The sequence below is a fragment of the Aeromicrobium sp. UC242_57 genome (genome assembly GCF_044452305.1).
Lineage (GTDB): Bacteria > Actinomycetota > Actinomycetes > Propionibacteriales > Nocardioidaceae > Aeromicrobium.
This window is the reverse complement of the sequence record NZ_JBIOAM010000003.1, coordinates 1-53,096: the sequence shown is the minus strand read 5'-3', so window position 1 is coordinate 53,096 and position 53,096 is coordinate 1. Positions and strand designations below refer to the sequence as shown.

The following is a 53,096-nucleotide window of genomic DNA, read 5'->3' as shown; positions in this document are numbered from 1 at the left end:
GCGCGCGACCTCTGGCGTGGCGGTCGTGGGGGTCGTGGCCGTCGGTGCGGGCTTCGGCGTCGTCGTCGAGGGGCGAGGGTCTTCGGTCTTCTCGGTCGGCTCGGGCGACAGCGAGATCGACGGGCTCGCCGACGGCGGCGTGGCCGACGGTTCGTCGTCGCCGTCGAGCACCAGGGCACCGAGCGAACCTGCTCCGCCGACGCAGAGCATGATCGTCAGGACGATGAACCACGTGGACGGAACATGAGCCTTGCGGGTGGGAACGTTCTTGCGGTGCGCCACCATCGGTTTCAGAGGTCGATGCCCAGGCGCCTGGCCGAGCGACTGCGCTGCCGCTGAGCGCGTAGACGGCGAAGGCGCTTGACCAGCAGCGGATCGAAGGCGAGGGCGTCCTCGCGGTCGATCAGAGCGTTCAGCACCTGGTAGTAGCGGGTCGCGGACATGTCGAACTTGTCGCGGATCGCCTGCTCCTTGGCGCCGGCGTACTGCCACCAGAGTCGCTCGAGCGCCAGATCTCTCGGTCACGCTCCGACAACGACGGAGTGACCGCCTCTTCGGCGGCGTTCGACTTCTCCACGGCGCTCATGGTCCGATCCTAAGCCATGAATAACACTCATGTCATTCGGTTGCGGCAGTTGGGATCTGCATCTCACCCGACATCGCTCGACAGCGACGTGATCGAGACGGCGCTAGGGTGTGGCCATGGCCTCAGGCTCAGCAGACTTCGTCGTGATCGCGAACCGCCTGCCCGTCGACCGGGTCACGGCGCCCAGCGGCGAGATCCTGTGGCGCACGTCCCCCGGCGGCCTGGTGACAGCGCTCGAACCAGTCATGAAGCGCAACGGCGGCGCCTGGATCGGCTGGCACGGTGCGGCCGACGAGAAGGTCAAGCCCTTCGACCACAACGGGATGCACCTCGTGCCGGTCCCGCTGAGCGAGGACGAGGTCGCCGAGTACTACGAAGGCTTCTCCAACTCGACGCTGTGGCCGCTGTACCACGATGTCGTGGCCCCGCCGGAGTTCCACCGCGAGTGGTGGGAGTCCTACGTGCGGGTCAACCGCCGCTTCGCCGAGAAGGCCGCCGAGGTCGCCCGTGAGGGTGCGGTCGTCTGGGTGCAGGACTACCAGCTCGGCTCGTCCCGACGATGCTGCGCGCGCTGCGCCCCGATCTGCGCATCGGCTTCTTCCTGCACATCCCGTTCCCGCCCACCGAGCTGTTCCAGCAGCTGCCCTGGCGTCGCGAGATCCTCGAGGGCCTGCTCGGCGCCGACCTGGTCGGCTTCCAGATGCCCGGGGCAGCACAGAACTTCGTCCCGCCTGGTGCGCCAGCGCGTCGGCCACAAGACCCACCGCGACATGATCTACCTGCCCGACGGTCGCACCGTGCTCGCGAAGGCATACCCGATCTCCATCGACGCAGCAGGCTTCGAAGAGCTCGCCCGCACCCCCGACGTCATCGCGCGTGCCGCCGAGATCCGCGAGAGCCTCGGCAATCCCAAGACGGTCCTGCTCGGCATCGACCGGCTCGACTACACCAAGGGCCTGCGCCAGCGCCTGCGTGCGTTCAGCGAGCTTGATCTCCGACGGCTCGCTGCACGTCGACGACGCGGTGTTCGTGCAGGTCGCGACCCCGTCACGCGAACGCGTCCAGCAGTACAAGCTGTTGCGCGACGACATCAACCGACTGGTCGGACGCATCAACGGCGACGTCGGCCGCATCGGCCAGCAACCCGTGACCTACCTGCACGCGTCGTACCCCCGCACCGAGATGGCTGCGCTGTACCGGGCCGCCGACGTCATGGTCGTGACTCCCCTGCGCGACGGCATGAACCTGGTCGCCAAGGAGTACGTCGCGTGCCGCTACGACGACCGCGGCGCCTTGGTGCTGAGCGAGTTCGCCGGAGCGGCGTCCGAGCTCAAGCAGGCCTACCAGGTCAACCCGCACGACATCAACGGGATGAAGTCGATGATGCTGGCCGCGATCAACGCCAGCCCGCGCGAGAACAGCCGCCGGATGAAGGCCATGCGCAAGCAGGTCATGGAGAACAACATCGCTCTCTGGGCCAGCAACTTCCTGCAGGAGCTCACCTCCAACCGCGAGCTGCACGAGAAGAACCCCCGGCCGGTCTGAGCGGTCCGCCTCGTGAGCGTTTCGACAGGCTCAACGGGCGTTTCGTGTAGAACTGATCCATGACTGCGCCTCTGACGCCCGGCGTTCGGCGCGGCTATGCGCTCGGCAGCGTCGCCACCGGGACGTTCGGCACGGTTCCCGGCCTGCTGCTGCTGCCGTACCTGACCGACTCCCTCGGTATCGCGGCCGTCGTCGCCGGGTTCATCGTGTTCCTGCCAAAGGCGTGGGACGCGATCCTCAATCCCATTGCCGGACGCATCAGCGACCGGTCGACGTCCCCGGCAGGCCGACGTCGCCCCTTCTTGCTGAAGGGCGGACTGGCACTGGCCGGATGCTTCGCGCTGCTGTTCGCGGGGCCGTCGGAGCCGACGTTCCTGGCCGGTGCCTGGGTCGTGTTCTGGTTCCTGGCCTGTGCGACGGCGTACGCGTTCTTCCAGGTCCCGGTACGTGGCGATGCCCGCCGAGATGACGTTGGACTACGCCGAGCGCACCCGCCTCATGACCTGGCGGGTCATCGTCCTGGCTCTGGCGATCCTGCTATCGGGTGCAACCGCGCCCATGGTCGTCAACGCCTTCGGTGGCGAAGAGACTGCTGCGGGCTACCGACTGATGGGCGTGTATGTCGCGGTGCTGCTGGTCGTCGGCGTGGTCGGCGCCTGGCGCGGCACCAAAGACGCTCCCGAGCACCGGGTCGAGACGGCCGGCGGATCGCTGCGGAACCAGCTGCGGCTGGTCGGTGCGTCAGCCAACTTCCGCACGCTGCTGATCGCCTTCGTCCTACAGGCCGTCGGAGTCGGCGCGATGCTCGCAGGTGTCGCCTACGTGTCGGACGACCTCCTGAACGACAAGAGCGCAGCCACGATCCTGTTCGCCGCCTTCGTGGCCCCAGCGCTGCTGGTCACCCCGCTGTGGGAGCGTTTCGCCGAACGTCGCGGCAAGCGGTCGGGCTACCTGATCTCGTCGGTGTTCCTCGTCGCCGGCGCGGTCGCCCTGATCTTCGCCCGTGACGGGCACACCACGATCGTCTACCTCGCGGCGGCCGTCGTCGGCATCGGCTACGCGGGGGCGCAGGTGTTCCCGATGGCGATGCTCCCCGACGTCGCGGCCGAGGACGCTCGCGCGTCCGGCGAGAACCGGATCGGCGTGTTCACCGGGGTCTGGACCGCCGGTGAGACGTTGGGCCTCGCGATCGGACCCGGGCTGTTCGCCGTGATCCTCGCGATCGGCGGCTACGTGTCGTCGACTGCGGGCACCGCCGTGCAGCCCGACAGCGCCCGCACCGCGATCGCCATCGGGTTCTCCCTCGTTCCGGCCGCCTTGATCGCGCTGAGCATGCTGTTCCTGCGCCGCTACGCCCTCGACTCCCAGCTCAGCCACACCGCTGCACCCGACCGCCCCCGTGCCCGAGGAGGGCCATGTCGACTGACCACATCCTGCAACAGCTCGAACAGCTGCGCGCCCACGACCTGCCGACCCATGGCGGGCGGACACTGGCCTACGTCTACGACTCGGGCCTGTCCGACGCCGACACCTTGGGCAAGACGGCGCTGGCGATGTACGCCTCGACGAACGGCCTCGACCCGACGGCCTTCCCGAGCCTGCTGGCGATGGAACGCGATCTCGTGGCATTCGCCCGGCCCATGGTTCATGGCAGCGAGACCATGGTCGGCTCCGTCACGAGCGGCGGCACCGAGTCGATCCTGCTGGCGGTCCAGTCGGCGCGCGATGCCGCCCACGTGGCCGACCCCGTCATGATCGTCCCGACCACGATCCATGCGGCGTTCAACAAGGCTGCCCACTACTTCGGGGTCGAACGGATCTCGATCGACGTCGATCCCGCGACCAAGAAGGCCGATCCGGTCGCGATGACGGCGGCGATGGACACGTACGGCGACCGGGTCGTGCTGGTCGCGGCGTCGGCGCCGTCGTACGCCCACGGCGTCATCGACCCGATCGAGGCGATCGCCGCCGAGACAGCTGCGCGCGGCCTGCGGTTCCACGTAGACGCGTGCATCGGCGGCTGGGTGCTGCCGTGGGCCGAGCGTCTCGGGCACCCGATCGGGCAATGGGACTTCCGGGTCGACGGCGTCACCAGCATCTCCGCCGACCTGCACAAGTACGCCTACACGCCCAAGGGCGTCTCGCTCCTGCTGCACGCGACCCCCCAGCTGCGGAAGTCGCAGTTCTTCGCGAGCGCCGACTGGCCGGGGTACACGATGCTCAACGCCACGACCCAGTCGACCAAGTCGGGCGGGCCGCTCGCCGCGGCGTGGGCCGTCGTCCAGCTGATCGGGGATGCGGGCTACCTCGAGCTCGTGGGCACGACGCTCGACGGCACCGCGGCGCTCGCGGCCGGCGTCGAGCAGCAGGAGCACGTACGGCTCGTGGCCCGTCCCGAGTCGTCGCTCGTCACGCTCGAGACGGACGCGACGTGCGACGTGTTCACGATCAGCGACGAGATGCTGACTCGCGGCTGGTTCGTCCAGCCGCAGATGTCGTTCCGGGACATGCCCGCGTCGCTGCATCTCACGGTGTGCGCTGCGACGGCCCCTGCTGTGCCGGAGTTCTTGGCGGCGCTGGCCGAGTCGGTGGCCGCCGCCGTTGCCGCCGGGCCGATCGTCATCGACGAGGGACTGCGCGCGGCGGCCGAGTCGATCGATCCGGCGACGCTCGACGACGAGGCCTTCGACGGGCTGCTGGCGCTGGCTGGCCTCGGCTCCGACTCCGGCGAGGTCACGGTGCCCGAACGCATGGCACCGGTCAACGCCCTGCTCGACGTCGCTCCCCCCGCTCTGCGGGAGGCGCTGCTCATCGCATTCCTCGACAGGCTCTCCCGATGACGGCCGACGAGATCGACACCTTCTGGACCGCCGCACGGCACCAGACACGCACCAATCCGGTCCCCCGCCTACCTCGGCAGCTTCTCCGGTGAGGCCCTCGCCCCGCCGGCGTGGGGCTTCGGCGCTACTCCGGAGCAGGCCGACGGCTTGCTGACCTTGGTGCTCGACGGCACCAAGACCGCCACGGCCAGCGCCCAGTGGGACTACGAGCACGAAGGCGAACCGATCCCGCGCGTCGGCGACCTGTCGATCCTGCTCGACGGTGCCGAGCACCCCCGTGCCCTGATCGAGGTGACACACGTCGACGTCCGACCCTTCGACGAGGTCGACGCCGAGCACGCCCACCTCGAGGGTGAAGGTGACCGATCGCTGGAGCACTGGCGCACGGTGCACGAACGGTTCTTCGCCGATCACGCGAGCCACGATCGCGGGTTCTCGCCGTCGATGCCGGTCGTGCTCGAGCGGTTCCGGGTCCTGTACCCCCGCTGAGTCCCGTCGAGGACTACTAGGGTTGAGCGGGTGAAGATCGACTACTGGGAAGCTTGCCGCTGGCCGGCGAGCACGTCACGCTGCGGGCTCTGCACTCCGACGACGCGGCAGGCCTCCTCGCCGCAGCCGACGACGATGCGGTGTTCCAGTGGATGCCGATCCGGCGACCCCGGACGATCGACGAGGCACAGAGCAACGTCGACAGCTATCTCGCCCGCACCGACCTGATCATGTGGGCGCAGATCGACAACGCATCGGGCGAGCTTGCCGGCGTCACGACGTTCTACGACATCGATCCGGCGCTGCGCACCGTCGCGATCGGCCACACCTGGCTGGGACGCAGGTACTGGCGCAGCGGCATCAACACCGAGGCCAAGCTCTTGCTCCTCACCCGGGCCTTCGAGACCCTCGACTGCGTGCGGGTCGTCTGGCACACCGACATCTACAACGAACGCTCGCAGAACGCGATCGCCCGGCTCGGCGCGCAACGCGAAGGCGTGCTCCGCAAGCACCGGATCCGCCCCGACGGCACCTGGCGCGACACCGTGACGTTCTCGATGACAGACGACGAGTGGCCGGCAGCACGTGCGGCGTTGCAGTCCAAGCTCGACCGTTGAACCGCGCCGGACCACGTCGTCGGCAACAATGGCAGGGATGACCGACACCACAAGTGACGCCAGCCACGACCTCCCCACCCTCCCCGGATCGTGGCGGGCCCGGGTGCCCGGCTACGCCGACATCGATGCCCTCGTCGCGCTGCGCCGGCTCGACGAGCTCCAGGGCACCGGCTCGGCCCACGTCGATCCGGCCGGCATCGAGTCCGAGGTCGCAGGTCAGGCCTCGTGGACCCGCCGCCAGCTCGTCGCAGTCGGCGACGACGACGTCCCGCGTGCCTGGATCACGGTGCACGACCGGGCCGCCGGACGGGCCCTCGTGTGGGGGTACTTCGACCGCGAGGTCCACGAGATCGACTCGATCGCCTCGGCGTTCTACCGGTGGGCCGAGAACACGGCCATCACGATGGCCCGCATGCGCGGGGTCAAGCAGACCCGGCTCGACGAGAGCCCCTTCGCCGACGACGTGCGGCAGGCCGGCTGGCTCGCCCTGGCCGGCTACACCCGGCGGCGCACGTGGCTGCACATGGAGCGTCCCGTGTCGCCCGACGAGACCGCGCTCGCCCCGCGCGACGGCGTCCTGGTCCGCCCGGTCGAGCGGCACGAGAACGGGCTGCCGGTCGCGGCTGACCTCCAGATCGTCCACCAGATGCTGGAGGAGTCGTTCGAGGACCACTTCAACTCGTACCGTGAAGCTTTTCCCGAGTTCGTGCAGCGGTTGCGCGAAGATCCCGGTCACAGCTGGGACCACTGGTGGATCGCCTACGTCGAGGGCGATGGCGGACCGGTCGCCGCGGGCACCGTCGTGTGCTCGGTCGTCTCGGCGCCCGCCGGCGGTGTCGAGGGCTCGTACGTCGAGTACATCGGCGTCAACCGGGCGGCGCGGGGCCGCGGAGTCGCCAAGTCGTTGCTCAACGTCGTGATCGCCGATGCCGCCGAACGTGGACGTGATCGGGTGAGCCTCGAGGTCGACGCCGACTCACCGACGAAGGCCGACGGCTGTACCGCGCGCTGGGCTGGACGACGTCCTACGTGACCGAGTCGTGGTTCAAGGACCTCGACCTCGACTGACGTCAGTCGGAGAGCCGCCCGCGCTTGTGCTCGAAGATCAGGTTGGTCTCGGTCAGCGCGACCTCGGGCGCTGAGCTCAAGTTGTCGACGACGAAGGCCCGCAGATCATCGGGGTCTTCGGCGGCGACGTGCACGTGGAAGTCGTCGGCCCCGGCGAGGAAGTACACGTTGAGCACCTCGATCATCCCGGCGAGCCGCTCGGAGAACTCGTTGATTGACGCCCGGGCATCGCCCCGCAGTCGAACCGAGATCATCGCCTGGATAGGACGCCCGATCCAGGCCGGATCGACCTCGGCGTGGAAGCCGGTGATGACTCCGCGCTCGATCAGCGCCCGGGTGCGGTTGAGGCACGTGGACGCTGCGATGCCGACGTGGTCGGCCAGCGCGTTGTTGGGCAGTCGCCCCTCGCGCCGCAGCACCCGCACGATACGACGGTCGATGTCATCGAGCTCTCGCGAACATCCTTCATGTCAGGGCCCCTCAGAACACTGGATCCGCACAATTTGTGTCAGTAGATCCATGTTACAGAATCTTCTACAGACTATTGCGCATGTTTCCGCAGTTAGTTCACGATAGAGGCATCTACCCGTCGAAGGTAGCTGAGCCATGCTGGTCGGAGTCCCCCGCGAGATCAAGAACCACGAGTACCGGGTCGCGATCACGCCGGCCGGCGTGCACGCTGGGTCCGTCACGGCCACGACGTCGTGATCGAGACCGGGGCCGGGCTGGGCTTGTCGATCCCCGACGCCGAGTACGTCGCTGCCGGTGCCAGATCCTCGGCACCGCCGACGAGGTGTGGTCATCGGCCGAGCTCGCGCTCAAGGTCAAGGAGCCGATCGCCGAGGAGTACGGGCGCATGCGCGCCGACCAGACCCTGTTCACCTACCTGCACCTCGCGGCGTCACGGCCGTGCACCGACGCGCTGCTGGCCTCCGGCACGACGTCGATCGCCTACGAGACCGGTGCAGCTGCCCGACCGGTCACTTCCTCTGCTCGCGCCGATGTCCGAGGTCGCGGGACGTCTGGCGCCGCAGGTCGGATTCCAGCACCTCATGGCCAGCAACGGCGGACGCGGCGTGCTGCCCGGCGGCGTTCCTGGCGTCTACCCCGCCGACGTCGTCGTGATCCGGTGCCGGAGTCTCCGGCGTCAACGCCGCCAGGTCGCCCGCGGCATGGGCGCACGCGTTGAGATCCTCGACCTCGACGTCGCCAGCTTGCGCGCCGTCGACGCCCGGTTCCAGGGCATGATCACGACCGTTCGCGTCGCTGCTCGTTCGCGGTCGAGAAGGCCGTGCGCGAGGCCGACCTCGTGATCGGTGCCGTCCTGGTGCCCGGCGCCAAGGCGCCGACCCTGGTCAGCGACGACCTGGTCGCGCAGATGCGCTCCTGGTTCTGCGCTCGTCGACATCGCGATCGACCAGGGCGGCTGCTTCGAGAGCTCGCGCGCCACGACCCACGACGATCCGACGTTCATGGTGCACGACTCGATCTTCGACTGCGTCGCCAACATGCCGGGAGCGGTGCCGCGCACCTCGACGTACGCGCTGACCAACGTCACGCTCCCGTACGCCGTCGCGCTGGCCGACAAGGGCTGGCGTCAGGCAGTGACCGACGACGCCGCGCTCGCCGGTGGCCTGAGCACGCACGCCGGGCACCTGGTCAACGGTCCCGTCGGCGAGGCCCTGGGCCTCGAGGTCACCCCGCTTGCCGACCTCGACCCGTCGGGCGAGACGAGGCGAGGTCAGTAGCCCTGGTCGACCGGTACGGCCTTCTTCAAGGCCCGGTTCGACGTCATCGCGATCAGCACCGCAAAGGCCGCCGCCGAGATCGTGACGGCGAAGGCGGCGGTGTGACCGTCCGAGTCGGCGAACCGCCCGGCCAGCGCCGCACCAGCTCGCGTAGCCGATGCCGGTCGCGCCAGCGAGCATCGTCATCGCGGTGCTGACCCGGTGCACCGGCACCAAGATGCCGGCCAGTGCGAAGTTGCTGATCATGTAGGGCGCCACGGCGAAGCCCAGCAGGGCGATGACCGCGATCAGCGAGGGCAGCGAGTCGACCAGCAGCAGGGGCAGCGAGAGCACGAGCAGTGCGATCGACGCGACCGCCATGCGCGTCGCGTACATGACACGTTCGGGCAGCGCCGTCACGGCGAGACCGGCGATGACGCTGCCGATGCCGAGCACCGCGTGGATCAGCCCGGCGAGGCCCGCCTGCCCCTCGGCGGTCGCGAGCACCGTCGTGCCGGCTGGACGCTGCCGAAGATCATGCCGATGCCGAACTGCGCCAGGATCAGGACGAAGAAGACGCGCGTCCACAACGGATCGCTGCCCGAGCCGCCGACGACGGTACGTGGCCGACGAGCGCCGACGTCGGATGGATCGCGAACGACGAGCCGAACACCGCCAGCAGGACCGCAGCCGCCAGCAGTGCACCAGACGGCTCGGCCACGATCGCGAGCACGCCGATCGTCGCCGGCCCGAGGACGAACGAGGCCTCGTCGGCGGCTCCCTCGTACGCAGAACGCGGCATCGACGAGGCGGCGCTGATCTTTCGCGTCACGCGTGATGGACGCCAACGCACCCGCGCCAGCGGTCCGACCTGCGGCATCGCGAACCCGGCCAGCGCGGCCATCACGAAGATGGCCCCCTTGGACGCATCGGGGTCGGTCACCGCGACGATCCCCGCCAGGCCAGCCGCGCCGACCAGCGACTGCACCAGCACGACCGGACGTTGACCAATCCGGTCGGAGAGCGTCCCGAAGATCGGCGAGCCGATCGCGTTCGAGATCGCCAGGATGCCGGCGGCCGCGCCACCGACGCCGTACCGTCCGGTCGTCTCGCTGACCAGGACCAGGACGCCGAGCTGGCTGATGGCAAGCGGAATTCGCCCGAGGAAGGCTACGAGAATGTAGGCGGGCCCGACGATCCGCAGGAGTGCGCGGTAGGCGGCAATTGCTGACACAGCCGGACCATCGTAGCGTCGATGCGCACAGCGTGCTGTCACTGGATAGGCTCACTCGGTGAACCCCACTCGAGCGCGCGGCGCGACGATCGGCGTCTTCGCGCTCAACGGCTTCGTCCTCGGCATGTGGATCGTCAACATCCCCACGATCAAGGACCGCACGGGAGTCGATCAGGCCACGCTGGGACTGCTGCTGCTGGCGCTCGGCATCGCCGCCTGGCTCGGCATCGGCTCGCCCGCCCCGTCATCGACCGGTTCGGCAGCCGGCCCGTGCTGACCGTCGCGGCTGCTGCCGTCTCGCTGACCGTCCCGGGCCCGGCGTTCGCGACGAACGCCACCCAGCTCGCGATCGCGTTGGCGGTGCTGGGCTTCTTCAACGGCATCGTGGACGTCTCGCAGAACGCCCAGGCCGTCGTCGTCGAACGCGCCTACCGCCGACCCATCATGGCGGCCTTCCACGCTCTTCTCTCCTCGGCGGCCTGGTCGCCGCCGTAACCGGTGGTCTGCTGATCGCTGCGGGCGTCGACGTGCGCGTCACGCTGTGCGGGGCGGCAGTCGTCGGCGCGGGTGTCGCGGTGAGCCTGCGTGCCTCGTACCTGGTCGAGCCCGAGCGCGCTCGCGCCCCGCCGGGCCCCGAGCACGGATCCCGTGGACGCCGAAGGTGCTGCTGCTGGGCCTGCTGGCCTTCGCCCTGCTGCTGGGAGAGGGAGTCGCCTACGACTGGAGCACGGTGCACCTGCACGACTCGCTCGGCTCCAGCGAGACCGTCGCAGCGTTCGCGTACGGAGCGTTCTCGTTGACCATGACGATCGTGCGGCTCGTGGCCGATCGCATCGTCGAGGCCTGGGGACCCGCGACCTACGTCTCCCGAGCGGCGCTGCTCGGCGCCTTCGGCCTGCTCGCTGCTGCGCTCGCGCCCACCGCACCGCTCGCGATCGCCGCCTGGGCCCTGTTCGGGATCGGCCTGGCCGGCTGCGTGCCGCAGTTCTTCACCGCGGCCGGCAACGTCGACGTGTCAGCGTCCGGCACCTACCTGGCCCGCGTCACCAGCATGGGCTACCTCGGCCTGCTGGCCGGACCGTCGATCATCGGTCTGCTGACCCACTGGGTGCCGCTGACCGCAGCCTTCGCGGTACCGATCGCCGGCTGCCTGCTGGCCGGCCTGCTCGCCCCGAAGGCTCTCGCACCGACCACGGAGGAACACGCATGACCTGGTCAGACGACATCGCGCCCGACTGGGCTGCGGCACTCGCGCCGGTCAACGATCAGCTCACCGCGATCGAGGAGTTCCTCCGACAGGAGACGCAGCCCTGGCTCCCCGCGCCCGAGCACGTCCTGCGAGCGTTCGTCGAGCCGCTGTCCGAGGTCAAGGTGCTGATCGTCGGGCAGGACCCGTACCCGACCCCCGGGCACCCCGTGGGGCTCTCGTTCTCGGTGGCCCCCGACGTCCGGCCACTCCCCCGCAGCCTCAACAACATCTACGCCGAGCTGGAGTCCGACCTCGGCATCCCACCGGCGCCGACCGGCGACCTGACCCCGTGGACCCGCCAGGGCGTCCTGCTGCTCAACCGGGTGCTCACGGTGCGCGCCGGGCAGGCCGGCAGCCATCGTCGCCACGGCTGGGAGGCCGTCACCGACCAGGCGATCCGCGCCGTGGTCGCCCGACGACGTCCGCTCGTCGCGATCCTCTGGGGCAAGGACGCCCAACGTCTCGCGCCGCTGCTCGGCGACACCCCGACGATCGAGTCCCCGCATCCCAGTCCGTTGTCGGCGCGCCGCGGCTTCTTCGGCTCGCGGCCGTTCAGCCGCGCCAACGAGCTGCTCACCGCCCAGGGCACGCAGCCGGTGAGCTGGGCACTCGCAGACTAAGGTGTCCCTGTGGCTGAGAACAGGATCCGGGACCGTGGTGTCGTCATCGACGAAGCCTTTGGAAATCTGCAACGGTGGGGGCTGCGCCTGGTCGTGATCGCGGCGGCCGCCTACGTCATCGGCTGGGGCATCGGCCATGTCTGGATGGTGCTGTTCCCCGTCTCGATGGCCCTGATCATCTCGACGGTCCTGGCTCCGCCGGTCGCCTGGCTGCGCTCGAAGGGCTGGCCTTCGGCGCTGGCGACATCCCTCGTGGTCATCGGCTTCATCGCCTCGTTGGTCGCGATCATCGCGGTGCTGACGCCCCAGGTCGCCGGCCAGGCGGGCAATATCGCCTCGCAGGCGTCCAACGGCCTCCAGAAGGTCCGTGACTGGGTCACCGGCGAGCCCCTGAACCTCTCCGAAGGTCAGATCACCCGCGCCATCGAGGCCCTCCAGGACAAGCTGCAGAGCAGCGCCAGCGCGATCAGCTCAGGCGTCTTCTCGACCATCACCACCGCGACCTCGATCATCGTCAACCTGGTGCTGGTCCTGATGCTGACGTTCTTCTTCGTCAAGGACGGTCACAAGTTCCTGCCGTGGGTGCGCAGCCTGGGCGGCCACCGATCCGGCGACCACCTGACCGAGGTGCTCAGCCGGGTGTGGTCGACGCTCGGCGGATTCATCCGCACGCAGACCCTCGTCGCGATGATCGACGCGATCATCATCGGCGCCGGCCTGGCGATCCTCGGCTCGCCGCTCGCCGTGCCGCTCGCGGTCATCACGTTCTTCGGCGGCTACATCCCGATCGTCGGTGCCTTCGTCAGCGGCGCCCTGGCGGTGCTCGTGACGTTGGTGACGAACGACTACAAGGACGCGCTGATCGCCCTGATCATCGTCGTCGCGGTGCAGCAGCTCGAGGGCAACGTCCTGTCGCCGATGCTGCAGGGCAAGAACATGAACCTGCACCCGGCGGTCGTCCTGATGAGCGTCACCGCAGGCGGCTCGATGTTCGGCATCACCGGCGCGTTCCTGGCAGTGCCCGTCGCGGCCAGCGTCGCCGAAGCCTCGCGCTACCTCAACGAACGGATCGACGACTCCGTGTCAGTCTTGGCACCGAAAGAGGACTCCCCGCGCCGCCGAGCCTCCCGCCGAGGAGTAGCGTCAGCGGGGCTGCAGGCGGATGACGACCGACTTCGACGTCGGGGTGTTGCTGTGATCGGCGGTCGAGTCGAGCGGGATCAGCGGATTCGTCTCGGGGTAGTACGCCGCCGCAGTGCCGCGTGGGGTGTCGTACTCGACGATCCGGAAGTCGTGCGCGACCCGGTCGAGGTCGTCACCGTCCCAGACCCCGACGAGGTCGACCCGGTCGCCGTCGTCGAAGCCCAGCGCGGCGATGTCGTCGCGGTGCAGGAACACGACCCGTCGACCGTTCTCGATGCCGCGGTAGCGGTCGGACAGACCGTAGATCGTGGTGTTGAACTGGTCGTGGCTGCGCAGCGTCTGCAGCAGCAGGTGCTTGTCGGGAACCTGCAGCACCTCGATCGGCGACACCGCGAACTCGCCGAGACCGCTCGCGGTCTCGAACGTCCGGGAGTCGCGCGGCGGATGCGGCAGGACGAAACCGCCCGGGCGATCTGCCCTGGCCGAGTAGTCCTCGCACCCCGGCACGACCCGTGCGATGTGCTCGCGGATGACGCCGTAGTCGGCTGACATCCCCGCCCAGTCGATCGAGTGGCGGTCGCCGAGCGTCGCCGCGGCGATGCCGGCGATGATCTCGACCTCGGACTTCAGCTGATCGGACGGCGGGTCGAGCACTCCCCGCGAGGCGTGCACGGCCGACATCGAGTCCTCGACCGTCACGTACTGCTCGCCGCTGGCCTGGACGTCCCTCTCGGTGCGCCCGCGTGTCGGCAGGATCAGCGCGACGTCACCTGTGACGAGGTGCGAACGGTTGAGCTTGGTCGAGACCTGCACCGTCATCGCGGCTGTGGCCATGGCTCGGCTGGTCAGGTCGGTGTCGGGTGAGGCGTGGATGAAGTTTCCGCCCAGTCCCATGAAGAACGAGGCCTTGCCGTCTCGCAGCGCCCGGATCGAGTCGACGACGTCGACGCCGTGCTCGCGCGGCGGCTCGAAGCCGAACTCGGCACCGAGGGCGTCGAGGAAGGTGTCGGGCATCTTCTCGAAGATGCCCATCGTGCGATCCCCCTGCACGTTGGAGTGTCCGCGCACGGGGCACAGCCCCGCGCCGCGCTTGCCGATGTCGCCACGCACCAGCGCGAGGTTGACGACCTCCTTGATCGTGGCGACCGAGTTGCGGTGCTGCGTCAGGCCCATCGCCCAGCACCAGACCGTGCCCTCGGAGCCGCGGATCAGCTGGGCGGCCTCGGTGATCTGCGCCCGGGTCAGTCCGCTCGCCTGCTCGACGAACGCCCAGTCGACCGCGCGGACGTGCTCGGCCCAGGCCTCGTAGCCGGTCGTGTGCTGCTCGACGAAGTCACGGTCGACAGCACCCCACTCCAGCAGCAGGGCGCCGATGCCCTGCAGCAGGGCCAGGTCTCCGTTGATCCGCACCGGCAGGTACAGATCGGCCAGGTCGGTGCCCTTGCCGACGACGCCGCGCGGCTTCTGCGGATTGCGGAAGTTGACCAGGCCCGCCTCGCGCAACGGGTTGACCGCGATGATCTTCGCGCCGCGCAGCTTGGCCGTCTCCAGCGCCGACAGCATGCGCGGGATGGTTGGTGCCGGGGTTCTGCCCGAGGATCACGATGACCTCGGCATCGTAGATGTCGCGCAGGCTCACGCTGCCCTTGCCGATGCCGATCGACTCGCCCAGTGCGACCCCGGTCGACTCGTGGCACATGTTGGAGCAGTCGGGCAGGTTGTTGGTGCCGTAGGCGCGGGCGAACAGCTGGTAGATGAACGCAGCCTCGTTGGACGCCCGGCCCGAGGTGTAGAAGAGCGCCTCGTCGGGCGACATCCCACGCAGCTGGTCGCCGATCAGCCCGAAGGCCTCGTCCCAGGCGAGCGGCTCGTAGTGCGTGCCTCCTGAGCGCTTGACCATGGGCTGCGTGATGCGGCCCTGCTGCCCCAGCCAGTACTCGTCGTGCGCGTCGAGATCGGCGATGCTGTGTCGGGCGAAGAACGCGGGATCTGCCGTGGCACGGGTGGCCTCTTCGGCCACGGCCTTCGCACCGTTCTCGCAGAACTCGGCTGCATGGCGGTGCTCGGGGTCTGGGTCGGGCCAGGCGCAGCTCATGCAGTCGAAGCCATCGGCCTGGTTCAGCTTGCGCAGCGTCTTGACCGAGTTCTTGACGCCCATGTGGGAGACCGCGCGTTGCAGCGCGACCCTGACTCCCGTGATGCCCGCCGCGGCGTTCTTCGGATCGTGAACCTCGAGGTCGTTCTCGTTCAACTCCACACCACGCACTGTAGTCCTGCGGCTGTGCATGACCGCTCGCCGTAGAGTCGGACCATGGCTGGACGACGCACGAGACGCACCCGGGTCACGCGCTTCTCCGACGACGCCCCCGTGATGCGGGAGGAGACCCTTGCCGTCGAGGAGCCGCTGGAGATCCGCGTCGGTGGGTCGTCGTTCTCGGTCACGATGCGCACCCCCGGCGACGACTTCGACCTGGTCGCCGGGTTCCCTGGTGTCCGAGGGCGTCATCTGGTCGGCCGACCAGCTCGTCTCGATGCGTTTTTGCGCCGGCACCGACGAGAACGGGTTGCAGACGTTCAACGTCATCGACGCTGCCCTGAGCGCTGGCACGCCGCCGCCCGATCCGGGCCTGGAGCGCCACGTCTACACGTCGAGCTTCGTGCGGGATCTGCGGCACTGCGTCGATCGAGGCTGTCCACAAGGCCACCCACTTCGGCCGGCTCGACGACGACGTGTCGTGGTCGTCCCGGCTGCTCGGAGCATTGCCCGATCGGTTGCGGGAGCACCAGCAGGTGTTCGACCGCACAGGTGGCGTCCACGCGGCGGGGCTGTTCACGCCCGATGGCGGCTGCTGTGCCTGCGCGAGGACGTCGGACGTCACAACGCGGTCGACAAGGTCGTCGGCTGGGCGTTGCGCGACGGACGCCTGCCCCTGAGGTCGCTCGCCCTCCAGGTGTCGGGTCGGGCCTCCTTCGAGCTCGTCCAGAAGGCTCACATGGCCGGCATCCCGTTGCTCGCTGCGGTCTCGGCGCCATCGTCCTTGGCCGTCGAGCACGCGGAGTCGGCAGGCATGACGCTGCTGGGGTTCAGCCGCAACGGCAGCTTCAACGCGTACGCCGGGGCTCAGCGCATCGACGGCTGAAGCGGAGGGCCTGCGGCTGTGACGGTGGGACTGTCATGATGAGGCTGTGAGCACCCAGGCCACCCGCCAGTTCCTCGACCAGCATGCACCGGACGTCACGATCGTCGAGACCGATGCCGACACCTCGACGGTCGAGGCGGCGGCCCGAGACCTTGGGCGTCGCGCCCGGCGCGATCGCCAAGACGCTGGTCATCCTCGCCAACGGCGAGCCGGTCGTCGTGGTCGCAAGCGGACATGCCCGGATCGACAACCGCAAGTTCCGCGACCGGTTCGGGGCCAAGCCGCGGATGGCACCGGCCGACCTGACCCACGAGCTGACCGGCCAACCGGTCGGCGGCGTCGGTCCGTTCGGCCACCCCAACCCGCTCGCGCTGTTCTGCGACGAGTCGCTGCGCGCATTCGACACGGTCTATCCGGCGGCCGGCACACCGGCCAGCGCCTTCGGCATCGCTCCGGAGCGCATCGCCGAGCTGGCCGGGGCCCAGTGGGTCGACGTCACGAAGACGCCTGAATAGCGTCATCCCGGACGAGGCATCAGCGCCTCGTCCGGGATGACGTCGTCAACTGCTTGTCGTCTACTTGACCGTCAGCTTCTTGCTCACGGTCTTGCTGGCGACATAGTTCGCGTCACCGGCGTAGGTGACCTTGACGCTCCACTTGCCCTTGGCGAGCTTGGGCAGCTTGACCGACGCGACGCCCGACTTGACCGTCACGTTGATGGTCCTGGTCGTCTTGCCCTTCTTGAGCACGACCTTGACCTTGCCGCCGGCCTTGGCCAGTCCGCTGGTCGTGGCGACCTTGACGGTGGCCTTGCCGGCCTTCTTGGCCTTGATCGTGCCCTTGGCCGCGAACGTCGGCGCCTTCGCCGTGCCCTTGGCGACCGTCACCTTGCCCACTGCGCTACGAGCGACCAGGTTGCCGTTGCCGCCGTAGATGATCGTCGCGGCGTAGACCTTGGGAGCCAAAGTCTTCGGCAGCACGATCGTGGCCTTGCCAGCCGCGTTGAGCGCGACGGTCTGCGGCTTGCCGGCGACCGTGACGGTGGCTTGCCCGGTCGGCACCACACCGGCCGGGCCCTCGACCTGGACGTTGACCTTGGCGCTCGTGCCGTACTTCGAGCTGACGACCGAGTGGGTCAAGGTAGCCGGAGTCCGCTTGATCGTCAGCTTCAGCGGAGCCGAGACCGAGCTGCCGAAGTTGTCGTCACCGGCGTAGCGGGCGACGACGTTGTCGTACGTTCCGCCAGGCGTCGAGGCAGGCAGGGCGATCTTCGCAACACCATCGGTGATGGTGCCTTCAGGTGCCGCTCCGGGCAGGCCGTCGAGCCGGACCGAGCCGGTCAACGTGCCGGTCTCGGGACTCGTGACGGTCGCCTCGAACTCGCCGCCAGTGCCGAACGTCAGCTCTGCGGGCCCGGTCAGTGCAACGGCTGAAGCCTCGCCGACGACGTCGATCGTCAGTGCCTTCTGCGACGACTCGATGAGCTCTCCACGTCCGGCGTACTTGACCGTCAGCGACTTCTCGCCCTGCGTGAGGGCCGGCAGCTGGATGCTGGCCGTGCCGTCACGCTTGAGGGTGCCCTCAGCGATCTTGGTGGACCCGTCGAGCACCACGACCGTGCCGCGGGGCTTTCCGGTGCTGGGCGCCGGAGCGGCGTTCTGGCTCGAGGTGTTGAGCGAGATGAACGGCGCGAAGGTGGGGGCTGCGACGGAGACGTCGAGTGTCGGCGCGTCGCCGACCTTCAACGAGGACTCGGCGACGTTGACGGGGCTGCCGTCGACCTTGACGTCGACGCCCGTGGTGGAGGCCTTCTTCTCACCGACGAATCCGCGGAACAGCGTGTCGATCTCGGCAAGCGCTTCCTTCGCGAAAGCACGCTGGCTCTGCAGCTGGTTGTTTCCCGTGACCGGGTCAACCGCGTACGCACCTCGCAACGAAGCGTTGGTCGCGGCGTAGTCGTTGCCCGCCGTGTACCACCACTCGGTCATGTGCTCGGTGTTTCCACCGTCGTCGTTCTGACGGATGGCCTGGTCGACGACCGGTGCGCGCTGGCCCAGCGCATCGACGCGGTCCTTGTTGTACGTCAGGAAGTGGCCGACCTGGATCTTGCGAGCCTGCTTGAGCTCAGCCGAGGTGTCACCACCCGGGTAGTAGGAGACGGCGTTGACCGAGCCGCCGAGCCGCTCTACGTCAGCCGCAGTGCGGTACTGCGTGACGGCGTTGGTCAGATAGGTGTTGACCAGATCGCCGTACAGGTGCGAGGGCCGGGTGACCAGGGTCTTGCCGTCCTCGGTCGCGGGCACCGGGTTGTCGCGGATGTGGTCGTAGTTGGCTCCACCGTTGCTCGTCGAGAACAGCGAGAAGTCGAAGTTGTAGACCGTCTTCACGCCGTACTTCTGCGCGTCGGCATTGACGAACTTGATGATCGCCCGGGTGTTGTGGCACCAGGTTCCGCCGAACAGGATCGGGAAGTCTCCCGGCTGCTGCAGCAGGTGCTCGAGCTCGGGGTACGTCAGGGTCTGGATGCGGAAGCCGTCGGTGTTGTCGCCGTCGTCCAAGATGTTGCCGCCGTAACGACTCGCATCCGCATACGCGGCCGTCGTGGTGTGACGTCGGTTGACCTCGGCCTTCTGGAAGTCGAAGTTCGACGTCGTGGCCACGCTGCTGACGCTGTCGAGCACGCCCTCCACCTGCGTCTCGTACGCAGAGACCTCAGCGGGAGTGTCGAGGTCGGCCGCGGTCTTGGCGCCCGAGAGCGAGGCGACGATGCGATCCTGGTCGGATCCGATCGTGCGGTCCTTGTTGTAGACGAACAGGTAGGGATCGGCGTTCTCGGTCTTGGTGAACGCCGGCTGCGTGTCCTTGTTGAGGTAGTCGTTCAGCAGGCGGTCGCCGACGGCCGAGTAGTACGTGCGGCCCGTCGCGTTGAGACCCGACTTGCTGAGGTCCCACACGTTGAGCGTGTCGCCGTCAAGCTTGGGCGTGAAGTTGTAGATCTTGTCGACGCCGAGGTCGTCAGCAACGTCCTGGATGTGGCCGATCGTGGCTTGCGTCGAGGCGTTGCCCGGATCGCCGATCAGGAACGCGACGTTGCCGGTGACGTTCTTGAGGATGTACTCGAACCGCTCGATCGTCACGGTCTCGAAGACGCTGTCGGCGCCGAGCGCCGAGTAGACGTCGTCGAAGTAGTCGACGGTCGCGCCGTGGGTGGGAGTCGGGCTGGCGGCCTGGGCCGGCGCGGCGAGGAGGGGGGAGCCTAGAAGGGTCGAGGCCGCGAGGGCGCTCGCTGCGGTGACGGCAAGCCGTCGACGCAGAGACGTGGAAAAAGACATGGGTGTCGCTCTCTCCTGCCACACTGGGCAGGTCGATTCGTCTATCAGGTGAGTTGGCGGGCTGGGTTGCCGTCCTGTCGAAAGTTCAGGCAACCCAGCCATCTACAGGACGTCAGAGGTCAGCTCACCCCCACTGCTGCGGACGGGACCAGCCGGGCGTTGCGCTCGCGGCGACGGCGGCCGGTCACGACGTGCCAGACCAGCGAGAACGCACCGACCGCGCCGAGCGCCGCCAAGATAGCCAGTCCGAACAAGGGCGGCACGCTCTTGGCCACCGCTGCCTCGGCATCGTCGTTCGCGGCTGTCGCGACGGCAGCGACCTCGGTGATCGTCACCGGCGAGCTTCGTGACCTCGTCGCCGTCGTAGAGCACGACCAGCGAGTGGTCGCCGGCCTCGACCGTCGCGGGAATCGTGACAGTCGTGGTGAACGCGCCCTTGGCATCGGTCGCAACCGTGCCCAGCGCGACGGGATCGGAGTGCAGCCGAGCGCCAGCTCGGGACGTCCTTCGCGAACTTGGTTCCGGTCACCGTGACGGTTCCGCCGGGCACCAGCCCACCGTCGACGACCACCTCGCCGATGACCTCGCTGATCGGGGTGCCGACCGTCGCCACCTCGGACGGCGGCGATGCCAGCGACGGACCTGCCGCGTTGACGGCCTGCACCGCGGCCCGGTAGTTGCCGTCCTTCAGACCCGTGAACGTGTGGGTCAGGGTCGCCGCGTCGAGCTGGATCGGGTCGGCGTTGGTGAACTGCAGCGTGTAGCCCGTGACAGTCTCGAGGGCGGCGTTGGGGCTCGCGACCCAGGTCACCGTGACGTCGGAGTCCTTGACCGTGACGGTCGGTGCTGCCGGAGCGGTCGGCGCGCCGACCGGGACGACCTCGGTCGTCGGAGCGCCGACCACGCCGGGCGTGGTGCCGGGCGTCGTGCCGGGGTTCGTCGTGGAGTTGCCACCGGTCGACCCTCCGGGCTTGGGCGTGGACTTCGTCGGCTTCGGCGTCGTGGGCTTCGGAGTCGTCGGCTTCGGGGTCGGCGCCTTGACGATCTCGTCGGCGTACTTGACCTCGGAGGGATTTCCCTGCCAGATACCGGTCTTGCGGCTCGGCAGGACCCACTTGCCGTCCGTCTCGTCCTGGTAGCAGCCGACGATCGGCTGGCACCAGAACTCACCGGGCAGCTCGGTCACAGCTCCGACCGCTGTCGTCGTTGAGGCAGTTGTCGTCGTCGCCGCCGTCGACCCACTGGACGGAAGAAGCAGCATCGGACTGGACGTAGATGGCCTGGCTGCTCAAGACCAGACCCGACCCGACCAGCAGGGCCAGGACGAATCGACGGGCCCGGCCGGTGCCGGAGAGAGATGTGGACACGGGAGGTGCTCCTTCTTCAGGGGGGTTCAGGTCAGCGCGTGGGCGCAAGGATCGTGGGGCGGTCGTCGATGCCGCAGACTCCGACAGGCACCCCGTCGGCGATCTGGACGGTGTCGTCGACAGGCGGGGCGGCGTGACGTCCCAGCGTGGGATCGTCGTCGATGGGGCGGTGGTAGACCGATTCGTCGAGATTTCCGGAGCGGCGGGCGACGACCGTCGCGGCGACAGCCGCCGCGGTCACGTTGTTCATCGTGCGAGCCATGTCGACGATTGCGCTGATGGGCAGCGTCAGCACGATGACTTCGAGCGGCAGACCAGCGGCGGTCAGCACCGTCGTCGCAGTGATGGTCGCGGTGCCCGGCACGCCGGCTGTTCCGACCGAGACGAGCAGCCCCAGGAGCACCAGCACGAGGTAGTCGCCGATGCCGTACGAGATGCCGAGGCCGTTGATCGCGAACACGGCAAGCACGATGGGCCACACCCCGGCGCAGCCGGGCATGCCGATCGTGGTGCCGAGCGGTGCGGTGAATCCGGCGATCTCGGACGGTACGCCGAGGCGCTTGGTCAGCAGGCTCGTCGTGACAGGCAGGGTGCCGGCGCTGCTCTGGGTCGTGAACGCCGTCATCTGCGCGGGGTAGATGCGCCGGAAGAACGTGACGGGGTTGACGTCGGCAGCGACGCGCAGCACCACGCCGTTGACGATGAAGGCGTGCACGAAGCAGGCGATGTAGGAGACGACCAGCAGGCTGAGCAGGGCCGTCAGCTGCTCGCGGCGAGCCGTGGCCGCTGCGGCGGCGGTCGCGGTGAGTGCCAGGACCGCGTACGGCGTCAGGCCGATGACGTACCGACGACCTTGTAGACGATCTCGCGGGCGGCTTCGATCAGCGCCAGGAACGGTGCGACCTTCTGCGGCGACCGGTCGGCGATCACCGAGGTGGCGATCGCGACGGCGACGCTGAACACGATGATCGGGATGATGTTGTTCTCGGAGATGTCCTTGACGACGTTGCTGGGGAAGAAGCCGATGAACACGTCGCCGAACGACTTCTTGAGCCGTCGAGCGAACGGGTGTCGACGCCCTGCGTGGCCAGGTCAGCGCCCTTGCCGAGGCCTACCTGCAACGACAGTCCCAAGGTCAGCAGGATCGCGAAGAAGTTGAGCGCGAGCAGCCAGACGACCGAGGAGAGGCCGATCGTGCGGGAGCTTGTCGGTCGATCCGAGCGAGGTGATGCTCGACAGGATCGAGACGATGACCAGCGGCGCGACGATCGTCAGCAGCATGTTGATGTAGACCCGGCCGAGCGGCTGCACGTAGTCGAGGTTGTCCCGGAACACCAGGCCGACGCCGATTCCCAGGAACAGCGCGGCGAACGTCAGCAGGCTGAAGTTCACCCGCAGCCGCCCCATGACGTACAGGCCGGCGAACAGCCCGAGCGTCACGGCCAGCGCCACCAGGTTCCAGGTCTCCACGTGCATGACTCCTTGACTAAAACGTTGTTGTCGACAGGGAAGATCATGGCGGTAAATTTTCAGGTTCTTCGCGCATCTCACCATTCGGACAGGTGTCCGTATCGTGGACGAGATTTGTCACGGGTCCCGCCGAGATGCCAGAGTCGAGCCACGGTCACGAGTACCAGCGCGTCACTGACGCACAGCCCCGGCTTGCTGGTCGGCAACCCTCCTTCGCGGTGGGGTGCTCCGGGTGACGACCGGGTCCATGCCACTCGGCCATGGTCAAACCGCGAACGAAAAGGCTCTGCCCATGTCCTTGCTTCCCCTCGTCGGCGCTGACATCGAAGTCCCCCTGGTCGACGGCACGTACATCCGCAACGTCAACCTCGACGGCGCCGCCAGCGCACCCGCGCTCGTCGCGGTCGCCGAGCGCGTCACCGCCGTGCTGCCGTGGTACGCCAGTGTGCACCGCGGGTCCGGCTATGCCTCGCAGGTCTCGACCGCGCTGTACGAGCAGGCCCGCCGAACCGTCGGCGCCTTCGTCGGCGCCCGCGAGCAGGACGTCACGATCTTCACCCGCAACACCACCGACGCCATCAACCTGCTCGCCTCAGCGGTGCCCGGACGCGTCCTGACCCTCGACATCGAGCACCACGCCAACCTGCTGCCGTGGCAGCGCAGCCTCGGCGGCCACGAGGTCGTCCGCGCCCAGAGCACCGTCGCCGGAACTCTCGCAGCGATCCAGGCGGCGCTGGCCAACCGCCGCTTCGCGCTGCTCGCGATCACCGGCGCCTCCAACGTGACGGGCGAGGCACTGCCGATCGACGCCGTCGTCGACCTCGCCCACCGGTACGGGTGTCGGGTCTTCGTCGACGGCGCCCGGCTTGCTTGCCCACCGCCGCATCTCGCTAGAAGCCTCCGGCGTCGACTACGTCGCGTTCTCCGGGCACAAGGTGTACGCGCCCTTCGGCGCCGGTGCGCTGATCGGCCGCCGCGACTGGCTCGACACCTGCGAGCCGTACGTCGCCGGCGGAGGCGCCGTCGTCCAGGTGACGACCGACAGTGTCGACTGGACCACGGCGCCGGCCCGCCACGAAGGCGGGACGCCCAATCTCGTCGGGGCGGTCGCGCTCGCCGAGGCGACCGAACAGCTGGCGGCGCTGCCAGAAGCGTTGGTGCGTGAGCACGAGGAGACCCTCTTCCACCGACTCGTCGACGGGCTGTCGGGCATCGACGACATCGACGTCGCGCGGGTGTGGAGCGACTCGGCCACCCCGATCGGCGTCGCGACCTTCCGTCTTCGCGGCACCGCTCCTGAGCTCGTCGCAGCCTTCCTCGCCGCCGAGCACGGCGTCTCGCGTGACGGCCGGTTCTGCGCCCACCCGCTGCTCGACCGGCTGGCCTGGGGCGCGGGAGCAGTCCGCGCCAGCATCGGCGTCGGCACCACCATCGAGGACATCGACCGGCTCATCGCTGGCCTCCGCGCCTGGACCTCTGGCGACATCGGCGCCCGCTACGTGCAGGTCGACGGCGTCTGGGTCGTCGACGGCGACACCCGACCCGTGCCGCAGAACCTCGATCTCGCGGCGCTCAGCACGACGCTGTCAGCCTGCGCGTCCTAGCACCTGGGAGACCGTCAGCCGACGACCGTCTCGCCCTTGATCAACGACTTCGCGACGACGGTACGCAGGATGTCGTTGGTGCCCTCGCCGATGCTCATCAGTATCGAGTCACGGTAGAGGCGCTCGATCTCGAACTCGGTCGAGTAGCCGTAGCCGCCGTGCACCTTCATCGAGTCGATCGCCGCCTGCAGGGCCACCTCGGAGCAGAAGATCTTGGCCATGCCGGTGGCGCCGTCGGCGCGGCCGTCGCGCACCGCATCGGCGGCCCAGTAGGCCATGAGGCGCGCGGCCTGCACCTGCGTGCCGAGCTCGCCGAGCTTGAGCTGGATGGCCTGGAAGTTGGCGATCGGCTCGCCGAACGCCTTGCGCTCCTGGGCGTACGACAGGGCCTCCTCGTGGGCGCGCTGCGCGATGCCGACCGAGCGGGCCGCGATGTTGACGCGCCCCCACTCCAGCGCCGACAGCACCTGCTTCATGCCGGTGCCCTCGACGCCGCCGAGCAGCTGGCTCTTGTGGACGCGCACGTTGTCGAGCAGGATCTCGCAAGACTCGGTGCCCTTGTAGCCCAGCTTCGGGATGTCCTTGGTGACCTCGTAGCCGGGGGTGTTGGCATCGACGAGGATGACGCTCATGCCGCGGTGCGCGGGCGAAGCACTCGGATCGGTCTTGACCAGCACCGGCAGCGGATCGCGTACCGCGCGTTGGTGATCCACATCTTGGAGCCGTTGATGACGTAGTGGTCGCCGTCGAGGCGGGCCGTCGTGCGGATGCCCTGCAGGTCGGTGCCCGCATCGGCCTCGGTCAGGCCGATGCCGGTGCGACGCTTGCCCGTCGCGAGGTCGGGCAGGTACATGTCCTTCTGCTCCTGCGTGCCGTGCATCGCGATGAGACGGCACGCCAGCGAGTGGCTGCCGAGGATGCCAGCGATGCCCATCCAGCCGCGCGCGATCTCCTCGAAGACCAGCGCGAAGGAGACCGGATCGAGGTCGAGACCGCCGAACTCCTCGGGCACCGTGATGCCGAACAGGCCCATGTCCGCCATGCCCTTGACGATCTCGGTCGGGTAGCGCCCGGCCTGCTCCCAGTCACGCGCGACCGGGATGATCTCCTTGTCGACGAACAGCCGCAGGAGGGCGCGGAACTCGCGCTGGTCCTCGTTGAGCTGAAATCCATGATCGTTGCCCTTTCTAGAGCGGGGATGTCGAGAGGTGCGGCGTCAGCCGCGGGAGAAGACGGGCAGTGCTCGGCCGTCGGGAAGGTCGAGCCAGTCGACGGTGACGGCGTCGCCGATGGCCCAGTCGTTGCCGCCGGTGAGCCGGGTCAGCACGATCGGCCCTTCGGCCAGTCGGACGCGTGCCACGGTGTACGGAACCTCGACGTCGGGGCGGGGCGCGCGGTGGACGACGGTCGACGCATCCACGACGCCATCACCCGACGTGTCGCGCAGGACGAGGTGCTCCATCGACGAGCACCCGGTGCACATCGCGCGCGGCGGGTGCTGCACGTGATCGCACTGCGTGCACGTCTGCACGGTCAACCGGTGCTCGCGGGTCGCGTCCCCCACCACGGGGCGGTGACGTCGTCGGCCGGAGGAACTTCGGGCAAGCCGTCGATCGACTCCCAAGACGACGGTCGCATGCGTGGACAGGATTCCGCCGGTGCCGTGCGCAACGGCGGTGCGGGCGCCGGCGACCTGACGGTCTCCGGCCTCGCCGCGCGGCTGTCGGACGGCCTCGACGAGCAGCAGGATGCCGAACTGGCCCGGGTGGCAGTAGGACAGCCCGCCGCCCGACGTGTTGAGCGGCAACGCTCCCCGGGCCGGATCGTGCCGTCGGCGATGAAGTCGAGCACCTCGCCGCGTCCGCAGAAGCCCAGGGCCTCGACGCTGGAGAGCTGCCGTGATCGTGAACGAGTCGTAGACCTGCAGCACGTCGACGTCGGCCGGCGTGATCCCCGCGCGGGCGAAGGCGTCACGACCCGAGCCGATCGCACCGGGGGCAGTGAGGTCGTCGACTGCCGTGAACGACGTGTTGGTCGTCCGCTCGCCGTAGCCCAGCACCTCGACGGGCGTGCGCGGCAGGTCGCGGGCGCGTTCGAGCGACGTCAGCACGACCGCTCCGCCGCCGTCGGTCACGAGACAGCAGTCGCCGACCGTCAGCGGGCTCGACAGCATCGTCGACCCGGTGATGTCGGCGGCCGTGATCGAGCCCTTGCCGTAGCGGAACGCCTTCGGGTTGAGCAGCGCCCACTCCCTCGCAGCAACGGCGATCTCGGCGAGCTTGCTCGTGCGTGCCGCCGAACCGGTGCAGGTACTGCTGCATCGCCATCGCGTAGTACGACGCCGGGAACAACATGTCGTAGGGTTCTTCGAACTGGGCCTCGGGAATGTGCGGCTCGTGGACGCCACCCAGCTTGCGTGACCTGGCAGACCGCTGGTTCGACGCGAAGCTGATCACGATCGTCGTGGCCTGGCCGGCGTCGATCGCCTGCGCAGCGCGGGCGATCATCATCTCGTACGCCGATCCACCCGCGAACGTCGAGTCGGTCCACGTCGGCTGGATGGCGAAGTAGTCGGCCAGCTGGGTCGCCGAGAACCGCGAGATACCGGTCGTGGCCAGACCGTCGACGTCGGTCAAGGTCAGACCGGCGTCGGCCAGCGCGCGGGTCACGGCCTGCGCCTGCAACGTCAGGATCGACTTGTCGGTGACGCCGAGATCGGACTCGGCCGCGCCGACGATCGCGACACCCTCACGAGTCTGGCGCTGCGTCACGACACACCGGGCCCGTCGGGCGTGCCCAGCAGGACGACGGCGCGCGCCGGCTTGGCCGCCGGGCGTTCGGGACCGAACGTCGACTCGAGGATCGTCGCGGTCAGCTCGACGACGGCACGCGACTCGTCGAGCTCGGCGATCGTTCCCTCGACGCGCACCGTCTCACCGGCGAACATCAGGTTGCGGAACGTGAACGACAAGCCCCCGCACGAACGACTGCGGGCCGAAGGCGTCCTGGCACAGCTCGACGAAGTAGGCGCCGAACACCTGACCGTCGACGACCGGTGCGGGCACCTTGGCTGCGGCGACGAACTCCGGGTCGTAGTGCAGCCCGTACCAGTCCCAGGTCGCACCGGCGTAGGCCACGATGTCGGGCAGCGTGATCGTTCGCTCGATGCCGGGCAGCGCCTGACCCACGGCCCAGTCGACCCCAGCCGCGTTCATGCCGCTGCTCCGAGGCTCACGAAGATGATGGTCTCGTCGTTGACGGCGATCAGCTCGTCGTCCTGGTTGGTGTAGGTCGCTCGCGAGTGGACGATCAACATGTCGGCGCCCTTTCCGGTCTTCTTCTCCTCCAGCTCATGGATCTCCCACGTCGCGGTGACGACGTCCTCGGGCGCAGCCGCCGCTCGAACGTGTAGGTGTTGCCGCCACGAACTTTGCGCGTGCCGGGGATCTCGATGTCCCACACGTGCCCGGCGTAGCCATCGGGCGCCATGGGCAGGTTGGCGTACTGGTTGGTCTCGGCGATCAGGGTCGGCGGCGCGGTCACGCCCCGCAGGCCCTGCGACCTCGCGAACTCCGGGTCGCTGTACAGCGGGTTGTCGTCGCCGATCGCGATCGCGAAGTAGCGTCCCGAGGCGCCGCCGAAGGCCTCCGGCGCGGTGTAGACCTTGCGCGTGCCCAGCAGCGCCCGAACCTCATCGGTCACCAACGTCATCTCGACTCCTCGGCGGCGGTCTCGGGGGCGGTGGTCTCGGGATACACCGCGGTCGGGAACACCTCGAGCAGGAACTCCGGCCGCAGCAGCCCTTGCAGATGCCGCCGGTCGACGCGGGCCACGGCGGGCTGAGCAGGCGTTCGCGCACACCGGCGACTGCCCGGTAGTCGGGCAGCGCCGACTCGACGCAGTACTCGGTCGTGAACAGGAGGTCCTGCGGTCCGAGCCCGGCGTAGTCGAGCAGGTGCAGGATCGCGCCGTAGGTGGCCTCGGCCTGCGCGCCGATGTCGCCGGGGTGCAGCGCCTGCTGGGTCTCCATGTCGAGGGCCGCGAAGCCCGACATGTAGAGCGTGCGACCGGCCCTGATGCCGGGTGCGTAGGTCAGTGTGTCGTAGCGCGACCAGCCTGGGTTGACCAGCTCGAGCGGATGGGTGGATGCCGTGACGTCGATCGCGACGAGCGACTCGGGATGGTGCAGGCGGCTCATCAGGATGCCGCCGGCACCGGGATAGACGCCCGCGCCGCCGAGGCGTTCCTTGCGGACGCGATGCGTCTTGCGGTAGACCTCGCGGGTCGCCGGCGTGGAGTAGTCGTACGTCGTGACGGCCTGGTCGATCGACATACCGGCCCGGTCCAGCAGATCGGCAGCCTTGTCGAGGCAGTAGGCGTACTGGCTCACGAAGTCGCCGGCGAACACGACGTCGCCGCGCTCGTCGACCGGAACGACGGTGGGCAGGTGCACCGCGCCGTCGGTGCCCTGCTTGACGGCCGATCGCTGCCAGGTGCCGGCCTCACGCGCCTCGCTCGCGACGAGCAGCTCGGTGCCGCCGCCCTTCTTCGCGACGAGCTCGACCTCGAGGAAGGCGGTGCGGCGCACGAGCCGCTCCACGATGATCGTCGAGACGACGGGCTCGTGATCGCCGAAGATCTCCTGGCGGACCGCGACGGCGTCCTCGTACTCGCCGATGCCCGAGACCGTGACGTTCTCGGTGATGCGCACGACGTCCTCGATGCCGAGGCCAGCGCCTTCGAGGATCGTCAGCACCTTGGCGTAGGCGATGCGCGCCTGCTGCTCCATCGTGCCGGAGACCGTCATCTTGCCGACAGCCTCGTCGAACGCCGCGCTGGTGTGACCGGACGTCCAGGCGCTCTCACCCTCGGAGAGGCCCAGGCAGAACGTGAACCCTTCGTACGGGAACCAGGTGAACTTGGGCGTCTTGATCGCGTGCAGGGTCATGCTGTCCTCTTTTGCTGGCTGTGCTCAGTCGCGGTGTGCGCGACGACGGAGAGAAGGTGCTGGAGGTCGGGTCGCGCCGGGAACGAGTCGATCGCGTCGAGGAGCCGGTCGGCACCAGGGCCCACGTTGCCGGTCAGCTTGCGCCGCAGGACCTCGTCCGACAACGGGTTGTCGGGTCCTCCGGCGCTGCGGGACACGATCCCTTCGACCCGTTGACCGTCACGCAGCACGACCGTGACATGACCGGGTGCATCGGCGGCAACGCCGGCCCCCGTCACGACGACGACCACGCGGGCGGCCAGCTGAGCGACCGACTCACGCGCGATGCTGGCGGGGTCGAACGTCTCGAGGGTGATGGCCCCGTCGACGACGAGCGCGGCCGCGCTCCAGGGCAACGAGAACTTCGCGGCGTAGGGGCTGGCTGGCCGGGTCAGGTCGCGGCTCGTGTCGCAGACGACCGAGGCCGAGTCGGGATGCACCCGCGCGGTGATCGACACGACGTCGTCTGCACCGAAGCCGACCTCGTCGAGCGCGTCCTGCAGCGCGTCCAAGGTGACGTGCGACAGCTGGCAGGCCGCATAGGGCTTGATCCCGATGCGGGTCGTCTCCCAGCGGTCACCGAGGCCTTCGACGATGCTCTTCGGGTCGGCCTCGCCTGCAGCCAGCGCGTCGAAGACCCCGTGCGGGCCCTCGAAGACGGTCTCGGGCCCGGTGGCGCCCGCGGCGGCCAGGCGGGCGGCGACGATGCCGGCCTGCGAGGCGAAGCCGGGGTGCAGCTGCTTGGTCGAGGCACCCGTGCCGAGGAAGGCCAGCAGTCCTCCGGCCTGGCTGCCCGCGATACCGAGGGCGTTGACGGTCTGCTCGACGTCGAGATCGGTCAACCGCGCGGCGACGAGCGCCGAGGAGAACACACCGGCGACCATCGTCGCGTGCAGGCCGCGGGCGTGGAACCCGTGGGGGGCGGCGGCCGCGATCCGGCAGGCCGCCTCGTAGCCGACGACGGCGGCCAGCAGCACGTCCTCACCGCTGGCACCGCCCTGCTCGCCGACGGCGAAGGCGGCCGGCAGCACGACGGCCGTGGCGTGGACCAGGCCGCCGGCGTGGGTGTCGTCGAAGTCGAGCGCATGCACCAGCGTCCCGTTGGCAAGCGCTGCCGCCGGCGCCGAGACCTTGGTCGTGGTGCCCAGGATCGTCGCCTCTGCGGGACCGCCCAGCCCGAGCGCGACGTCGACGGCTGGGGCAGCCGAGCCGGAACGGAAACCACCCACCGCGGTGCCGAAGCCGTCGAGCAGGTGCCGCTCGGCGGCGCGGCGAACCGGCGCCGGGACGTCGGTCAGGCCCAGGGCCCAGGTGGCCAGCTCGTGCGCGATCATCGTGCCAAGACCTCGATCATCGAGATGAGCTCGTCCTGCGCCGCCCGGATCTCGGCAGGCGTCATGCCGTGCACAGGTGCGCTGAGCTTGACGGCATCGGCGAGCCCCTCGTACGCGGCGATCCGTTCGGCGACCTGGTCGCGGGTGCCGGCCATCGTCAGGGCATCGACCATCTGGTCGGACACCTCGCTCGCGAGGTAGTCGGCGCCGCGGCCGTCGCGGAACGCGTCGATGACCCGCTGCTGCTCCTCGCCGAGTCCGTGGAACTCGAAGAAGTCGGCGTACGTGCGCACGCTGGCGTAGAAGCCCACGGTGCCGGCCACGTAGCGGCGGGCCGTCGAGAGGTCGTCGTGCACGCCGCAGCAGGCCGAGACCACGACGTCGACGTCCGCCATCGTCTTGCCATCGACCTTGGCGACTCCGGCCTGCAGCTCGCCCAGCACCCGATCGGCCAGGAACCTCGGCGAGCACAGCGTGGCTGATCCAGCCATTGCCGATCTCGCCGGCGAGCCGGGTCATGACGGGGCCCATCGCGGCGAGGTAGATCGGGATGTCGGTGCGCACCTGGTGGAAGGGACGCTCGTAGCCCCGGATGCGCATCGGCTCGAACTCGCCGTCGAGGTCGATGTCGCTGCCGTCGTCGGCGCTGGTCCAGAACTGGCGGACGTTGCGGACGGTCTCGCGCAGGTGCGCAACGGGCTTGCCCCACTGGGCGTTGTGCCACTGCTCGTTGAGCTTCTGCACGCCCGAGCCGATGCCCAGGACGAAGCGGCCGTCCGCGATCTCGTCGATGTCGAGCGCCTCGAGGGCCGTGATCATGGGGCTGCGGGTGAATCCGAGCGCAATGCCCGTGGCGACGCGGGCCGTCGTGGTCGCGCCGGCGACGGCTGCGGCGGTGACGGTCGCGCTGCGGTGCAGCCCTGCACCCACAGCGTCTCCGCGCCTGCGGCCTCGGCCCGACGGCTGACGTCGAGCAGCTGGGCCATGGACTCGCCCCAGGGCTGGAAGGTGATCCGCACGTGACTACTCGCCGTCCAGCGACAGGGGCTTTCTTGCCTTCGGGGAAGATGCCTTCGAGCTGCTCGGCGCCGCGCTTGTAGACGTAGAACATGCGCTTGAACGAGCAGACCTCGTCGCCGTGCTGGTTGAGCGTGCGGGTGCGCACCGTCACGATCCCAGCGTGCGGTCGGCTGGCTGACTCTCGCTTCTCCAGCACGATCGACTCGCTGAAGAGGGTGTCGCCGGCGAACACCGGGTGCGTCATCTTGATGTCGTCCCAGCCGAGGTTGGCGAAGGCGTTCTGGGTCAGGTCGGTGACGCTCTGACCGACGGCGATCGCGACGGTCAGCGTCGAGACGACGAGCGGTTGGTCGAACTCGGACTTCTTGGCGTACTCGGTGTTGAAGTGCATCTGGTTGGTGTTCATCGTCAGCAGCGAGAACCAGGTGTTGTCGGTCTCGGTCACCGTCCGACCCAGCGGGTGCTTGTAGATGTCGCCCACCTCGAAGTCTTCGAAGAAGCGTCCCGTCCAACCAGCCTTGATCGCCATTCGTCTGCCTTCCAGCACCGTGAATTCAAAAACGTATCTGATATATTCTATGGCATTCGACTCGCGGTTGGGCTCGACCCCACGAGAACAAGTGGAAGGGACCCACACGGCATGAGTGGCATCCAGCTCAACATGGCCAACGGCATTCGGGAGTTCGGTCGCAACACCCCCGACAAGATCGCGATCATCGACGGCGAACGGACGTTGACCTTTGCCGACGTGGACGAACGGTCCAACCGGCTGGCCCAGGCGCTGCTGGCGCGCGGCGTCGTCAAGGGCGACACCGTGGCCGTGCTGTCGGGCAACCGCGCCGAGTACTTCGAGATCGCGGCCGGTCTCGCCAAGGCCGGTATCGCGATGGTCCCACTCAACTCCAAGAACAGCCCGAGCGACAACGCGTACATCGTCGAGCACTCCGAGGCACGCGTCCTGCTGCTGGAGGACGAGCTTCGTGACGGTGCGGCCGGCTTCGCGGACGGCCTGGACCTCGTCGTCAGCCTCGACGGGCAGTTCGGCGAGGAGTACGAGTCCTTCCTCGCTGCTGGCGACCCCGTCGACCCGCTCACCCCCGTCGACGAGAACGATCCCTTCTGCATCACGTACACGTCGGGAACCACCGGACGGCCCAAGGGCGTCCTGCTGACCCATCGCGGCCGGGTCCTGACGATCTACTGCGCCGCGATGGAGTACGGCTACGGCCCCACCCGTCACACCGTCGCGGTGGCACCGCTCTACCACGGAGCAGGCTTCGCGTTCAGCTACGGAAACCTCTTCCTCGGCGGCTCCGTCTCGGTGCTCCGCAAGTGGAACCCCCAGGTCTTCCTGCAGATGATGGCCGACGACGGCTGCCACACCGTGTTCCTGGTGCCGACCCACGCACAGCAGATCCGCCGGGTCTGCGAGAACCCGGCGGCGAGCTACGACCTGTCGGCCCTCGACACGCTGTACTTCAACGCCGCGGCGCTGCCGGTCGCGCTCAAGCAGTGGGTCCTCGAAGCCTTCCCCGGAGTCGGCGTGCACGCTGTACGGCTCCACGGAGTGCTCGATCGTGACGAACCTACGTCCCGAGCACGCGCTCGAACGGGCCGGCAGCGTGGGCCACCCGTGGTTCATGAACGAGGTCAAGCCGTCGACGACGACGGCGTCGAGGTCGCCGCCGGGGTGCCCGGCGAGCTGTACGCACGCTCTCCCCTGCTGCTCGGTGGCTACCTCAAGAACGAGCAGGCCACCCAGGAGGGCTACGACGCCGACGGATTCTTCACGGTCGGCGACATCGCAGTCCGCGACGAGCAGGGATTCATCTCGATCGTCGACCGCAAGAAGGACATGATCATCGCCGGCGGGGTCAACATCTTCCCCGCGAGATCGAAGAGGTCGTCGCACGATTCGGGCCCATCGACGACGTCGCCGTCATCGGGGTGCCCGACGAGACCTACGGAGAGCGCGTCGTGGCGTATGTCGTGGCCCGTCCCGGCGAGGCGTGCGACGTCGACCGGCTCGCCGACTTCGTCACGCAGGAGCCGCCAAGTTCAAGGTGCCGCGGGAGTGGTACGTGGTGCCGGAGCTGCCCCGCAACGCCGGAGGAAAGATCCTCAAGCGCGAGATCCGCGACGAGCACGTCGCAGCCGGTCGGGGGCTCACGCTCCACCGGCATCCACCCCGAGGTCCACCCTTCGAGCGCCATCCTCGAGCTGTGGAGCGGGCCGCGATACCGTGGAGCGCCATGCCTACTTCCCCCGCGCCCACTTCCCCCACGCCTGTCTCGGCTGCTGCCATCGACGCCGCGGCCGACCGGGTCGCCCAGATCGCCAACCGCACGACCCTGGAGTTCAACTCCCGGCTGTCACGTGCCACCGGCGCGCAGGTCTGGCTCAAGCGCGAAGACCTGCAGCCCGTCCGCTCGTACAAGATCCGCGGCGCCTACAACTTCATCGTCCAGCTCGACGACGACGCCCGCGATCGCGGCGTCGTGTGCGCCAGCGCCGGCAATCATGCGCAGGGCGTCGCCCTGGCCTGCGACCGGCTCGGCACGCACGGCCGCATCTACGTCCCCGGCACGACGCCGCGCCAGAAGCGCGATCGCATCGCCACCCTCGGCGGCACCAACGTCGAGGTCATCGTCGTCGGCGACTCGTACGAAGATGCCTTCCGGGCCGCTCGCGACGACGCCGAGCGCACCGGCGCGGTCCTGGTACCGGCCTTCGACGACCCCCGGACGATCTGCGGGCAGGGCACGATCGCCCCCGAGATCGTCGAGCAGCTCGGCGGAGCGCCCGATCTCCTCGTGCTGCCCGTCGGCGGCGGCGGACTGGTCGCCGGCATCTCGGCGTGGATGCGCGAACGCTGCCCCGAGACCCGCATCGTCGGCGCCGAGCCGACCGGCGCCCCGTCCATGACGGCTGCTCTCGCGGCCGGACAGCCGACGAGCCTCGCCGAGGTCGATCCATTCGTCGACGGCGCTGCGGTCGGCATCGTCGGCCAGCACACCTTCGAGCAGGTGCACCAGGCCGGCGTCGAGATGATGACCGTCGACGAGGGACACATCTGCACCGAGATGCTGAGCCTGTACCAGTCCGACGGCGTCATTGCCGAGCCCGCCGGAGCGCTGGCCTCGGCCGCGCTGACCGCCGGTCTCGACATCACCCCCGGATCGACCGTCGTGTGCGTCGTCTCCGGCGGCAACAACGACATCAGCCGCTATGGCGAGATCCTCGAGCGCTCCCTGATCCACCAGGGCCTCAAGCACTACTTCCTGGTGAGCTTCCCGCAGGAACCCGGCGCGCTGCGTCGCTTCCTCGACGAGATCCTCGGACCCGATGACGACATCACGCTGTTCGACTACGTCAAGCGCAACAACCGTGAGACGGGTCCGGCGCTGATCGGCGTCGGCGGCCCAGGCCGACGACCTCGCGGGTCTGCTGGCCCGGCTCGAGGACAGCCCCCTGGGTGTCGAGCACGTCGAACCGGGCAGCACGCTGTTCCACTACCTCGTGTAGCTGCTGCTCCAGGCGAAGAACTCCTCGGCCGAGAACACCGGCTTGCCGTACTCGACGGCCTTGCGGGCCTTGCCCGACTGCGTGCCGACCTCGGCGACCACCAGCGCCTCGCACTTGGTCTTGGTCATGTTCTTGACCGGGACCAGGCCGCACGCCGCGGCCAGGGCATCCATCTCCTCGCGCGACAGGATCCGGCCCGACGGCGAGCGCGCCTCGCCGGTGAAGCACACCCGCGCCCCCGGCACGAGCACCTCGTCGATCGCATGCGTCGGGCTCGCGAACACGTCGAGCAGGCCCGTCGTCTCGATGCCCAGCAGCACACCCACCTCGTGGAAGCGATCGACCAGGGTAGGCGGCACACCGGTCGAGCGTGATGCGACCGCCCGGAGTCGTTCGGCTGCCAGGAGCCGCAGTCCCTCGTCATGTGCGCCGTCACCGGTCGGCCGGACCGAGGCCCGCACCTCGTCGGCCGTCATCCCGTCGAGCAGTGCGGCACTCAGCTACGGCTGATGTCCAGCAACGCCGACAGGACCGGAAGGTGCACCGAGCTGGGCGGGCTCGCCTGCGGATCACGCGTCAGCAGGTACGCCGATCCAGCGTCGAGCACGTCGGCTGCCTCGAACGCTGTCGCGCCACCGTCCTGCACGCCCAGACGGGCGTGAGCCGCGAGGGCCGCCTGCGCCCGTTGCAACGCTGTCCCTGCCAGCAGCCCCTGCCGCTCCTCGCCGTTCAGGTCCTGCGGCCGCAGGTCGATCCCCATCGGCAGGGTGTCGACCCGACCGAGCCGCTTGAGCTCGAAGTCGACCAGCCCCAAGCCGTGGTCGGTCGCCACACCCACCGGCGTCGCTCCCTCCAGCACCGGAGCCAGCACCGTCCACGCCTCGGCCAGGGTCGGCGCGAGCAGCACGTCGTCCACCGCGATGCCATAGGCCTCACGGGCACTCGCCAGGTCGCGCTGCGGGTTGACCAGGGTGCTGATCGAGGTGCCGTCCTCGAAGGCGACCGCGATCTCCACCGGTCGGGGCCTCGACAGGCGTCCCTCGTCGCCGACCGTCACCATGCCGATCGCGCAGTGCCGTCGGACGCCCGACTCCGACGTCGACTCCCGCAGGAACCGCAGGATCCGCCGATCGGTCCGCAGGTCCTTCGGCAGCACCGGCCGGGTCAGCACGAGTCCTGCCAGCGACGTGCACCGGCTGAGCGCGACGTACACCTGCCCGAAGTCGAAGGCCCCACCGCTCAGGTCGACGACCAGCCGGTCGAGCGTCTGCCCCTGGCTCTTGTGGATCGTGATGGCCCAGGCGAGCTTGAATGGCAGCTGGGTGTACGAACCGATGACCTCGTGCCGCAGCGCCCCGCCCTCGACGACCGGGCGGGTCGCCTCCCAGGTGTGGGCGCCGACGTCGGCGACCGAGCGTCCCGGAACTCGATCGACGCCACCAGCCCGTGCTCGCGATGCGTGACCGCGATGATCCGGCCGAGGGTGCCGTTGACCCACCGTTCGGACTGGTCGTTGCTCAGCATCATGACCTGGGCGCCGACCTTGAACGTCAGCTTGTCGTCGGCGGCCGCGTCGAACAGGCTGAGGTCGCCGAGCCGTTCGGCGAAGTGGGTGAACTCCTGCCCCTCGAGCCGTTCGAGCCGTTGCCGGTTGCGGGCCGTGACGATCGTGTTGGTGGGTGCCAGCGTCAACCAGAACTCGTCGTCGGGAGGCACGAAGTCACGATCGGTCCGTGCGTTGAGCTCCTGCTGGGCGCTGTCGAGCAGCACTCCTTCGCGCACGGCGTTGAGCAGCGAGGTCAGCCGCTGGTCGCCGAGCTGGCGAAACACCGTGGTCAGCGCGACGGTCGGAAAGTCTTCGCGCCGGGTACCAGTCGGCCGAGAAGAAATACGGCGTGTCGTACCGGGTCGTGAAGTACTCGGACTCCCCCGTCGTGACGACGGGCGGGAGCTGCAGCAGGTCACCGACCAGCACGATCTGGACTCCCCCGAATGGGGTCCCCGGGGTGCGGCCCGAACCGTTCCAGGGCCGCGGTCAGCATGTCGAAGAGATCGGCCCGCACCATCGAGGCCTCGTCGATGATGAGCGTCTGCAGCGAGCGCAGCGCCTTGGCGAACCGCTGCGGCTTGTACCCACCGCTGCGCACGTCGTCGAGGGTCGTGGTCGCGATGAAGCTGAACAACCGGTGGATCGTGTAGCCGCCGACGTTGAGCGCGGCGATACCGGTCGGCGCCGCCACGAGCACCCGGCGGTCACCGCACTCGTCCAAGAAGTGCCGGATCAGCGTCGACTTGCCGGTGCCGGCCTTGCCGGTCAGGAAGAGGTTGTCGCCCGACTCGAGGATCGCCAGCGCCCGCTCGAGCCGTCGGTGAGCACAAACCCAGGCTCGACGTCCACCGCAGCAACCACCGCCCCCACCCTACCAACGCTGACGAGGCCCTTATGGCCCCTCGACGAGGTACTTGCCGCCCTGGGCTGGGGCAGCAACCACCTCCTCGCGGGGCGGTAACTACCTCGTCAGGGTTAGGAGGTTAGGAGGTGGGGGTGAGGGTCAGGGAGGTGAGGGCCTGGGTCGTCTCGGGGCCGAGACCCAGGCGCCGCACCTCGCGCAGATCGATGCTGGTGTCGACGTCCTGCCGAACCCGTGGGTCGACGTCGGGCACCGCCTGCGCACCGTCCTCGGCGTGCCGGGCGGCAGATCCGCGACCGTAGAACGGTCGCAGCCGGGCAGGATCCCGCGCCCAGGCCAAGGTCGTCCCGTGCCCGGTCATGTCGGGGACGAAGGCGACCTCGTGCCGGCTCAGCCGGTCGATCGCCTCGTCCAACGTCTGCGACGTCAGTGCCGCGAGATCGGCGGGCACCACGACGACCGGATCGCCCGGACGTCGCGCCATGGCCCAGCGACGACCCGAGTCGAGCGCGACGTTGAGCATGTCTCGCGACAGCATCGGCCGATCGGTCAGCAGCACCGCCCCCCAGCCTGCGCGCGACCGCGCCGAGCTCAGGTTCGGCCGTCACGATGACGAGCTGGCCGACCCGCGACGAGGCGGCCACCTGCTCCAGCACGTCGAGCGCGAACGCCCGCGCAAAGCCGGGGCGACTGGCCTCGCCGACGTTGAGCCGCGATTTCGACAGACCCCACGGCTTGATCGGGACGATCGCGGTCGCATTGATGCGCTCTGGACTCATGCCCTCAGCACTCATGCGACTGCCTCCCGGACCTGACCGTAGAGCGTCGTGCGCTGCCGGGCCGGTCGACCTGCGGCCGCCGCCATCGCCTCGAGCTCTTCGCGCTCCTTGCGCGAGCCGTTCTGCGATCCGGCCATCCGGCTGATGGTCTCCTCCATCAGGGTGCCGCCGAGGTCGTTGACCCCACCGGCGAGCACCTGGCCCAGCTGCTCGGGGCCCAGCTTGACCCACGACGTCTGGATGTTGTCGATCAGCCCGTGCAGCATGATGCGGGCCAAGGCATGGACCGCGCGGGTTGTCCCGCACGCTCGGCCCGGGGCGGGCCACCCCGGCCAGGTAGATGGGGCTGGACTGGTGCACGAACGGCAACGGCACGAACTCGGTGAAACCACCGGTGTCCTTCTGGACGTTCGCGATGGTCTGCAGGTGCGTGACCCAGTGACCCGGATGATCGACGTGGCCGTACATCATGGTCGACGTCGTCGGCAGGCCCACGCGGTGCGCCGTCGTGACGACCTCGATCCACTGGCTGGTCGGCAGCTTGCCCTTCGTCAGCACCCACCGGACGTCGTCGTCGAGGATCTCGGCGGCCGTGCCGGGCAGCGAGTCGACCCCCGCCTCCTTCAGCTCGGTCAGGAAGTCGGCGATCGACAGGCCCGTGCGGGTCACCCCGTTCATGACCTCCATGGGGCTGAACGCGTGCACGTGAAGCGAGGGCTCGGCGGTCTTGATCGCCCGGGCCAGGTCGAAGTAGGCGGTGCCGGGCATCTCGGGATCGATGCCGCCCTGCACGCAGACCTCGGTCGCACCGACCTCGACGGCCTCGTGTGCCCGGCTCGCGATCTCGTCGAGAGACAACGAGTACGCGTCAGCGTCGGTCTTGCGCTGCGCGAAGGCGCAGAACCGGCAACCCGTGTAACAGATGTTGGTGAAGTTGATGTTGCGGTTGACGATGTAGGTGACGGTGTCTCCCACGGCGTCGCGGCGCAGGTCGTCGGCCAGCCGGGTGACGGCCTCCAGCGCCGGCCCCTCGGCCGCAGTCATCAGGGTCGTCGCATGCTCGGTCGACAGCCCCGAGGGATTCAGCTCGGCTGCCCGCAGCGCCGCCGCGACGTCTGCGCAGCCGTTCGGGGCGGGCATCGGCGGAGACCTTCTCGCGCAACGCACCCCAGTCGCCGTAGACGTCCTCGAAGTCGCTGCGGCGGTCGCCGGTACGTCCTTCGGTGTCGACCGCAGTGTGCAGGTCGGCACGTCCGGTCGTGACGTCGAACCCGCCGTCAGGCTCCTGCCAGGGCAGCCCGGTCGGCATCGCGGCCGGATCGGCCAGGCCGTCGGGGCCGCGCAGCGCCTCGACGTGGGCGAGCAGGCGCGGGTCGAGCCACGGGATGTCGAGGTACTGCGGATGAGCCGTCAGCCGCTCCCGCAGCTCGAAGCCCGCGTCGGTGCACAACGCAGTGAGCTTGTCGATCTGGGGCCAGGGCCGTTCGGGGTTGACGTGATCGGGCGTCAAGGGGCTGATGCCGCCGAAGTCGTCGACGCCGGCATCGACCAGCGCCCGGCACTCGGCCAGGTCGACGAGATTCGGCGGAGCCTGGATGCGCATGCCAGGACCCAGCAGGATGCGGGTCGTGGCGATGGCGGCGAGGTACTCGTCGAGGCCGAGGTCATCGGTGTGCCGCATCGCGGTGTCGGGCTTGGCCCGGAAGTTCTGCACGATGACTTCTTGGATCGAGCCGTACTCACGTGCGATCCGCCGCAACTCGAAGATCGAGTCTGCCCGTTCCTCGATCGTCTCGCCGATACCGATGAGCAGCCCGGTCGTGAACGGGACGTTCAGCCGTCCGGCGTCCTCCAGCACCCGCAGCCGCACGGCCGGATCCTTGTCGGGCGACTTGTAGTGCGCCTCGCCCTTGGTCTCGTACAGCCGGCGGCTCGTGGTCTCCAGCATCATGCCCATCGACGGCGCGACGGGCTTCAGCCGCGACATCTCGGCCGGCACCGTAGACGCCGGGATTCAGGTGTGGCAGCAGTCCGGTCTCCTCCAGCACCACGATGCTCATGGCTCGGACGTACTCGAGCGTCGAGTCGTAGCCGGCTTCCTCGAGCCAGGCCTGGGCCTCGGGCCACCTGTCCTCGGGCCGGTCACCCAGCGTGAACAGCGCCTCCTTGCAGCCCAGCGCCGCACCGTCGCGCGCGATGGCACGCACTTCGTCGGCTGACAGGAACGGCGCCTGGCCGTCCTTCGCGAGCAGGGTCGGCGTGGTCACGAAGGTGCAGTAGTCGGCACCGGTCGCGGCACAGCCGGGTCAGCGGGATGAAGACCTTCTTGCTGTAGGTCAGCACGCCCGGGCGGGACGCCGCCTGCAGCCCGGCGTCCCGGACCGTGCAGCAACGACCATCAGCCGGTCGAGGTGCTCGCCGCGAGCACACAGCAGCGCCTGCGTCTCGGCGGCGTCGAGGGTCTTGGCGTTCTCGGCGCGGCTGACGGCGCGGGCGATCTGACGCTCGTTCCTGGGCGCTCGGCCACCGACGGGGTGGTCACGGCTACTCGCCCACTCCTGTGACGGCGATCCCCGAACGGGTCTTGTAGCGCTTGTTCATGCTGATCAGCACCGCTGTGAGGGGTTCGAGCTGTCGGGCCAGACGCAGGTTGCCCGCATCGATGCCGCCCTTGCCGGTGACCGCCGACGCGAGCTCCATCACGACTGCCTTGGCCTCGTCGTCGTTGCCGCACACCAGGACGTCCTCGTGGCTCAGCGCGTCGGCGTCTTCCACAGCGACAGGGCTGCGACGTGGTGGAAGGCGCCGATGACCCGCGCCGTCGGGACGAGACGCTGGGTCTCCTGCGCGGCGCTCTCCTCGAGGACGAGCCCGTACGGCCCGTCGGCGTCGAAGCCCAGCGGGTTGACGCACTGATCACGATCTTGCCGGCGGCTGATCGGCGAGGCCTGCGACGAGATCGGCGTGACCGTCCCACGGGACGGCCAGCAGGATGACGTCGGCCTCGGCGGCGGCCGCGGCATTGGTCGCGCCCGTCACGGTCGGCGATTCGACTTCTCGTTGATCTCGTCGGCCTTCTCGCCAGCGCGTCCGGCATCGCGCGAGCCGAGGACGACCCGGTGGCCGGCGAGGGCGAAGCGGTAGGCAAGGCCGCGGCCCTGGGGGACCGGTTCCACCGACGACGGCAATGGCAAGGGGCTGGTTCATGGCTGGTTTCCTCTGGATCGAGTGAACGGCATCGAGTCGGACCGGCAGACGCCGGGCACGACGGAACATGCGGCTCGCTCAACTACGAGCACCAGATCAGACGCCCCAAGAGGAGGCGGAACTTCGGACTATGTGTTGCCCGGCGGATCCACGACGACCTTACGCGCTCGACGCGGCTTTGGGTAGCACCCCGCACGAATGTGAGACACGGGCCGCGGGTTGCTCAGGTGAGCGCAGGCAGGACGTCGGCACCGAATCTCTCGATCCAGTCCCGCTGGTTGAGGCCGACGTTGTGCAGATAGATGCGGTCGAAGCCGATGTCGGGCGAACTGCTGGATGCGGGCCGTGTGGGCCTTCAGGTCGTCACTGATGAGCATCCGGTCGTCGAAGTCGTCGTGGCGCACCTGGCGTGCCATCTGCTCGAACACGTGCGGGCTGCGGATGTCGCCCTTGGGGAAGCGCATCGCACCGAGCGGCCACTGCTCGAGGGCATGGTTCGTGGCCTCGTCCTGCGTGGGCGCCCAGCCTCAGCGGCAGGTGCATGATCTTGAGCATCGTGGCGGGATCGCGTCCGGACTCCCGTGCGCCCTGCTCGAACCGTTCGACCAGGGTCGCCGCCCGGTCGAACGAGGTGCCGACCGTGACGATGCCGTCGGCGACCTTGCCGGCCCGGCGGGCCGTGACCGGACCGCTGGTGGCCACCAGGACCGGCGGCGCGACCTCCGGCATGGTCCAGAGCCGGGCCGACTCCATCGTGTGGAACGTGCCCGAGAACTTGGTGTCGCGTCCCGGCGATCGAGCCGTGGAAGAGCTTCTTGATCAGGTCGATCGCCTCGAACATGGCATTGATGCGTTCGGGCGCCTCGGGCGAGTACTTGGCGGTGACGTGCTCGTTGAGCGCCTCGCCGGGACCGATCCCGATCCAGTGCCGCCCCGGGTACATCGAGGCGAGCGTCGCGGCGGCCTGCGCCAGGGTCGCGGGGTGGTACCGGTATCCGGGCACGGCCATGCCGGGCCCGAAGTTGGTCGACGTGCGTTCGCCCAGCGCGGTCAGCACGCTCCACACGAACGGGGCTCTGACCCTGGCGCGGCAACCACGGCTGGAAGTGGTCGGTCGCGAGCGTCCCGATGAACCCGTGCTGCTCGGCCAGCTTCGCCAGCTCGACGGCCTCGGTGGGTGCGTACTTCTCGAGGGCGGCGGCATAGCCCACTTCGACCTTGGCGCTCATAGGTCTCACCATCTCATCAGTCGCGGGCGGGCGCGATCATGCTATCGAGGTGGCGCCGATCATGCGCATGGCCAGCCGGGCATACTCGGCGGCGATCTGCTGCGGGGACGTCGGGCCGGCCGGCGTGAACCACTGGGGCAGCGACGTGCACATCGTCGCGATGGCCCGACCGGCCTCCCGCGGCATCGTCGTCGTGGCCAGGCTCGCGGCGAGTGCCGCATCGATCTCGGTGTCGACGAGGTACTGCAGCGCAGTTCGTCGCGCAGCGATGCGGTCGCGATCGGGTTGCTCGACGCTGCGCATCTCGCTTGCCCCGATGAAGGCAAGATCGGCGCGCAACGTGTGGAACAGGGCCAGCGCCTCGACCAGGAGGGCGAGCCGTTGCAGGGGCCCCGACCCTCGCTGCGGGCGGCGGTCAGTCGTGCGTCGAGCCGTCCATCGTGAGGTCGAGGATGCTGACGAGGGAGCTCCTGCTTGCTCGCGTAGTGGTGGTAGACCCCTGGCACGCTGATCCCGACGTGCTCGGCGATCGTCCTCATGGAGGCGCCGTGGTAGCCGGTCGCGACGAAGGCCTTGATGGCGCCGGCCTGCACCGGGTCGACCTGCAGCGGCTCGAACGTCCGCCAGCTCCGGCGTCGGCGGACGTGGTGTCATACGGCAGGCCACCGGGGACGAGCAGGGCACCGGCGCTGACGTCGAGGATCGCGGCGATCGCCGCCAACCGGTCGACCGTGACGGAGGTGTGCCCGTTCTCGATCGCGCTCACGGTGCCTGCGCTGACGTCGAGCCCCGCAGCCAGCTGCCGCAGGGACAAGCCTCGCTGCTGGCGGATGCGTCACGCGGTTCGCCAATATCGGGATTGATCTTCATGTGTTCAGCATAACTGAACAGATGGACCGGCTCTTTTGCTCCTGAGACCGAGAGGCTATCGTTCTGACTGAGCGATTGATCGGTAGGAGAGCAATGAACCTGGACAGCTGACCCGGCCCGAGCGGCTGGGCCCTGCCCTCGCCTCCGCGACCGGCGACGACCGGTGGACGAGCTTCGAGGCGCACCTGATCGCCGGCGGCAAGTCCAACCTGACCTTCGAGATCACGAGCGAGGCCGGCTCGCTGGTGCTCCGCCGTCCGCCCAGCGGCAACCTGCTCCCCAGCGCGCACGACATGTTCCGCGAGGCCCGTGTGCAACGCGCCCTGACCAGCACCGACGTCCCGGTCGCACCCGTGCTCCTGCTCGATCCCGACGGCGACCTGCTCGGCGTGCCGTCCTACGTCATGTCCAAGGTCGAGGGCCACGTCATCCGCGAGGCATTGCCCGCCGACTTCGCCACGACCGCCGACGAGCGCGTCGGGCTGGGCCACACGATGGTCGACACCCTGGTGACCCTGCACGCAATCGATCCGGCCGCTGTCGGCCTGCAGGACTTCGGGCGACCCGAGGGCTTCGTGGCCCGACAGATCCGCCGCTGGGGTGGCCAGTGGGACAAGTCCAAGACCCATGACGTCCCCGAGCTCACCCGCCTCGGCGCCCTGCTCACCGAGCGGCTGCCGAGCACGCAACGCACGTCGATCGTCCACGGCGACTACAAGATCGACAACTGCATCCTCGACGTCGACGACCCGACCCGCATCGCGGCACTGCTCGACTGGGAGATGTCGACCCTCGGCGATCCGATGACCGACCTCGGGATGATGCTCTTCTACTGGCGTGAGGCCGACCAAGACCAGCACGCCCTGATTCCGACCGTGACGGACCAGCCGGGCTTCCCGACCCGTCAGCACCTCGCCGAGCGCTACGCCGCCGCAACCGGCGTGACGCTGGACGAGATCGACTACTACCGTGCCTTCGCCAACTTCAAGTTCGCGATCATCGTCCAAGGCGTCTCCGCCCGTGCCGCCGCCGGCTCGATGGCCGGCCAAGACTTCGGCAACCTCGACCCGCTGGTGCTCGAGTGCGCCCGGGCCGGACTCGACCTACTGAAAGGCTGACCACGATGGACTTCGAGCTCTCCGCCAAGGCGCAGCAGACCTGTGACGAGATGTGGGACTTCATGCGTACCGAGGTGATTCCCGCCGAGCAGGTCTGGGCCGAGTCGCTGCGCGAGAACGGACCGCACAGCCACCCGGCCGTGATGGAGGACCTCAAGGCCTCCGCACAGCGCCGCGGCCTCTGGAACCTCTTCCACCACAAGTACGGCGGGCTCAGCAACCTCGAGTACGCCGCGGTTGCCGAGATCTCGGGCTGGTCGCCGGTCATCGCCCCCGAGGCGATCAACTGCCAGGCACCCGACACCGGCAACATGGAGACGCTCGAGATGTTCGCGACGCCGCAGCAGCGCAAGCAGTGGCTCGAGCCCCTGCTGGCCGGCACGATCCGGTCGGCGTTCGCGATGACCGAGCCCGATGTCGCCTCGTCCGATGCGACCAACATCGAGACCTCGATCGTGCGCGATGGTGACGACTACGTCATCAACGGCCGCAAGTGGTGGATCACCGGCGTCGCCGACGAGCGCTGCGAGGTGTTCATCGTGATGGGCAAGACCGATCCGGATGCCGAGCCGCACCGTCAGCAGTCGATGGTGCTGGTGCCGCGCGACACCCCCGGGCTCGAGATCGTCCGGCACCTGCCGATCTTCGGCTACCAGGACCAGCACGGTCACTCCGAGCTCGTCTTCGACGACGTCCGGGTGCCTGCCACGTCGATCCTGGCCTCGGAGGGCGATGGCTTCATGATCGCCCAGGCCCGCCTCGGACCGGGCCGCGTGCATCACGCGATGCGGGCGATCGGCATGGCCGAGCGCGCGCTGGCGCTGATGGTCGACCGGGCCGAAGAACCGGGTCGCCTTCGGCAAGCCGCTGGCCGAGCAGGGCGTCGTCCAGGAGCTCATCGCGAAGTCTCGCATCGAGATCGACCAGGTGCGGCTGTACGTCTACCGCACGGCCTGGCTGATCGACCACTTCGGCGCCAAGGGCGCTCGCACCGAGATCGCCGGCATCAAGGTCGCCGCGCCTGCCGTGGCGACGGCCGTGATCGACCGGGCGATCGAGGTGTTCGGCGGAGCAGGCGTCAGCGACGACACACCGTTGGCGTACTTCTACGCCTGGGCTCGGGTGCTGCGCATCGTCGACGGCCCGGACGCCGTCCACCGCCGCTCGATCGCGAGGGACGAGCTGCGCCGCACGAGCCCACTCGACGCCTGACCTCCGGACGTCCACGAGCGGAGCCAACGGTTTCGCTTTGCGATACGTCATCTTGCTCTGTTGACGCTAGGGTGTACCTGCGCCTAGTTTTGAGTCGACAGCGGGAGGACGCATGAGCAGTGAGGACGGTCAGATGACCCGGTTCGCGCTCTACGTCGCCCCCAACCGGATCAACCCCCGCCGCCGCGGGCTCGGCCGTCTCGGCACGGCCCAAGGGCATCCGCAGATCATCTTCTGACGTCACGTCGCACCCACCAGCTCGACCGGCAGCGCGACACGTCGCGCTCTGCAGCGACCCCATACTGACTTCAGGAGAACCTCATGACCAGCACCCTCGACCACCAACCCATCAGCGGGCCCTCGGCCTGGCGCGGCGACGAGCTCTCGTCGTCGACCGACTGGATCTACCTGCTCAGCGACGCCGAGCGCGACGGCTGGAGCAGCTCGGACGCCAGTTCGTCGCTGACGATCCCGACCTGCGCACCGTCACGGCCGCCGACTACCCGATCGACGCATGCCAGGCCCTCAACGCCGAGTGCAGTCGTCAGCTCGACGAAGGCCGCGGCTTCATCCTCGTGCGCGGCTTGAACACCGCCGAGTACGGTGACGAGGTCGCCGGCGCGATCTTCTTCATCATGGGCCTGCACCTGGGCCAGCCCATCGCCCAGAACCAGATGGGCGATCTGCTCGACCACGTCGTGGCCACCTCGAACAAGACCATGGACGACTCGACCGCCCTGCCCTCACGGGTGCGCGACCGGCTGCCCTTCCACTCCGACAGCTCTGACGTCGTGGCGCTCATGTGCCTGCGCGGAGCGAAGGCCGGCGGAGCGTCCAGCCTGGTCAGCGGCACCACGATCTACAACGAGATCCTCAGGCGCCGCCCCGACCTCGCGCCGCTGCTGCTCGAGCCGTTCCACTGGGACTGGCGGCGTCAAGATCCCGACTCCCCCGAGCTGACCTACACATCGCCGGTCGTCAGCTGACGTCGATGGTGTCTTCAGCACCTATGCCGGGATGTCAATGGTCTTCAGCGCCCAGGAGTACCCCGGTGTTCCGCGAGCTGACCGCCGAGCAGGTCGAGGTGCTGCACCTGTTCGACGAGATCTCGCAGGAGCCCGGGCTCGCGATCGACATGGACTTCCAGCCCGGCGACGTCCAGTGGCTGCTCAACTATGCAGCCCTGCACTCACGCACGAGCTTCGAGGACTTCCCCGAGCGCGAGCGTCGTCGCCACCTGCTGCGCCTGTGGCTCAAGCGCGACGTGGGACGCCCGCTGGTGCCCGAGTTCGGCAAGCACGTCGTCGTGATGGGCGAGCCCACGACACCGGTCCAGGCTGGTGGCCGGTTCAGCATCAACGACGTCGTGCAGGTCAACGACGACTGGGGGAACTGAGCTCATGGTGGCCGCGGTGACAGTCGTCGGAAGCCTCAACCTCGACACCCGGTTGGGCGCGGCCAGGCTGCCTCGACGCGGTGAGACGGTCATCGCGGCCACCAGCACGCAGGGCGTGGGCGGGAAAGGGCGCGAACCAGGCGGCCGCCGCCGGCGCCCTGGCCCCTCAGGTCAGCATGGTCGGCCGGGTCGGCGACGACGAAGCGGCGACGGTCATGCTCGACGACCTGACGTCTCGCGGCGTCGACGTGTCCGGCGTCGTGCGCACGCCCGGGGTGCCGAGCGGCGCCGCGACGGTCGTCGTGGAGGACGTCACGGGCGAGAACCTCATCATCGTCGATCCCGGCGCCAATGGCGTCCTGCAACCGGCAGACGTCGGCTGCCGGCCGTCGCCACCGCGTCGGTGGTCCTGCTGCAGCTCGAGGTCCCGATGGCGACCGTCGTGCGGGCCGCCGAGCACGCGACCGGTCTGGTCGTCCTGAACCCCGCTCCGCCCGCCGAGCTGCCCGCCGACCTGGTGGCGCAGGTCGACGTCCTGGTGCCCAACGAGTGGGAGCTGGGCCAGCTCAGCGCCCTGATGCACGGCACGGAGCAGGCGATCGAGGCGCCAACCGTCGAGCAGGCCGAGCAGACGGCCCGCTCGCTCGGCGTGCGCAACGTGGTGGTGACGCTGGGATCACGCGGCGCCCTGGTCGTGCCGCAGGATGCTGCCGCGCAGCGCGTCGCGCCACCCCGGGTCGACGCCGTCGACACCACCGGCGCGGGAGACTGCTTCTGCGGTGCCCTCAGCGCGGCACTGTCCCAGGGCTCCGACCTGGTCGAGGCCACGCGGTTCGCCGTGGCTGCGGCCGCCCTGTCGACGACCGCCCACGGCGCACGCGGCTACCTGCCAGACATGCCGGCGGTGCTCGCTCAGGTCGAGCCGCGCTCGAAGGGCTGAGCCAAGGCCTTCGGTTCTCGGTGCGCCGTGGTGAACACGATCATCGCGGCCAGTGCCAGCAGGTAGGGGAACGCGATCAGCAGCTGGTTGTTGATCTCGACGCCGAGGGCCGGCAGCGCCAGTCGCAGCGCATCGCTGATGCCGAACAGGAAGCACGCAAGCATCGTGCGGCCCAGTCGCCAGGCGCCGAAGATCACGGCAGCGACGACGATGTAGCCACGCCCGGCCGTCATGTTGGCGTTGAACGAGCCGATCTCGCCGACCGCCAGGTAGGCACCGCCGAGACCGGCCAGCGCGCCGCACCACAACAGCGCCTGGCGGCGGCGCAGGTTGACCTTGATGCCCGTGACGTCGGCGGCCTGAGGATTCTCGCCGACGGCACGCAGCTCGAGCCCCCACCGGCTGCGCTCCATGAGCCACCACGTCAACGGGATGACGAGCAGCAGGAGATAGGCCGGCCACCGTTGCGAGAACAACGCCTGACCGATCACCGGGATCTCCTGCAGCCCCGGGATCGACAAGCTTGGCGACCTGGTTGGTCGCGAACTCGCTGGTCGCGATCAGGTAGCTCGTCAGGCCCAGCACCAGGGCGTTGAGCACGAGTCCGACGATGAACGTGTTGATCTGGATGCGGTGCGACAAGTTGCCGTGCACGGCGCCGATCACCAGACCGGCCGCCAGGCCGACGACGAGCCCGGCCGTCGCGCTGCCGGTGGCGCTCGCGGTCGCGATCGACGTGAACGCCGCGCCCAGCATCATGCCTTCCAGCGAGATGTTGAGCGTCCCGGCGCGCTGCGCGACATACTCGCCGCACGCCGCGAAGGCCAGCGGGATCGTCAGTCGCATCCCGCTCGACACGATCGTCTCGGAGTAGTCCTGGATGCTCATGCCGTCACCTTCTCGTTGGACACGGCCTCGACCGGAGCCGGCGAGGGGACGTGCGCGGACTTGTTGCGCTTGTGCAGGGCGGCGATCAGCACGGGCGGTGCGACGAAGGCCAGCACCAGCAGGGCCTTGACGACGTCGACCAGGAAGAACGGGACACCGCTCGACGACAAGAAGTCACCGCCTGCCCGGAGGATGCCGAACAGCAGGGCGACCGGCAGGCACAGGATCGGGCGGTTGCGGGCCACCAGGGCCACCAGCAGCCCGTCCCAGCCGACGTTGTTGGCGAGTCCGGCCTGCAACCGGTTGGTGCCGACCGGGCTCGCGAGCAGGACCGCTCCGGCGAGTCCGGCGAAAGCCCCGGAGATCGCCAGAGCCAGCCCCGCCATGAGTCCCACCCGCACCCCGGCGTGCTTCGCGGTGAGCCGGTTGAGCCCGATCAGGCGCAGGCACAGACCCCAGCGAGTCCGGGTCAGCGCGACAGCCACGCACACCGTCAGGACGACCGCGAGGACGAGACCCAGGTTGATCTGGAGCGCGGGGTACTCACCGAGACTGCGCAGCTGGGCGTTGACCGGCAGCTGGTCGCTCGTGGCCCCGGCGATCTTCGACGTGCCTCGGCCTTCCTCCTGCAGGATCGACGGGCTGGTCACCGCGAACGAGACGACCTGCACCGCGATGAAGGTCATCAACAACGTGCTGACCGCGACGTTGACGTTGCGGTAGTGGTAGATCACGGCGCTGAACGATGCCCACAAGGCGCCGCCGATCGCCCCGCACACCAGCACCGCGACGACCAGCATCGACCCGTCGTACGGTGCCCGCATGCCGATCAGCGCTCCGGCGAAGCCGCCGATCAGCACCTGACCTTCCTGGCCGATGTTGAACGTTCCCGCCGCGGTGCAGACGCAGGTGCCGACGGCGACCAGGAGGACGGGAGCAGCGCTGAGCAGCGTGACGGTCCAGGCGGTGCTGTCGGCCATGCTGCCGGTCCACATCGCCTGGACGGCAGCGGTCGGCGACCCTCCTGTCGACGCGATGAGGGTCGCCGCCAGCACCATGGCGAGCACGAGCAGCCCGATCGTCAGGGCGATGATCTGCCAGCCGGTCCGGCTGATGACGGTCGTCATGCTGCCTCACCGCCGACCATCATGCCGAGCCGTTCGGCCGTCGCCTCGCCGACCGGCATCGTGCCGACGACCCGCCCTGACGAGATGACCGTGATCCACGACGCCAAGGCCATGACCTCCTCGAGCTCGGTGGAGATCAGCAAGATCCCCACGCCGGTGGCCGCGGCGTCTCGCAACCGCACATACATGTCCTCGATGGCGCCGACGTCGAGGCCGTGGGTCGGCTGCGCCGCGACCAGCACCCGGGGCTTCGCCGACAGCTCGCGTGCCAGCACGACTCGTTGCTGGTTTCCTCCCGAGAGGCTGCGCAACGGAACGTCGACCGACGGGGCGATGACGTTGAACTCCTCGGCCAGGACCTGCGCCTTGGCGCGCATCTCGCTCCTGCGGAGGAACCCCCGTCCGCTGACGTCCCCCAACGACTTCAAGAACATGTTCTCGGCGATGCTCATGTCGAGCGCCACTCCGCTCTTGTGGCGGTCCTCGGGGATGATGCCGATCCCCCCGCGGTGCATCGCTCCGGGCCGGCGCAGGTCGAGCGGCATGCCGTCGACGGCGATCGTCCCCGACGCCGGCACCAGGAGGCCGGAGAACACGTCGCCCAAGGTCGACTGGCCGCTGCCCTCGACCCCGTACAGCGCGACGATCTCACCCGGTCGGACGCGCAGATCGATCTGGTCGAGGGTCTGCGCCCCTTCGGCTCGGACACACAGCCCGGTCACCTCCAGGACTGCGCCCGACGCAGCCCGCGCGGGCTCGCCTGCCTTCGTGGTCGGGTCGACCACGATCATGCCGAGCGCGGCACCTTCCTCGCTCAACGACACGTCCCTGCCGACCATCTGCCGAGCCAGCTCGCGTGCGCTCGTCTCGGCCGTGACGGCCTGGAAGGCCACCTTGCCCTTGCGCAGCACCGTGATCCGATCGGTCGCCGCCGTGATCTCGGCCAGCTTGTGGCTGATCCAGGATCACCGCCCGGCCCTCGTCGCGCACGACGTGGCGCAGCACCGTGAAGAGCTCGTCGGACTCCGCCTGGGTCAGCACCGAGGTCGGCTCGTCGAGGATCAGGATCTGCGGATTGCGCCGCAGGCACTTGACGACCTCGACCCGCTGGCACTCACCGGCCGACAGCTGTCGATCCGTGCGTGCGGGTGCGACACGGGCCCAGTCCGTAGCGCGCAGCGACCTCGTCGATCTCGCGGCACCCTTGGCCTTGTCGACCCGCCCGGTGTCGCCAGCGCGACGTTCTCCCACACGGTCAGCCCCTCGATCAGGCTGAAGTGCTGGTGGACCATGCCGATGCCGAGCTCGGCGGCTTCCTGCGGGTCGCCGAGCTCGACCTCGCGCCCGGCCACCCTCACCGAACCGCTGTCGCGGCTCACGAGGCCCAGCAGGACCTTCATGAGCGTCGACTTGCCTGCACCGTTCTCGCCGAGCACGCCGTGGATCTCGCCGGCCTCGACGTCGAGATCCACGGCGTCACAGGCCCTGACCACCCCATGGCTCTTGCAGATTCCCCGCAGCTCGAGCGCGGGTCGGGTCAAGGTGTCGGTCATGGTGGCTACCTCCTGCAAGGGATGGAACGGGCTGGTGCGAAGCGGTCAGCCGGCAAGGCGCTTGACCTCGGCGGCCGCGTCGACCTTTCCTGAGCCGATGTCCTTCATGAACGTGTCGAGCTGGTGTTGTCCTCGTCCGAGGCACCGCACAGCTTGACCGTCGGGAACGGGTCGACCCCGATCTCCCGACCCGGGTCGTCCCGGCCTTGAGGTTGTCCTTCGCGAACTCTTCGAGCAGCAGCCGGAAGTAGTCGCCGGGGCTGTAGATCGCCGAGATGTCGAACTTCGGCTCGGTCGAGTCGCACCGGTCCGTGCCCGCCGTCATCGTCATGACGTCGCTGTCCTGCGCTGCGGCCGCGGCTGCGTCGGTCGCGCCACCGAGGTAGGGATAGATGATGCTGACGCCCTGGCTGACCTGGGCGGCGACGGCTTCCTTGGCCTTGGCCGAGTCGTCGAAGTCGCCGTGTAGGTCGTCGCGAGGGTCGCCTCCGGGATCAGGACCCGGATGCCGGCCAGGAAGCCGTCCGCCGCAGCGACGCTGAAGTCGGCCTTGATGCCGCTGACGAATCCGGCCTTGGTGCTGCCGGCGGCCAGCATCTTGATGCCGGCGGCATATCCGGCCGCCAGGTTGGATGCGACCGGATCATCCGAGGAGATGATGATCTTGGGGAGTCCTGTCTCGATGTTGGACGACGAGGCCGGTGCGAAGACGGTGTTGCTGCACACCGGCTCCTCCGGAGGCCGGGATCGCGTCCTTCAGCGCGCTGGCTCCGTGCGACCATGTCGACCCTCTGCTGCGCACAGCGCCCGGGCGGCCGTCAGCGCCGCGCTGGGCCTGACGCTGCCGCGCTTGATCAGCGTCCAGCCCTCCTTTTTGGCGAAGGCTTCGGCCGAGTCGATGAAGCCCTGGTAGTAGCCCTTGTCGTTGATGTCGCCGGGGCTGAGGACGCTGATGACGACCTTCCCGTCGCCGTTGAGGTCGGGCGCGACGCCCTTCTTGCCAGCGGGCGCATCGCTTTAGCTGCCGCTTCCGCAGGCGGCCAGGGCGACCATGGCAAGTGTCGCCAGAGCAGCAGCCGCGCGGGGGCGGCGGGTGAGTACATGAGCGGTCATAGTTCTTCCTTTTCAGATGACGTTTCTCGTCGAGAGATCACGTGAACGACGAGCTGGCAGTGCCGAGATCGCCGCCCTGAGCGCATGCCGATCCACGGGAGGACCGGTCGCATCGGGGCAGGGCGAATCGTGGAATGCCGCAGCACGCCGGATGCGCCCTGAGCGGAGCGCGTCGGCGTCTACGCAGCGGTTCTCACCCGGTGCGTAGGCAACATTCCTGTCTTTGTCTGTCTCGCATCGTGAGGCGCAAGAACATATAACGAGATGATGCATGTCACATCCCGTGCTGTCAACGTCCCGAGCGAACGTCTTTCGATGCCCGGGATCCGGTACGGCGCCCGCGCCCTTGTCCAATA

General features: G+C 68.9%; 60 protein-coding genes, 17 pseudogenes and 1 riboswitch (1 of these 78 running past the window's edge). Of the genes and pseudogenes, 34 read left to right on the top strand and 43 right to left on the bottom strand.

Translation table 11 applies throughout. From position 1 onward, the window contains the following. Window positions 1-285, bottom strand: partial view of a LytR C-terminal domain-containing protein gene (locus ACHMWU_RS09460; RefSeq protein ID WP_396043186.1) — the 5' portion only. It extends 264 nt beyond the left edge of the window; 285 of the gene's 549 nt are visible here — the first part of the coding sequence; the start codon lies at window positions 283-285; its stop codon lies beyond the left edge, outside the window. Between the two features lie 5 nt (window positions 286-290). Then, window positions 291-586 (bottom strand): annotated as a pseudogene (locus ACHMWU_RS09455) (DUF3263 domain-containing protein). Window positions 587-702: 116 nt separating this feature from the next. Between ACHMWU_RS09455 and ACHMWU_RS09450 the strand changes: the two are divergent. The 7 genes and pseudogenes from ACHMWU_RS09450 (at window position 703) to ACHMWU_RS09420 (ending at window position 7,110) form a co-directional block, all read left to right on the top strand. Then, window positions 703-2,131 (top strand): annotated as a pseudogene (locus ACHMWU_RS09450) (trehalose-6-phosphate synthase). A gap of 59 nt (window positions 2,132-2,190) precedes the next feature. Continuing rightward, window positions 2,191-2,514 (top strand): annotated as a pseudogene (locus tag ACHMWU_RS09445) (MFS transporter); the annotation flags it as partial. 70 nt (window positions 2,515-2,584) lie between these two features. Beyond that, window positions 2,585-3,451: pseudogene (locus tag ACHMWU_RS09440) on the top strand (MFS transporter); the annotation flags it as partial. Between the two features lie 95 nt (window positions 3,452-3,546). Further along, entirely contained in the window at window positions 3,547-4,971 is a 1,425-nt protein-coding gene (locus ACHMWU_RS09435; protein WP_396043184.1) for a pyridoxal phosphate-dependent decarboxylase family protein, read from the top strand. Window positions 4,972-5,118: 147 nt separating this feature from the next. After that, entirely contained in the window at window positions 5,119-5,460 is a 342-nt protein-coding gene (locus ACHMWU_RS09430) for an ASCH domain-containing protein (protein ID WP_396043182.1), read from the top strand. Window positions 5,461-5,513: 53 nt separating this feature from the next. Further along, window positions 5,514-6,077, top strand: coding sequence for a GNAT family N-acetyltransferase (locus tag ACHMWU_RS09425; RefSeq protein WP_396043180.1), 564 nt, complete (start codon window positions 5,514-5,516; stop codon window positions 6,075-6,077). A gap of 37 nt (window positions 6,078-6,114) precedes the next feature. Then, complete coding sequence (locus ACHMWU_RS09420) at window positions 6,115-7,110, top strand: GNAT family N-acetyltransferase (RefSeq protein WP_396043178.1); 996 nt, start codon at window positions 6,115-6,117, stop codon at window positions 7,108-7,110. Between the two features lie 37 nt (window positions 7,111-7,147). Here ACHMWU_RS09420 and ACHMWU_RS09415 read toward each other — a convergent pair whose 3' ends face one another. Next, the gene (locus tag ACHMWU_RS09415) at window positions 7,148-7,585 is read right to left on the bottom strand and encodes an Lrp/AsnC family transcriptional regulator (protein ID WP_396046610.1); all 438 of its coding nucleotides are present in this window, start codon (window positions 7,583-7,585) and stop codon (window positions 7,148-7,150) included. Window positions 7,586-7,938: 353 nt separating this feature from the next. Between ACHMWU_RS09415 and ACHMWU_RS09410 the strand changes: the two genes are divergently transcribed. The 3 genes from ACHMWU_RS09410 (at window position 7,939) to ACHMWU_RS09400 (ending at window position 8,893) form a co-directional block, all read left to right on the top strand. Further along, window positions 7,939-8,334, top strand: a complete 396-nt coding sequence (locus ACHMWU_RS09410) for a hypothetical protein (RefSeq protein ID WP_396043176.1) — start codon at window positions 7,939-7,941, stop codon at window positions 8,332-8,334. Further along, window positions 8,222-8,458, top strand: coding sequence for a hypothetical protein (locus ACHMWU_RS09405; RefSeq protein WP_396043174.1), 237 nt, complete (start codon window positions 8,222-8,224; stop codon window positions 8,456-8,458). Before ACHMWU_RS09410 ends, ACHMWU_RS09405 begins: the two co-directional genes overlap by 113 nt. 93 nt (window positions 8,459-8,551) lie before the next feature. Beyond that, the gene (locus ACHMWU_RS09400; RefSeq protein WP_396046608.1) at window positions 8,552-8,893 is read left to right on the top strand and encodes a hypothetical protein; all 342 of its coding nucleotides are present in this window, start codon (window positions 8,552-8,554) and stop codon (window positions 8,891-8,893) included. 541 nt (window positions 8,894-9,434) lie between these two features. On the opposite strand, the gene ACHMWU_RS09395 is transcribed toward ACHMWU_RS09400, so the two are convergent. Beyond that, window positions 9,435-10,106 carry a hypothetical protein gene (locus tag ACHMWU_RS09395; protein ID WP_396043172.1) on the bottom strand — a complete coding sequence of 224 codons (672 nt, stop codon included), beginning with the start codon at window positions 10,104-10,106 and terminating at the stop codon, window positions 9,435-9,437. A 58-nt stretch (window positions 10,107-10,164) separates the two neighbouring features. Between ACHMWU_RS09395 and ACHMWU_RS09390 the strand changes: the two genes are divergently transcribed. The 5 genes and pseudogenes from ACHMWU_RS09390 to ACHMWU_RS09370 form a co-directional block, all read left to right on the top strand. Beyond that, on the top strand, window positions 10,165-10,383 hold the full coding sequence (locus tag ACHMWU_RS09390; protein WP_396043170.1) for a hypothetical protein: 219 nt from the start codon (window positions 10,165-10,167) through the stop codon (window positions 10,381-10,383). Next, on the top strand, window positions 10,377-10,601 hold the full coding sequence (locus tag ACHMWU_RS09385; RefSeq protein WP_396043168.1) for a hypothetical protein: 225 nt from the start codon (window positions 10,377-10,379) through the stop codon (window positions 10,599-10,601). Before ACHMWU_RS09390 ends, ACHMWU_RS09385 begins: the two co-directional genes overlap by 7 nt. A gap of 166 nt (window positions 10,602-10,767) precedes the next feature. After that, the gene (locus ACHMWU_RS09380) at window positions 10,768-11,316 is read left to right on the top strand and encodes an MFS transporter (protein WP_396043165.1); all 549 of its coding nucleotides are present in this window, start codon (window positions 10,768-10,770) and stop codon (window positions 11,314-11,316) included. Next, on the top strand, window positions 11,313-11,975 hold the full coding sequence (locus ACHMWU_RS09375) for a uracil-DNA glycosylase (RefSeq protein ID WP_396043163.1): 663 nt from the start codon (window positions 11,313-11,315) through the stop codon (window positions 11,973-11,975). Before ACHMWU_RS09380 ends, ACHMWU_RS09375 begins: the two co-directional genes overlap by 4 nt. 144 nt (window positions 11,976-12,119) lie before the next feature. Beyond that, window positions 12,120-12,965 (top strand): annotated as a pseudogene (locus ACHMWU_RS09370) (AI-2E family transporter); the annotation flags it as partial. Window positions 12,966-13,118: 153 nt separating this feature from the next. On the opposite strand, the gene ACHMWU_RS09365 reads toward ACHMWU_RS09370, so the two are convergent. Continuing rightward, window positions 13,119-14,681 carry an FdhF/YdeP family oxidoreductase gene (locus ACHMWU_RS09365; RefSeq protein ID WP_396043161.1) on the bottom strand — a complete coding sequence of 521 codons (1,563 nt, stop codon included), beginning with the start codon at window positions 14,679-14,681 and terminating at the stop codon, window positions 13,119-13,121. A gap of 61 nt (window positions 14,682-14,742) precedes the next feature. Then, a pseudogene (locus tag ACHMWU_RS09360) lies at window positions 14,743-15,018 on the bottom strand (hypothetical protein); the annotation flags it as partial. A gap of 701 nt (window positions 15,019-15,719) precedes the next feature. On the opposite strand from ACHMWU_RS09360, the gene ACHMWU_RS09355 reads away from it, so the two are divergent. From ACHMWU_RS09355 to ACHMWU_RS09345, 3 genes are all read left to right on the top strand, one after another. Beyond that, complete coding sequence (locus ACHMWU_RS09355) at window positions 15,720-16,052, top strand: formate dehydrogenase accessory sulfurtransferase FdhD (RefSeq protein ID WP_396046606.1); 333 nt, start codon at window positions 15,720-15,722, stop codon at window positions 16,050-16,052. Continuing rightward, window positions 16,028-16,258, top strand: a complete 231-nt coding sequence (locus ACHMWU_RS09350) for a formate dehydrogenase accessory sulfurtransferase FdhD (protein WP_396046604.1) — start codon at window positions 16,028-16,030, stop codon at window positions 16,256-16,258. Before ACHMWU_RS09355 ends, ACHMWU_RS09350 begins: the two co-directional genes overlap by 25 nt. 113 nt (window positions 16,259-16,371) lie before the next feature. Beyond that, window positions 16,372-16,773 (top strand): YbaK/EbsC family protein, encoded by a 402-nt coding sequence (locus tag ACHMWU_RS09345; RefSeq protein WP_396043159.1) that lies wholly within the window; start codon window positions 16,372-16,374, stop codon window positions 16,771-16,773. Window positions 16,774-16,833: 60 nt separating this feature from the next. Here ACHMWU_RS09345 and ACHMWU_RS09340 read toward each other — a convergent pair whose 3' ends face one another. From ACHMWU_RS09340 to ACHMWU_RS09320, 5 genes and pseudogenes are all read right to left on the bottom strand, one after another. Beyond that, window positions 16,834-19,590, bottom strand: a complete 2,757-nt coding sequence (locus ACHMWU_RS09340) for an Ig-like domain-containing protein (protein WP_396043156.1) — start codon at window positions 19,588-19,590, stop codon at window positions 16,834-16,836. A gap of 119 nt (window positions 19,591-19,709) precedes the next feature. Further along, window positions 19,710-19,925 (bottom strand): hypothetical protein, encoded by a 216-nt coding sequence (locus ACHMWU_RS09335; protein WP_396043153.1) that lies wholly within the window; start codon window positions 19,923-19,925, stop codon window positions 19,710-19,712. Beyond that, complete coding sequence (locus tag ACHMWU_RS09330; RefSeq protein WP_396043151.1) at window positions 19,922-20,776, bottom strand: fibronectin type III domain-containing protein; 855 nt, start codon at window positions 20,774-20,776, stop codon at window positions 19,922-19,924. The genes ACHMWU_RS09335 and ACHMWU_RS09330 overlap by 4 nt, the downstream gene beginning before the upstream one ends. Then, on the bottom strand, window positions 20,757-20,957 hold the full coding sequence (locus tag ACHMWU_RS09325; protein ID WP_396043150.1) for a hypothetical protein: 201 nt from the start codon (window positions 20,955-20,957) through the stop codon (window positions 20,757-20,759). The genes ACHMWU_RS09330 and ACHMWU_RS09325 overlap by 20 nt, the downstream gene beginning before the upstream one ends. 31 nt (window positions 20,958-20,988) lie before the next feature. Next, window positions 20,989-22,364, bottom strand: a pseudogene (locus ACHMWU_RS09320) (dicarboxylate/amino acid:cation symporter). Between the two features lie 215 nt (window positions 22,365-22,579). Continuing rightward, window positions 22,580-22,704: riboswitch (SAM riboswitch) on the top strand. Between ACHMWU_RS09320 and ACHMWU_RS09315 the strand changes: the two are divergent. Together ACHMWU_RS09315 and ACHMWU_RS09310 are read left to right on the top strand one after the other, a co-directional pair. Further along, a pseudogene (locus tag ACHMWU_RS09315) lies at window positions 22,675-23,232 on the top strand (aminotransferase class V-fold PLP-dependent enzyme); the annotation flags it as partial. (Overlaps the previous riboswitch by 30 nt.) 61 nt (window positions 23,233-23,293) lie before the next feature. Next, entirely contained in the window at window positions 23,294-24,031 is a 738-nt protein-coding gene (locus ACHMWU_RS09310; protein WP_396043148.1) for an aminotransferase class V-fold PLP-dependent enzyme, read from the top strand. 14 nt (window positions 24,032-24,045) lie between these two features. Here ACHMWU_RS09310 and ACHMWU_RS09305 read toward each other — a convergent pair whose 3' ends face one another. From ACHMWU_RS09305 to ACHMWU_RS09250, 12 genes and pseudogenes are all read right to left on the bottom strand, one after another. After that, on the bottom strand, window positions 24,046-24,663 hold the full coding sequence (locus ACHMWU_RS09305) for an acyl-CoA dehydrogenase family protein (protein ID WP_396043146.1): 618 nt from the start codon (window positions 24,661-24,663) through the stop codon (window positions 24,046-24,048). Continuing rightward, window positions 24,660-25,133: an acyl-CoA dehydrogenase family protein gene (locus tag ACHMWU_RS09300; protein WP_396046602.1), complete on the bottom strand. Its 474-nt coding sequence runs from the start codon at window positions 25,131-25,133 to the stop codon at window positions 24,660-24,662. The genes ACHMWU_RS09305 and ACHMWU_RS09300 overlap by 4 nt, the downstream gene beginning before the upstream one ends. Before the next feature lie 114 nt (window positions 25,134-25,247). Further along, a complete protein-coding gene (locus ACHMWU_RS09295; protein WP_396046600.1) occupies window positions 25,248-26,090 on the bottom strand; it encodes a thiolase C-terminal domain-containing protein in 843 nt (280 codons plus the stop codon). Continuing rightward, window positions 26,002-26,802 carry a hypothetical protein gene (locus ACHMWU_RS09290; protein WP_396043144.1) on the bottom strand — a complete coding sequence of 267 codons (801 nt, stop codon included), beginning with the start codon at window positions 26,800-26,802 and terminating at the stop codon, window positions 26,002-26,004. The genes ACHMWU_RS09295 and ACHMWU_RS09290 overlap by 89 nt, the downstream gene beginning before the upstream one ends. Next, complete coding sequence (locus tag ACHMWU_RS09285; RefSeq protein WP_396043142.1) at window positions 26,799-26,978, bottom strand: hypothetical protein; 180 nt, start codon at window positions 26,976-26,978, stop codon at window positions 26,799-26,801. Before ACHMWU_RS09285 ends, ACHMWU_RS09290 begins: the two co-directional genes overlap by 4 nt. Continuing rightward, a complete protein-coding gene (locus ACHMWU_RS09280; protein WP_396043140.1) occupies window positions 26,965-27,246 on the bottom strand; it encodes a MaoC/PaaZ C-terminal domain-containing protein in 282 nt (93 codons plus the stop codon). Before ACHMWU_RS09280 ends, ACHMWU_RS09285 begins: the two co-directional genes overlap by 14 nt. A 94-nt stretch (window positions 27,247-27,340) precedes the next feature. Beyond that, window positions 27,341-27,742: a MaoC family dehydratase N-terminal domain-containing protein gene (locus tag ACHMWU_RS09275; RefSeq protein ID WP_396043138.1), complete on the bottom strand. Its 402-nt coding sequence runs from the start codon at window positions 27,740-27,742 to the stop codon at window positions 27,341-27,343. Next, complete coding sequence (locus ACHMWU_RS09270) at window positions 27,723-28,979, bottom strand: RidA family protein (RefSeq protein ID WP_396043136.1); 1,257 nt, start codon at window positions 28,977-28,979, stop codon at window positions 27,723-27,725. The genes ACHMWU_RS09275 and ACHMWU_RS09270 overlap by 20 nt, the downstream gene beginning before the upstream one ends. After that, entirely contained in the window at window positions 28,976-30,352 is a 1,377-nt protein-coding gene (locus ACHMWU_RS09265) for an MmgE/PrpD family protein (protein ID WP_396046598.1), read from the bottom strand. Before ACHMWU_RS09265 ends, ACHMWU_RS09270 begins: the two co-directional genes overlap by 4 nt. Next, window positions 30,349-30,843: an LLM class flavin-dependent oxidoreductase gene (locus tag ACHMWU_RS09260; RefSeq protein ID WP_396046596.1), complete on the bottom strand. Its 495-nt coding sequence runs from the start codon at window positions 30,841-30,843 to the stop codon at window positions 30,349-30,351. The genes ACHMWU_RS09265 and ACHMWU_RS09260 overlap by 4 nt, the downstream gene beginning before the upstream one ends. Before the next feature lie 37 nt (window positions 30,844-30,880). After that, window positions 30,881-31,282, bottom strand: a pseudogene (locus tag ACHMWU_RS09255) (LLM class flavin-dependent oxidoreductase); the annotation flags it as partial. A gap of 202 nt (window positions 31,283-31,484) precedes the next feature. Further along, a pseudogene (locus ACHMWU_RS09250) lies at window positions 31,485-31,901 on the bottom strand (MaoC family dehydratase); the annotation flags it as partial. Between the two features lie 111 nt (window positions 31,902-32,012). Here ACHMWU_RS09250 and ACHMWU_RS09245 point away from each other — a divergent pair. From ACHMWU_RS09245 to ilvA, 3 genes and pseudogenes are all read left to right on the top strand, one after another. Next, window positions 32,013-33,053: pseudogene (locus ACHMWU_RS09245) on the top strand (class I adenylate-forming enzyme family protein); the annotation flags it as partial. Continuing rightward, window positions 32,950-33,231 (top strand): hypothetical protein, encoded by a 282-nt coding sequence (locus tag ACHMWU_RS09240; protein ID WP_396043134.1) that lies wholly within the window; start codon window positions 32,950-32,952, stop codon window positions 33,229-33,231. The pseudogene ACHMWU_RS09245 and the gene ACHMWU_RS09240, both read left to right, overlap by 104 nt. Before the next feature lie 150 nt (window positions 33,232-33,381). Beyond that, window positions 33,382-35,271 carry a threonine ammonia-lyase IlvA gene (gene ilvA / locus ACHMWU_RS09235; protein ID WP_396043132.1) on the top strand — a complete coding sequence of 630 codons (1,890 nt, stop codon included), beginning with the start codon at window positions 33,382-33,384 and terminating at the stop codon, window positions 35,269-35,271. Window positions 35,272-35,393: 122 nt separating this feature from the next. Here ilvA and ACHMWU_RS09230 read toward each other — a convergent pair whose 3' ends face one another. The 6 genes and pseudogenes from ACHMWU_RS09230 to cofG all read right to left on the bottom strand — a co-directional run. Further along, complete coding sequence (locus ACHMWU_RS09230) at window positions 35,394-36,110, bottom strand: hypothetical protein (RefSeq protein ID WP_396043130.1); 717 nt, start codon at window positions 36,108-36,110, stop codon at window positions 35,394-35,396. 26 nt (window positions 36,111-36,136) lie between these two features. Next, on the bottom strand, window positions 36,137-36,727 hold the full coding sequence (locus tag ACHMWU_RS09225; RefSeq protein WP_396043128.1) for a hypothetical protein: 591 nt from the start codon (window positions 36,725-36,727) through the stop codon (window positions 36,137-36,139). A 131-nt stretch (window positions 36,728-36,858) separates the two neighbouring features. Further along, window positions 36,859-37,242 (bottom strand): AAA family ATPase, encoded by a 384-nt coding sequence (locus ACHMWU_RS09220; protein WP_396046594.1) that lies wholly within the window; start codon window positions 37,240-37,242, stop codon window positions 36,859-36,861. 856 nt (window positions 37,243-38,098) lie between these two features. Next, the gene (locus ACHMWU_RS09215; protein WP_396046592.1) at window positions 38,099-38,353 is read right to left on the bottom strand and encodes a hypothetical protein; all 255 of its coding nucleotides are present in this window, start codon (window positions 38,351-38,353) and stop codon (window positions 38,099-38,101) included. Window positions 38,354-38,441: 88 nt separating this feature from the next. After that, window positions 38,442-39,131: pseudogene (locus tag ACHMWU_RS09210) on the bottom strand (CofH family radical SAM protein); the annotation flags it as partial. 355 nt (window positions 39,132-39,486) lie between these two features. Then, window positions 39,487-40,035, bottom strand: a pseudogene (cofG, locus tag ACHMWU_RS09205) (7,8-didemethyl-8-hydroxy-5-deazariboflavin synthase CofG); the annotation flags it as partial. A gap of 1 nt (window position 40,036) precedes the next feature. Between cofG and ACHMWU_RS09200 the strand changes: the two are divergent. Further along, window positions 40,037-40,306, top strand: a complete 270-nt coding sequence (locus ACHMWU_RS09200; protein ID WP_396043126.1) for a hypothetical protein — start codon at window positions 40,037-40,039, stop codon at window positions 40,304-40,306. 192 nt (window positions 40,307-40,498) lie between these two features. Next, entirely contained in the window at window positions 40,499-40,651 is a 153-nt protein-coding gene (locus ACHMWU_RS09195) for a hypothetical protein (RefSeq protein WP_396043123.1), read from the top strand. On the opposite strand, the gene ACHMWU_RS09190 is transcribed toward ACHMWU_RS09195, so the two are convergent. The 7 genes and pseudogenes from ACHMWU_RS09190 to ACHMWU_RS09160 all read right to left on the bottom strand — a co-directional run bounded on the left by ACHMWU_RS09190 (window position 40,632) and on the right by ACHMWU_RS09160 (window position 43,355). Then, window positions 40,632-40,862: a hypothetical protein gene (locus tag ACHMWU_RS09190; RefSeq protein WP_396043121.1), complete on the bottom strand. Its 231-nt coding sequence runs from the start codon at window positions 40,860-40,862 to the stop codon at window positions 40,632-40,634. The genes ACHMWU_RS09195 and ACHMWU_RS09190 overlap by 20 nt on opposite strands. After that, window positions 40,841-41,110 (bottom strand): hypothetical protein, encoded by a 270-nt coding sequence (locus ACHMWU_RS09185; protein ID WP_396046968.1) that lies wholly within the window; start codon window positions 41,108-41,110, stop codon window positions 40,841-40,843. Before ACHMWU_RS09185 ends, ACHMWU_RS09190 begins: the two co-directional genes overlap by 22 nt. Beyond that, on the bottom strand, window positions 41,004-41,294 hold the full coding sequence (locus ACHMWU_RS09180; RefSeq protein WP_396043119.1) for an NAD(P)-binding domain-containing protein: 291 nt from the start codon (window positions 41,292-41,294) through the stop codon (window positions 41,004-41,006). The genes ACHMWU_RS09185 and ACHMWU_RS09180 overlap by 107 nt, the downstream gene beginning before the upstream one ends. A 363-nt stretch (window positions 41,295-41,657) precedes the next feature. Next, window positions 41,658-42,023, bottom strand: coding sequence for an LLM class flavin-dependent oxidoreductase (locus ACHMWU_RS09175; protein ID WP_396043116.1), 366 nt, complete (start codon window positions 42,021-42,023; stop codon window positions 41,658-41,660). Window positions 42,024-42,123: 100 nt separating this feature from the next. After that, window positions 42,124-42,498: pseudogene (locus ACHMWU_RS09170) on the bottom strand (LLM class flavin-dependent oxidoreductase); the annotation flags it as partial. Between the two features lie 61 nt (window positions 42,499-42,559). Next, entirely contained in the window at window positions 42,560-42,910 is a 351-nt protein-coding gene (locus ACHMWU_RS09165) for a hypothetical protein (protein WP_396046590.1), read from the bottom strand. A 148-nt stretch (window positions 42,911-43,058) separates the two neighbouring features. Then, complete coding sequence (locus ACHMWU_RS09160) at window positions 43,059-43,355, bottom strand: helix-turn-helix domain-containing protein (RefSeq protein WP_396046588.1); 297 nt, start codon at window positions 43,353-43,355, stop codon at window positions 43,059-43,061. 145 nt (window positions 43,356-43,500) lie between these two features. Here ACHMWU_RS09160 and ACHMWU_RS09155 point away from each other — a divergent pair, with 145 nt between their 5' ends. The 9 genes and pseudogenes from ACHMWU_RS09155 to ACHMWU_RS09115 all read left to right on the top strand — a co-directional run bounded on the left by ACHMWU_RS09155 (window position 43,501) and on the right by ACHMWU_RS09115 (window position 48,059). Next, window positions 43,501-44,511: a phosphotransferase family protein gene (locus ACHMWU_RS09155; protein WP_396046586.1), complete on the top strand. Its 1,011-nt coding sequence runs from the start codon at window positions 43,501-43,503 to the stop codon at window positions 44,509-44,511. Window positions 44,512-44,516: 5 nt separating this feature from the next. Then, a pseudogene (locus ACHMWU_RS09150) lies at window positions 44,517-45,146 on the top strand (acyl-CoA dehydrogenase family protein); the annotation flags it as partial. A gap of 232 nt (window positions 45,147-45,378) precedes the next feature. Continuing rightward, entirely contained in the window at window positions 45,379-45,723 is a 345-nt protein-coding gene (locus ACHMWU_RS09145; protein WP_396046584.1) for an acyl-CoA dehydrogenase family protein, read from the top strand. Between the two features lie 112 nt (window positions 45,724-45,835). After that, window positions 45,836-45,961, top strand: coding sequence for a hypothetical protein (locus tag ACHMWU_RS09140; RefSeq protein WP_396043114.1), 126 nt, complete (start codon window positions 45,836-45,838; stop codon window positions 45,959-45,961). An 83-nt stretch (window positions 45,962-46,044) separates the two neighbouring features. After that, window positions 46,045-46,311 (top strand): hypothetical protein, encoded by a 267-nt coding sequence (locus tag ACHMWU_RS09135; protein WP_396043112.1) that lies wholly within the window; start codon window positions 46,045-46,047, stop codon window positions 46,309-46,311. Next, window positions 46,200-46,709 carry a TauD/TfdA family dioxygenase gene (locus ACHMWU_RS09130; RefSeq protein ID WP_396046582.1) on the top strand — a complete coding sequence of 170 codons (510 nt, stop codon included), beginning with the start codon at window positions 46,200-46,202 and terminating at the stop codon, window positions 46,707-46,709. The genes ACHMWU_RS09135 and ACHMWU_RS09130 overlap by 112 nt, the downstream gene beginning before the upstream one ends. 5 nt (window positions 46,710-46,714) lie before the next feature. Next, window positions 46,715-47,119 (top strand): TauD/TfdA family dioxygenase, encoded by a 405-nt coding sequence (locus ACHMWU_RS09125; protein ID WP_396043110.1) that lies wholly within the window; start codon window positions 46,715-46,717, stop codon window positions 47,117-47,119. 80 nt (window positions 47,120-47,199) lie between these two features. Further along, window positions 47,200-47,601 (top strand): PfkB family carbohydrate kinase, encoded by a 402-nt coding sequence (locus ACHMWU_RS09120; RefSeq protein WP_396043108.1) that lies wholly within the window; start codon window positions 47,200-47,202, stop codon window positions 47,599-47,601. After that, a complete protein-coding gene (locus ACHMWU_RS09115; protein ID WP_396043106.1) occupies window positions 47,523-48,059 on the top strand; it encodes a PfkB family carbohydrate kinase in 537 nt (178 codons plus the stop codon). Before ACHMWU_RS09120 ends, ACHMWU_RS09115 begins: the two co-directional genes overlap by 79 nt. Here the strand turns inward: ACHMWU_RS09115 and ACHMWU_RS09110 are convergent. The 7 genes and pseudogenes from ACHMWU_RS09110 to ACHMWU_RS09080 form a co-directional block, all read right to left on the bottom strand. Further along, entirely contained in the window at window positions 48,032-48,580 is a 549-nt protein-coding gene (locus ACHMWU_RS09110; protein ID WP_396043104.1) for an ABC transporter permease, read from the bottom strand. The two genes, ACHMWU_RS09115 and ACHMWU_RS09110, sit on opposite strands and share 28 nt — an antisense overlap. Window positions 48,581-48,668: 88 nt before the next feature. Then, a pseudogene (locus ACHMWU_RS09105) lies at window positions 48,669-48,905 on the bottom strand (hypothetical protein); the annotation flags it as partial. A gap of 38 nt (window positions 48,906-48,943) precedes the next feature. After that, window positions 48,944-50,074: an ABC transporter permease gene (locus ACHMWU_RS09100; RefSeq protein WP_396043101.1), complete on the bottom strand. Its 1,131-nt coding sequence runs from the start codon at window positions 50,072-50,074 to the stop codon at window positions 48,944-48,946. Then, complete coding sequence (locus tag ACHMWU_RS09095) at window positions 50,071-50,985, bottom strand: ATP-binding cassette domain-containing protein (protein WP_396043099.1); 915 nt, start codon at window positions 50,983-50,985, stop codon at window positions 50,071-50,073. Before ACHMWU_RS09095 ends, ACHMWU_RS09100 begins: the two co-directional genes overlap by 4 nt. 190 nt (window positions 50,986-51,175) lie before the next feature. Next, window positions 51,176-51,627 (bottom strand): annotated as a pseudogene (locus ACHMWU_RS09090) (ATP-binding cassette domain-containing protein); the annotation flags it as partial. Window positions 51,628-51,731: 104 nt separating this feature from the next. Next, entirely contained in the window at window positions 51,732-51,932 is a 201-nt protein-coding gene (locus ACHMWU_RS09085) for a hypothetical protein (protein WP_396043097.1), read from the bottom strand. Window positions 51,933-51,954: 22 nt separating this feature from the next. Beyond that, complete coding sequence (locus tag ACHMWU_RS09080; RefSeq protein WP_396043095.1) at window positions 51,955-52,353, bottom strand: hypothetical protein; 399 nt, start codon at window positions 52,351-52,353, stop codon at window positions 51,955-51,957. Window positions 52,354-53,096 lie beyond the last annotated feature (743 nt).

What these genes read in the sequence shown, in the direction of transcription:
- ACHMWU_RS09435 (WP_396043184.1), top strand. Translation starts at nt 3,547, where the DNA reads ATGTCGACTGACCACATCCTGCAACAGCTCGAACAGCTGCGCGCCCAC.
- ACHMWU_RS09420 (WP_396043178.1), top strand. Translation starts at nt 6,115, where the DNA reads ATGACCGACACCACAAGTGACGCCAGCCACGACCTCCCCACCCTCCCC.
- ACHMWU_RS09375 (WP_396043163.1), top strand. Translation starts at nt 11,313, where the DNA reads ATGACCTGGTCAGACGACATCGCGCCCGACTGGGCTGCGGCACTCGCG.
- ACHMWU_RS09365 (WP_396043161.1), bottom strand. Translation starts at nt 14,681, where the DNA reads ATGCTGTCGGCGCTGGAGACGGCCAAGCTGCGCGGCGCGAAGATCATC.
- ACHMWU_RS09345 (WP_396043159.1), top strand. Translation starts at nt 16,372, where the DNA reads ATGCCGACACCTCGACGGTCGAGGCGGCGGCCCGAGACCTTGGGCGTC.
- ACHMWU_RS09340 (WP_396043156.1), bottom strand. Translation starts at nt 19,590, where the DNA reads ATGTCTTTTTCCACGTCTCTGCGTCGACGGCTTGCCGTCACCGCAGCG.
- ACHMWU_RS09305 (WP_396043146.1), bottom strand. Translation starts at nt 24,663, where the DNA reads ATGAGCGTCATCCTCGTCGATGCCAACACCCCCGGCTACGAGGTCACC.
- ACHMWU_RS09285 (WP_396043142.1), bottom strand. Translation starts at nt 26,978, where the DNA reads ATGTTCGCCGGTGAGACGGTGCGCGTCGAGGGAACGATCGCCGAGCTC.
- ACHMWU_RS09280 (WP_396043140.1), bottom strand. Translation starts at nt 27,246, where the DNA reads ATGAACGCGGCTGGGGTCGACTGGGCCGTGGGTCAGGCGCTGCCCGGC.
- ACHMWU_RS09275 (WP_396043138.1), bottom strand. Translation starts at nt 27,742, where the DNA reads ATGACGTTGGTGACCGATGAGGTTCGGGCGCTGCTGGGCACGCGCAAG.
- ACHMWU_RS09270 (WP_396043136.1), bottom strand. Translation starts at nt 28,979, where the DNA reads ATGACCCTGCACGCGATCAAGACGCCCAAGTTCACCTGGTTCCCGTAC.
- ACHMWU_RS09265 (WP_396046598.1), bottom strand. Translation starts at nt 30,352, where the DNA reads ATGATCGCGCACGAGCTGGCCACCTGGGCCCTGGGCCTGACCGACGTC.
- ACHMWU_RS09260 (WP_396046596.1), bottom strand. Translation starts at nt 30,843, where the DNA reads ATGGCTGGATCAGCCACGCTGTGCTCGCCGAGGTTCCTGGCCGATCGG.
- ACHMWU_RS09215 (WP_396046592.1), bottom strand. Translation starts at nt 38,353, where the DNA reads ATGCTGCACGGGCTGATCGACAACATCCAGACGTCGTGGGTCAAGCTG.
- ACHMWU_RS09200 (WP_396043126.1), top strand. Translation starts at nt 40,037, where the DNA reads ATGCCCATCGACGGCGCGACGGGCTTCAGCCGCGACATCTCGGCCGGC.
- ACHMWU_RS09185 (WP_396046968.1), bottom strand. Translation starts at nt 41,110, where the DNA reads ATGCCGCGGCCGCCGCCGAGGCCGACGTCATCCTGCTGGCCGTCCCGT.
- ACHMWU_RS09180 (WP_396043119.1), bottom strand. Translation starts at nt 41,294, where the DNA reads ATGAACCAGCCCCTTGCCATTGCCGTCGTCGGTGGAACCGGTCCCCCA.
- ACHMWU_RS09175 (WP_396043116.1), bottom strand. Translation starts at nt 42,023, where the DNA reads ATGCCGGAGGTCGCGCCGCCGGTCCTGGTGGCCACCAGCGGTCCGGTC.
- ACHMWU_RS09140 (WP_396043114.1), top strand. Translation starts at nt 45,836, where the DNA reads ATGAGCAGTGAGGACGGTCAGATGACCCGGTTCGCGCTCTACGTCGCC.
- ACHMWU_RS09135 (WP_396043112.1), top strand. Translation starts at nt 46,045, where the DNA reads ATGACCAGCACCCTCGACCACCAACCCATCAGCGGGCCCTCGGCCTGG.
- ACHMWU_RS09125 (WP_396043110.1), top strand. Translation starts at nt 46,715, where the DNA reads ATGGTGTCTTCAGCACCTATGCCGGGATGTCAATGGTCTTCAGCGCCC.
- ACHMWU_RS09100 (WP_396043101.1), bottom strand. Translation starts at nt 50,074, where the DNA reads ATGACGACCGTCATCAGCCGGACCGGCTGGCAGATCATCGCCCTGACG.